This window comes from Patescibacteria group bacterium (assembly GCA_035549555.1).
In the GTDB taxonomy this organism is placed as follows: domain Bacteria; phylum Patescibacteriota; class Microgenomatia; order UBA8517; family UBA8517; genus Co84-156.
Window position 1 is genome coordinate 397,420 of sequence record DASZQR010000010.1, and the last position, 57,671, is coordinate 455,090.

General features: G+C 30.7%; 51 protein-coding genes (2 of these 51 only partly in view). 8 read left to right on the forward strand and 43 right to left on the reverse strand.

The window, feature by feature from the left end:
- The 16 genes in view from VG895_02960 to VG895_03035 are tightly spaced (at most 49 nt apart) and all read right to left on the reverse strand, a layout consistent with a single transcriptional unit that may run on beyond the window.
- A protein-coding gene (locus VG895_02960; protein HWA51984.1) for an O-antigen ligase family protein crosses the window boundary here: on the reverse strand, positions 1-949 show its 5' portion. It extends 392 nt beyond the left edge of the window; only the first 949 of its 1,341 coding nucleotides appear in the window; its start codon is at positions 947-949; the stop codon falls past the left edge of the window.
- Complete coding sequence (locus VG895_02965; protein ID HWA51985.1) at positions 924-1,811, reverse strand: glycosyltransferase family 2 protein; 888 nt, start codon at positions 1,809-1,811, stop codon at positions 924-926. Before VG895_02965 ends, VG895_02960 begins: the two co-directional genes overlap by 26 nt.
- Positions 1,804-2,316, reverse strand: coding sequence for a hypothetical protein (locus tag VG895_02970; protein HWA51986.1), 513 nt, complete (start codon positions 2,314-2,316; stop codon positions 1,804-1,806). The genes VG895_02965 and VG895_02970 overlap by 8 nt, the downstream gene beginning before the upstream one ends.
- The gene (locus VG895_02975; protein ID HWA51987.1) at positions 2,313-2,864 is read right to left on the reverse strand and encodes an acyltransferase; all 552 of its coding nucleotides are present in this window, start codon (positions 2,862-2,864) and stop codon (positions 2,313-2,315) included. The genes VG895_02970 and VG895_02975 overlap by 4 nt, the downstream gene beginning before the upstream one ends.
- Before the next feature lie 49 nt (positions 2,865-2,913).
- The gene (locus tag VG895_02980) at positions 2,914-4,032 is read right to left on the reverse strand and encodes a glycosyltransferase family 1 protein (protein HWA51988.1); all 1,119 of its coding nucleotides are present in this window, start codon (positions 4,030-4,032) and stop codon (positions 2,914-2,916) included.
- On the reverse strand, positions 4,016-5,080 hold the full coding sequence (locus tag VG895_02985; protein ID HWA51989.1) for a glycosyltransferase family 1 protein: 1,065 nt from the start codon (positions 5,078-5,080) through the stop codon (positions 4,016-4,018). Before VG895_02985 ends, VG895_02980 begins: the two co-directional genes overlap by 17 nt.
- Positions 5,080-5,703: a methyltransferase domain-containing protein gene (locus VG895_02990; GenBank protein ID HWA51990.1), complete on the reverse strand. Its 624-nt coding sequence runs from the start codon at positions 5,701-5,703 to the stop codon at positions 5,080-5,082. Before VG895_02990 ends, VG895_02985 begins: the two co-directional genes overlap by 1 nt.
- Positions 5,687-7,030 (reverse strand): glycosyltransferase family 39 protein, encoded by a 1,344-nt coding sequence (locus tag VG895_02995; protein ID HWA51991.1) that lies wholly within the window; start codon positions 7,028-7,030, stop codon positions 5,687-5,689. Before VG895_02995 ends, VG895_02990 begins: the two co-directional genes overlap by 17 nt.
- Positions 7,027-7,956 carry a glycosyltransferase family 2 protein gene (locus tag VG895_03000; GenBank protein HWA51992.1) on the reverse strand — a complete coding sequence of 310 codons (930 nt, stop codon included), beginning with the start codon at positions 7,954-7,956 and terminating at the stop codon, positions 7,027-7,029. The genes VG895_02995 and VG895_03000 overlap by 4 nt, the downstream gene beginning before the upstream one ends.
- A complete protein-coding gene (locus VG895_03005; protein HWA51993.1) occupies positions 7,953-8,999 on the reverse strand; it encodes a glycosyltransferase family 4 protein in 1,047 nt (348 codons plus the stop codon). Before VG895_03005 ends, VG895_03000 begins: the two co-directional genes overlap by 4 nt.
- Positions 8,981-10,330 carry a hypothetical protein gene (locus tag VG895_03010; protein HWA51994.1) on the reverse strand — a complete coding sequence of 450 codons (1,350 nt, stop codon included), beginning with the start codon at positions 10,328-10,330 and terminating at the stop codon, positions 8,981-8,983. The genes VG895_03005 and VG895_03010 overlap by 19 nt, the downstream gene beginning before the upstream one ends.
- Positions 10,330-11,031: a class I SAM-dependent methyltransferase gene (locus VG895_03015; GenBank protein HWA51995.1), complete on the reverse strand. Its 702-nt coding sequence runs from the start codon at positions 11,029-11,031 to the stop codon at positions 10,330-10,332. The genes VG895_03010 and VG895_03015 overlap by 1 nt, the downstream gene beginning before the upstream one ends.
- Positions 11,028-11,831: a glycosyltransferase gene (locus VG895_03020; protein ID HWA51996.1), complete on the reverse strand. Its 804-nt coding sequence runs from the start codon at positions 11,829-11,831 to the stop codon at positions 11,028-11,030. Before VG895_03020 ends, VG895_03015 begins: the two co-directional genes overlap by 4 nt.
- On the reverse strand, positions 11,824-13,092 hold the full coding sequence (locus tag VG895_03025) for an oligosaccharide flippase family protein (protein ID HWA51997.1): 1,269 nt from the start codon (positions 13,090-13,092) through the stop codon (positions 11,824-11,826). Before VG895_03025 ends, VG895_03020 begins: the two co-directional genes overlap by 8 nt.
- Positions 13,064-15,655, reverse strand: coding sequence for a hypothetical protein (locus VG895_03030; GenBank protein ID HWA51998.1), 2,592 nt, complete (start codon positions 15,653-15,655; stop codon positions 13,064-13,066). The genes VG895_03025 and VG895_03030 overlap by 29 nt, the downstream gene beginning before the upstream one ends.
- Entirely contained in the window at positions 15,639-15,794 is a 156-nt protein-coding gene (locus VG895_03035; protein ID HWA51999.1) for a hypothetical protein, read from the reverse strand. The genes VG895_03030 and VG895_03035 overlap by 17 nt, the downstream gene beginning before the upstream one ends.
- Positions 15,795-15,826: 32 nt before the next feature.
- Between VG895_03035 and VG895_03040 the strand changes: the two genes are divergently transcribed.
- Positions 15,827-16,564: a glycosyltransferase family 2 protein gene (locus tag VG895_03040; protein ID HWA52000.1), complete on the forward strand. Its 738-nt coding sequence runs from the start codon at positions 15,827-15,829 to the stop codon at positions 16,562-16,564.
- Here the strand turns inward: VG895_03040 and VG895_03045 are convergent.
- Positions 16,554-18,038 (reverse strand): glycosyltransferase family 39 protein, encoded by a 1,485-nt coding sequence (locus tag VG895_03045; protein ID HWA52001.1) that lies wholly within the window; start codon positions 18,036-18,038, stop codon positions 16,554-16,556. The genes VG895_03040 and VG895_03045 overlap by 11 nt on opposite strands.
- A 109-nt stretch (positions 18,039-18,147) precedes the next feature.
- On the opposite strand from VG895_03045, the gene VG895_03050 reads away from it, so the two are divergent.
- Positions 18,148-19,962 carry a hypothetical protein gene (locus VG895_03050; GenBank protein ID HWA52002.1) on the forward strand — a complete coding sequence of 605 codons (1,815 nt, stop codon included), beginning with the start codon at positions 18,148-18,150 and terminating at the stop codon, positions 19,960-19,962.
- Here the strand turns inward: VG895_03050 and VG895_03055 are convergent.
- The 11 genes from VG895_03055 to VG895_03105 all read right to left on the reverse strand — a co-directional run bounded on the left by VG895_03055 (position 19,903) and on the right by VG895_03105 (position 35,031).
- Positions 19,903-20,277 carry a hypothetical protein gene (locus tag VG895_03055; GenBank protein ID HWA52003.1) on the reverse strand — a complete coding sequence of 125 codons (375 nt, stop codon included), beginning with the start codon at positions 20,275-20,277 and terminating at the stop codon, positions 19,903-19,905. The genes VG895_03050 and VG895_03055 overlap by 60 nt on opposite strands.
- A complete protein-coding gene (locus VG895_03060; GenBank protein HWA52004.1) occupies positions 20,258-23,230 on the reverse strand; it encodes a hypothetical protein in 2,973 nt (990 codons plus the stop codon). The genes VG895_03055 and VG895_03060 overlap by 20 nt, the downstream gene beginning before the upstream one ends.
- Positions 23,217-25,289 (reverse strand): discoidin domain-containing protein, encoded by a 2,073-nt coding sequence (locus VG895_03065; protein HWA52005.1) that lies wholly within the window; start codon positions 25,287-25,289, stop codon positions 23,217-23,219. Before VG895_03065 ends, VG895_03060 begins: the two co-directional genes overlap by 14 nt.
- Before the next feature lie 69 nt (positions 25,290-25,358).
- Positions 25,359-26,063 carry a class I SAM-dependent methyltransferase gene (locus VG895_03070; GenBank protein HWA52006.1) on the reverse strand — a complete coding sequence of 235 codons (705 nt, stop codon included), beginning with the start codon at positions 26,061-26,063 and terminating at the stop codon, positions 25,359-25,361.
- Positions 26,060-27,064, reverse strand: coding sequence for a glycosyltransferase family 2 protein (locus VG895_03075; GenBank protein HWA52007.1), 1,005 nt, complete (start codon positions 27,062-27,064; stop codon positions 26,060-26,062). The genes VG895_03070 and VG895_03075 overlap by 4 nt, the downstream gene beginning before the upstream one ends.
- A 158-nt stretch (positions 27,065-27,222) precedes the next feature.
- Positions 27,223-29,106, reverse strand: coding sequence for a sugar nucleotide-binding protein (locus VG895_03080; GenBank protein HWA52008.1), 1,884 nt, complete (start codon positions 29,104-29,106; stop codon positions 27,223-27,225).
- Between the two features lie 14 nt (positions 29,107-29,120).
- Positions 29,121-31,232 carry a glycosyltransferase family 39 protein gene (locus VG895_03085; protein HWA52009.1) on the reverse strand — a complete coding sequence of 704 codons (2,112 nt, stop codon included), beginning with the start codon at positions 31,230-31,232 and terminating at the stop codon, positions 29,121-29,123.
- Positions 31,225-31,950 (reverse strand): class I SAM-dependent methyltransferase, encoded by a 726-nt coding sequence (locus VG895_03090; protein ID HWA52010.1) that lies wholly within the window; start codon positions 31,948-31,950, stop codon positions 31,225-31,227. The genes VG895_03085 and VG895_03090 overlap by 8 nt, the downstream gene beginning before the upstream one ends.
- Positions 31,943-33,223, reverse strand: a complete 1,281-nt coding sequence (locus VG895_03095; protein ID HWA52011.1) for an NAD(P)/FAD-dependent oxidoreductase — start codon at positions 33,221-33,223, stop codon at positions 31,943-31,945. Before VG895_03095 ends, VG895_03090 begins: the two co-directional genes overlap by 8 nt.
- 15 nt (positions 33,224-33,238) lie before the next feature.
- The gene (locus tag VG895_03100) at positions 33,239-34,228 is read right to left on the reverse strand and encodes a glycosyltransferase family 2 protein (protein ID HWA52012.1); all 990 of its coding nucleotides are present in this window, start codon (positions 34,226-34,228) and stop codon (positions 33,239-33,241) included.
- Entirely contained in the window at positions 34,225-35,031 is an 807-nt protein-coding gene (locus VG895_03105) for a glycosyltransferase (protein HWA52013.1), read from the reverse strand. The genes VG895_03100 and VG895_03105 overlap by 4 nt, the downstream gene beginning before the upstream one ends.
- 46 nt (positions 35,032-35,077) lie before the next feature.
- On the opposite strand from VG895_03105, the gene VG895_03110 reads away from it, so the two are divergent.
- Positions 35,078-36,013, forward strand: a complete 936-nt coding sequence (locus VG895_03110; protein HWA52014.1) for a glycosyltransferase family 2 protein — start codon at positions 35,078-35,080, stop codon at positions 36,011-36,013.
- Here the strand turns inward: VG895_03110 and VG895_03115 are convergent.
- Together VG895_03115 and VG895_03120 are read right to left on the reverse strand one after the other, a co-directional pair.
- Positions 35,991-38,060, reverse strand: a complete 2,070-nt coding sequence (locus VG895_03115; protein ID HWA52015.1) for a glycosyltransferase family 39 protein — start codon at positions 38,058-38,060, stop codon at positions 35,991-35,993. The two genes, VG895_03110 and VG895_03115, sit on opposite strands and share 23 nt — an antisense overlap.
- Positions 38,057-39,208 (reverse strand): glycosyltransferase family 4 protein, encoded by a 1,152-nt coding sequence (locus tag VG895_03120; GenBank protein HWA52016.1) that lies wholly within the window; start codon positions 39,206-39,208, stop codon positions 38,057-38,059. The genes VG895_03115 and VG895_03120 overlap by 4 nt, the downstream gene beginning before the upstream one ends.
- A 27-nt stretch (positions 39,209-39,235) precedes the next feature.
- Here VG895_03120 and VG895_03125 point away from each other — a divergent pair, with 27 nt between their 5' ends.
- Positions 39,236-40,000, forward strand: coding sequence for a polysaccharide deacetylase family protein (locus VG895_03125; protein HWA52017.1), 765 nt, complete (start codon positions 39,236-39,238; stop codon positions 39,998-40,000).
- A complete protein-coding gene (locus VG895_03130) occupies positions 39,997-40,752 on the forward strand; it encodes a class I SAM-dependent methyltransferase (protein HWA52018.1) in 756 nt (251 codons plus the stop codon). Before VG895_03125 ends, VG895_03130 begins: the two co-directional genes overlap by 4 nt.
- Here the strand turns inward: VG895_03130 and VG895_03135 are convergent.
- Entirely contained in the window at positions 40,742-41,284 is a 543-nt protein-coding gene (locus VG895_03135; GenBank protein ID HWA52019.1) for a DUF5667 domain-containing protein, read from the reverse strand. The genes VG895_03130 and VG895_03135 overlap by 11 nt on opposite strands.
- 8 nt (positions 41,285-41,292) lie before the next feature.
- Entirely contained in the window at positions 41,293-42,414 is a 1,122-nt protein-coding gene (locus tag VG895_03140) for a glycosyltransferase family 4 protein (protein ID HWA52020.1), read from the reverse strand.
- Positions 42,415-42,454: 40 nt separating this feature from the next.
- Here VG895_03140 and VG895_03145 point away from each other — a divergent pair, with 40 nt between their 5' ends.
- A complete protein-coding gene (locus VG895_03145; protein HWA52021.1) occupies positions 42,455-42,799 on the forward strand; it encodes a hypothetical protein in 345 nt (114 codons plus the stop codon).
- 132 nt (positions 42,800-42,931) lie between these two features.
- Positions 42,932-43,312: a hypothetical protein gene (locus VG895_03150; GenBank protein ID HWA52022.1), complete on the forward strand. Its 381-nt coding sequence runs from the start codon at positions 42,932-42,934 to the stop codon at positions 43,310-43,312.
- On the opposite strand, the gene VG895_03155 is transcribed toward VG895_03150, so the two are convergent.
- Genes VG895_03155 through VG895_03185 form a run of 7 tightly spaced genes read right to left on the reverse strand, consistent with a single transcriptional unit; the run spans position 43,309 to position 51,633 of the window.
- Complete coding sequence (locus VG895_03155; protein HWA52023.1) at positions 43,309-44,082, reverse strand: glycosyltransferase; 774 nt, start codon at positions 44,080-44,082, stop codon at positions 43,309-43,311. The genes VG895_03150 and VG895_03155 overlap by 4 nt on opposite strands.
- Positions 44,063-45,319: an oligosaccharide flippase family protein gene (locus VG895_03160; GenBank protein HWA52024.1), complete on the reverse strand. Its 1,257-nt coding sequence runs from the start codon at positions 45,317-45,319 to the stop codon at positions 44,063-44,065. Before VG895_03160 ends, VG895_03155 begins: the two co-directional genes overlap by 20 nt.
- Entirely contained in the window at positions 45,316-46,452 is a 1,137-nt protein-coding gene (locus tag VG895_03165; protein HWA52025.1) for a mannosyltransferase family protein, read from the reverse strand. Before VG895_03165 ends, VG895_03160 begins: the two co-directional genes overlap by 4 nt.
- Positions 46,439-47,452 carry a glycosyltransferase family 1 protein gene (locus VG895_03170; protein ID HWA52026.1) on the reverse strand — a complete coding sequence of 338 codons (1,014 nt, stop codon included), beginning with the start codon at positions 47,450-47,452 and terminating at the stop codon, positions 46,439-46,441. Before VG895_03170 ends, VG895_03165 begins: the two co-directional genes overlap by 14 nt.
- On the reverse strand, positions 47,449-48,336 hold the full coding sequence (locus VG895_03175) for a glycosyltransferase family 2 protein (GenBank protein HWA52027.1): 888 nt from the start codon (positions 48,334-48,336) through the stop codon (positions 47,449-47,451). The genes VG895_03170 and VG895_03175 overlap by 4 nt, the downstream gene beginning before the upstream one ends.
- A gap of 10 nt (positions 48,337-48,346) precedes the next feature.
- Positions 48,347-49,999: a glycosyltransferase family 39 protein gene (locus tag VG895_03180; protein ID HWA52028.1), complete on the reverse strand. Its 1,653-nt coding sequence runs from the start codon at positions 49,997-49,999 to the stop codon at positions 48,347-48,349.
- Positions 49,996-51,633, reverse strand: a complete 1,638-nt coding sequence (locus VG895_03185) for a glycosyltransferase family 39 protein (GenBank protein HWA52029.1) — start codon at positions 51,631-51,633, stop codon at positions 49,996-49,998. Before VG895_03185 ends, VG895_03180 begins: the two co-directional genes overlap by 4 nt.
- A 34-nt stretch (positions 51,634-51,667) precedes the next feature.
- Here VG895_03185 and VG895_03190 point away from each other — a divergent pair, with 34 nt between their 5' ends.
- Positions 51,668-52,237, forward strand: a complete 570-nt coding sequence (locus tag VG895_03190) for an isoprenylcysteine carboxylmethyltransferase family protein (protein HWA52030.1) — start codon at positions 51,668-51,670, stop codon at positions 52,235-52,237.
- On the opposite strand, the gene VG895_03195 is transcribed toward VG895_03190, so the two are convergent.
- The 4 genes in view from VG895_03195 to VG895_03210 are tightly spaced (at most 33 nt apart) and all read right to left on the reverse strand, a layout consistent with a single transcriptional unit that may run on beyond the window.
- Positions 52,227-53,912 carry a glycosyltransferase family 39 protein gene (locus VG895_03195; GenBank protein HWA52031.1) on the reverse strand — a complete coding sequence of 562 codons (1,686 nt, stop codon included), beginning with the start codon at positions 53,910-53,912 and terminating at the stop codon, positions 52,227-52,229. The genes VG895_03190 and VG895_03195 overlap by 11 nt on opposite strands.
- Positions 53,893-55,416, reverse strand: a complete 1,524-nt coding sequence (locus VG895_03200; protein ID HWA52032.1) for a 6-pyruvoyl-tetrahydropterin synthase-related protein — start codon at positions 55,414-55,416, stop codon at positions 53,893-53,895. Before VG895_03200 ends, VG895_03195 begins: the two co-directional genes overlap by 20 nt.
- Positions 55,409-57,010 carry a glycosyltransferase family 39 protein gene (locus VG895_03205; GenBank protein ID HWA52033.1) on the reverse strand — a complete coding sequence of 534 codons (1,602 nt, stop codon included), beginning with the start codon at positions 57,008-57,010 and terminating at the stop codon, positions 55,409-55,411. Before VG895_03205 ends, VG895_03200 begins: the two co-directional genes overlap by 8 nt.
- A gap of 33 nt (positions 57,011-57,043) precedes the next feature.
- Positions 57,044-57,671 carry the 3' portion of a hypothetical protein gene (locus VG895_03210; protein ID HWA52034.1) on the reverse strand. Its footprint extends 587 nt past the window's final position, so 628 of the gene's 1,215 nt are visible here — the last part of the coding sequence; its start codon lies beyond the right edge, outside the window; the stop codon is at positions 57,044-57,046.

The window sequence follows — 57,671 nt, forward strand, 5'->3', positions numbered from 1 at the left end:
TAGAGGTTGATAAGTCCTGTACTGGCGCTTGCGCGCTTAAAACTTCTCCTTGTGCATAAACAGGTCTAATTATTAAATCACTAAGTCTATCTTTTATTGCGTTAAAAATATTTAAATACCTATCAAACAAATTGCTTGTGGCAAATGCAAAAACAATTGTCGCAACAACTATTATTAATATATATTTAGTTTTTCGAAGCACCACTAAAGTGATCGACATCGCAAGTACATAAGCAACAGCTGTAATTCTGCTTGCCGCATTTATCATGAGCCAAAAAGAAGTTGCAATAAGCAAAAACACAATTATCTTCTGCCAATTTTTCTTAACTACAAAAAATATTCCAAGAAGTATCGGGCTTGTAATTAAAATATAACTTGCCAAGTCATAGTGCCCTGCAAAAGTTGAAACAAGTTGTGTACCAGGAACATATCTTAAAGCAATTCCTTTTGAATATTCACTGTTTTGTGTAGTAATAACTGGGAAATTAAAATATTTTTGAGCAAGGCCAACAACAAAAACAATTGCCAAAACTATTCCAATACATTTCATATAAAATTCCAAATCTTTTATTGATTTTAAAGTTGTAAATGCAATAAAAAAGCCAAGCAAGTATTCAACTCTTCTCGCCCATTCTAAAAATCCAACCAAAGCAGTTGCGGTGTTTAAAAATACAACGCCAAGAAGTGTTGCCAAAAATCCTGTAGCCAAAAATAAAATAATTGCTCTTACAACTGGATTTTTGTATAAAGAAAAAAGATTGGGTAAGGTTTTTAAAAACCAAAGCACAGTAACAACTAAAATCAGGAAGTCTTCAATGCGAATTGAAACATAAATTCCAGGGACATTTATAAAAGGAAATTTTGGATAAAGCGGGACTGCAATCAAAATTGCAGCGATCCCGTATTTTAACAATGTATCAATTTTAAATTTCAATAAAAGCTTTTGCATATATTTTTGGGCTTATTAAAAATAATCTCCAAAGGCATCCTAATTTTAGCAAAATTTTAAGAGGCAGTTGTTGCCAGCTTGGGTAAAATTTTTCATAAAACTTTTTAATATTTTTCATTTCAGAAATAAGAGGAAATGCTTTTACACTGCTTGCTCCCCCAAAATGAGTTATTGACCATTTTGGATTATAGATAATTTGGAAGCCTTTTTGTTTCACTCGATAACAAAAATCCACATCCTCAACATACATAAAATATTTTTCATCTAAAGAACCAACTTCATCAACAATTTCCTTTCTAGTAAGTAAAAATGCACCAGTTACCCAATCAAGTTCCTTTTCTCCATTATAAAAATTTATTTTTGGATGAAATGGTTTTATAAAATTATCAACAAAAGGTAAATCCTGTATTATCATCCAGGAAAAAACTCTAAGTAAAGTTGGAAAATATCCACCAGTTGTTTGCAAACTTCCGTTTTTGTTTTTCAAAGCACATGTTGAAATTCCAATTTTTGGATTTCCGTTCATCCACAAAACCATTTCTCCCAAGACATTATCATGAATTAGGGTATCTGAATTAAGAAGCAATATATATTTCCCTTTAGCGTCTTTCATTCCCAAATTATTTCCTCCAGTAAACCCTAAATTAGTTTTGCTTTTAATTAGTTTAAAATTTTTTGAAATCTTTATTTTTCCAGTTGTCTCACTATCAACCAAAATAATTTCGTATTTAATTCCCCTGGTATTCTTAATAACAGAATCAATACAATCTAACGTTAATTCTTCAGTATGAAAATTTACAATAATAATAGACAAATCAAATTTGTCTGCGGAATACTTCGTCTTCGTAGATAGATCAGGCATATTCATGAATCATCCAAGCCATAAGCAAAAGTGTGAGACCTCCAAAAACAATTCTTAAAGCAATACTTGTTGGCACATATTTAATAGTAATTTTTTCCTGATAATGCACACCCTTATACCAAATATCATCCTGTGGTTTTGTTGCAATAAAACCGTTTATATAAACAGATTCCCGAAAAGGATGTGCCAATTCTTCAAGATAATAACTTCTCGTTTGGTCTCGAATAAGTGTTTGTGCATCCTCAGGAGGATAATTTAATTCCAAAGTAAAAGGTCTATATTTAAATTGATTTTTGTAGTGAGCAATTACTTCCTCCCGTGTATAATTTGTAAAATAAGCGCGCCTCAAAGGTGTCTCTACATCAGCATCTTCCATTGATTGAACCGATCCTGGCGGAGGAGTTGGAAAATCTTTAAAAGGAGTTGGTAAAAGCAAATATGCAAAAAACAATAACCCAAAAACAATTAATAATGCATACAAAACTTTCTTTAAGGTAATTCTCATTGAAAAAGTCTTGCCCTTCCAAGTTTATAATGAAGATCGTGTGTTTTTCGTTCTCCGATAATCTTTGCTGGAATTCCTCCGACAATTGCAAAATCTGGAATATCTCTAGTTACAACAGCCCCAGCTGCAACAACAGCCCCTTTTCCTACAGTTACTCCTGGCAAAATTATTGCTCTTGGCCCTATGAAAACATAATCTCCAATTTTCACAGATTCTTCACGAGCTTTAAAAGTTTCACTCTCCAAATCATGTTCTGATGTATAAAACATTACTTCACTTGCAACGTCAACATGACTTCCAATAATAAGTCCAGCTCTCCCATCCATAAAAGCCCCGTCTCCAATAATAGTATCTACGCCAATTTTGATTCCTCGTTGATCAAAAAACTTGGCATGCATATGAATTTTAGATCCGGCTCCAATCTCTACACCAAAAATCTGGTAGATAAAATTGCGAACTATATGAATTGGTATATGTCCTGTCCACCTTAGAATCATTAACTCAAAATCCCAAAAATAATTTTTCACTCTATTAATTATTTTTTTCATAGCCTCATTTGAAGACAATTTGTTTCCATCTTTATCTTGAAACATTTTATTAGTTAGCCGCCTTTCTCAAAACTTCAATTGTTTTTTTGCTCATATTTATCCATGAAAATTTACCAAGCTGCACTTTTTCCTTCTCTATCAAATTATTATATTCTTTTTTAGTCATCTTTAGAACTTTTTCCATACCATTTGCTATAGAATTAATATTGTTTGGATTAATCAAAAACCCAGCATTCCCAACAACCTCAGGCAAGCTTCCGACATTGCTTGCTACAACCGGCACATTAAGAGAGAAAGCAGTCAAAATATCAAGACCAAATCCCTCCCAAAAAGAAGGTAACACAAACATTTTTGCACCTTTAATTAAAGCAAACTTATCTTTTTCATCAATAAAGTCTGTAAACACTACTTTTCTCTCCAAATTCAAGTTTTTTACCAAAGAAAATATACTTTCATAAAGCCATCCTTTTTTGCCTGCAATAACAAGTTGTAAATTATCATTTTTTATTTCAGAAAATGCCGTTATCAGGCTTTCTATATTTTTTGATGGTTTAAGAGTTCCTAAATACAAAATATAATCATTAACTATAGAATATTTGCCTTTAATATTGGCAATTTTTGCATCACTTATCTGAGTTTTTGTCAAATCATCAACTCCAGGATAAGTAACCACAATACCTTCACTTGGTTTTTTATAATACTTTATAATATCTTTTTTGCTAGCTTCTGATATAGTCAGTACATATTTTGATCTATTTACTGAAATGGCAGTCCAGTACTTCAACTGCCAAAAATCATATTTAGTAAATTGTGCCGAAAATTCGAAGAAACCAAGGTCCATAACTGAACAAACGCTTGGGATTGGAATTAAAGGCGGTAAATAATGATTTGGTGAGAAAAAAACATCAAGTCTATCGGAATTCTTGAGCAAATATGGAGTTAATCGAGTTAAAATCCACATTTTTCTAGATGACAAAACTTTATATTTAAAGTTCTTGCTCTCTTTCGGCATATCGCTAAACGGTCTATCTTTCAAATATACAACAACTATAAGATCTTCATTCTTAGGAAGTAAATTGTATATACCTTTAATCACTTCATAGGCATATTTATTGACTCCAACCCGATTTTTTATGTTTGCTTCGTTCCCGTCAATGCCGATAATCATGAGATATTATACCTCGGTAAACCTCTAAAGTCTCTTTTGCACACTTTTCCCAGCTAAAATCTTTAACTCGCTTATAACCTTTTTTACTTAAGGTTTTTTGATTAACTACGGCTTTTTCAATCCCGTCTCTTATAGAATTAATATCCAGCGGATCCACCAAAATGGCGCTGGTTCCAGCAATTTCTTTCATTGCTCCAATATCTGATGTAACAACAGGAACTCCACATGCCATAGCTTGTAAAATCGGCAGTCCAAAACCTTCATATAACGAAGGGTAAACCAGGGCCTTGGCCCCGCTATAAAGACAGATAAGATCATCCTCGCTCAAATATCCGGTATGAATAATTCCTCGATTATCAATATCCATTTTTTTACCCCCTCCAACAATTACCAATTTGTGTTTATTTTTAGTTTTTTCAAACGCTTCAATCAACCTAGTACTATTTTTTCTTTTGCCTACTCCTACAGTCAAAATATAATCCTCATGAATTTGATATTTTATTTTCACGGATTCAATCTCTTTTTCACTCCTTCGTATAAAGTTTTCACCAACTCCCTCATAAATTACTTTTATTTTTTCTGCATTTGCCCCTATTTCCATCAAATCTATTTTAGTTTGATTGGTAGGAACAATAATTCTATCAACCTCTTTTAAAACCCAATAAAGCCTTCTTTTGTGAACATCGATAATTTTTCTTGGAGTTTCATTTGGAAATTTTATAGCCACCAGATCATGTACTGTAGTTACTTTCAAAGCTTTTGTTGGAGGTTGAGTCCAATCAGAGCTGTGAAGTATGTCAAAGTTTCCAACAAGTTTTTGCGGATCAATAACATGTAATCTATTCCAAAGTAAATCAGCCAGGGTCGGGGAGAGCGACAAAACATTTGAAGTCCACTGTTTAAGTTCTTCTTTCCTGCGCAGTGTCCCTCCAAAGGTTATGAACTGATCTTCTTTGTCAATTTTATAAAGATTCACAAGGAGTTCTCGTGTGTAATAGGAGACTCCAGTTCCATAAATTATTTGTGAAATATCAATTCCAATACGCATTATTTCTCCTTTACAGCAAATAGATCAAAGCTTGCCTGCGGCCAGAAATAAAACAGGGGCTCTGTCAAAAACACAATTAATCCCCATAAAATCCAAGGCTTATATTTTATCGTCGCATATTCTCCACGAATGCATTTTGGGCCACGCAGTCCATACACTTTATAGCCCATTCGTTCAAATTCTTCTTTAGTCCAGCCACTGAAATGTCTTTGATATGGATTGTCACCATACTCACCTTGTTTTACAAATCCATTTGGTGTCAAAATAATTATTTTTTTTGCTGCTATTTTTTCCATGGAAGCAATCAGTTTTAAAGCTTTTTTCTTGGTAAAATGTTCAACAACATCAAGTGCCACGGTTGCATCAAAACTATTGTCTTTATAGTATTTGCCAAGATTATTAAGGTCAGCCTTTTTATATGAATCATGAATCTTCTTGCGTTTACTTTCGGCAATTGCAGGTGCAAAAACATCGACTCCTTCAGACTTAAATGTCTTCTTAACATTTTTAATCGGCGAATCATTTCCACAGCCCACATCCAAAACACTTTTACAATAAGTAAGATTATTAGTTAGCTGTAAATAAAAAAATATATCTTGGTATTTCTTAATTAGATCTCGCATATTTCCAAACTACCACACCATTAAAATCATATTCCTGTAGCTTATGATATCCTAAATTCTCCAAATTTTCCCTAGTAGAATCTGCTGGATCAACAATTTCTTGAGAATAACGTATCAAAAAAACTTCTTTATAATCTTTTGCTTGCTTCAAATTAATAATATTCGCATGTGCATCATAGTACAAAAATGATTCTTTCTGCGAATTTGCTGCAAAAAGGACCGGACTATTACCTACAAATTTTGCAAAATCTCTCCAGTCCTCTCTTTGAAATTTCACATTACTCAAATAAATAAAACTTGTCGTTAAATTAAGTGCCAAAACCAACACAACTAAAATTACTCTAAATTTATTTTTCAAAGCGTTTGCTCCAGTTGCAGCAATTAAATAAAAAGCGGGCAATACAAACAAAAATCTGAAATAATTTAATACTGGAATTTTAATACTAATCAAAAGGGCCATTGTTGTTGGCAAAATTAACCACATCCAAATCAAAGTGTCCCTTCTTGCTTTATAAAAAAGATAAGCAAATATAGCAATGGCAGTTAAAACAACGGCAGCATAAACAAACTTATTATCAAAACTTATTCTCCCTATTCCAAATTTGACAGGTATCAATAAAATATTTTTTACCGAAAAAGTTCCTAAAACATTTACCCAGGCAGGGGAACCGTTTGCAACTGAAAGTCCCGAATGTAATTGTTTCAAAAATATCGGTAACCATAATGCGGCTAAAACTCCCAATATAATGTGCGACGTAATCAATTTCTTAAACCAATTAATATTTTTCTTTCCTAAAATTCCAATTACGAAAAATACAGGTAAAATTAAAAGTGGGAGATAATCAGTTGCTCCAACTAATCCTAAAGTTATCGCAAAACTCATCCAATACTCTACCCTGTCTGTTTTTAAAATTTTCACAAATGAAAACATTGCAAATGTTACGAGAAATGTACTCATTGCATACATTCTTGCTTCTTGCGAATAATAAATAGATAATCCTGAAGTAGCTACAAAAATAGACCCAACAATCCCCGTCTCTTTGTTAATCAATTCTTTTCCAATTAAATAAACAAAATAAATCGTTAAAACTCCAAATAAAATAGATAAACTTCTTAATCCAATTTCAGTTGTTCCAAAAAATATCGACCATACACGTAAAGTTAAGTAATAAAGTGGCGGATGAAAATCTCCCACAATAAATTTCCCAAAAAATTGGGATAAACTCATATGAATAGTGGAAACAGAAGTTGCTTCATCAAGCCACAAAGATTGATTTAAAGAAATTAATCTTAAACCAAGTCCTAGAAGTAAAATAAAAATTATCATTTTGCAGTCTTTCCTGTAAACATCATCTCCAAAATTCCCACAAAAATTCCAAAATCATACACTATTTTAAAAACCAAAAATCCAATAGCTAAAACAAATCTATTCAATAAATCGTAAAAATAATTCTTAAAAGAATATTTTGGTTCATCAATTTCATTTTTTTTAAAAATAAGAAAAAGACCTAAAATATCAAACCATTTTAGAAGTCCAGCAATTATTGAAATCAATATAAACGATCGCAATGTTGCAATTAATTCTCCAATAAATCCCATCTTATATTTTCTTTTTGCGGACCATTTTGCTTGCTCAAAAACTTCTTTTAAATTATCAGGGTTCTCATGATAAAAAACTGCCTTTGCAGCTATTGCTTGATAACCAAGTTTATCGCTCAAAGTGTAATCATCGGTATACCCTCCTTTTGAAAATCCATTAACTTTTTCAAACTCGCTTTTTAAAATCGCCCGAAATACTTTCTGCTGATCTGGATAATCTCTCGGATGCCTCATTCCTTCTAACCAACCTTGATTTATTCCCCAACATTTTGCCCAAATATTATTTTTATTTTTGACATATTCTAATTTACTAAAAGTTCCATTTGTTTTTCCTTCCCTAATTGGGCCAACAAGTTCTCCTAAAAAGTTTTCTGAGAAAGTCATGTCACTATCAACAAAAACTAAAATCTTTCCTTTTGAATATTTTGCTCCAAGATTACGAGCTATAGCCGGACCTTCATGATTTTGTTTCAAAACGATAATTTTATATTTTTTAGACTTAAACTCAGAAATAATTTTTAATGTATCATCAGTGCTGCCATCGTCAACTAAAATTACTTCAAAATCTTTTTCAAATTGTTTATCTAAAGACTTTAAGCATTCTAAAATTACTTTTTCTTCGTTGTAAACTGGAATAATTACACTTACTCTCATAATTCTTCAATTATATCTTTATATTTCTTGGCAATCTCATCCCAACTAAATTTTTCAGCTTGTTTTCTTGGAGCGCTTCCCCACTTTGTTTTTAGTCCCTGATCTAAAACTTTCGCATATTCTTCCGTATTAATTGGGTCAACAAAATAACCAGCATTACCAACAATTTCTCGTCTAATCGGATCATTATTAGCTACAACTGGTAATCCGCTTGCCATTGCTTCAACCATAACAATACCAAAAGATTCCCAAGAAACTGTTGGATATGTAAATAAATCGCATGAAGTATAAACTTCTGGCATTTTTTCATGACTAAAACTTACAATTTTAAACCTTCCCGGAAGCAGTTTATCGCCCAACTTCCGCAGTTCTTCTTCCTTATTTCCTTTCCCTACAATTAAAAGTGATGCATTTGTTTTTGATACAGCTTTTATAATTAAATCTTGTCTTTTTTCTTCAACTAAAGCTCCAACATTTAAAACAATTGGTTTTGGTAAATTAATTTGGATTGGTTTAATATTTTTATTAAACTTTTTTAAATCAACTCCGTTTGGAATCACTTCAGTTTTTACAAAAGGATTAATTTTTTTTGCCCAACCTTTCTGCCAGTTTGTAAGTGCAATAAAACAATTAGGAAAACAAATTAAGTTAAACTTGTCATCACCACCTGGACCTGACTGCCCAGGTATAATAATTTTTTTATTGTTTATTAAGCACCACAATTTAACCAATAGAGTTTGAGTACTGCCGTTTGTTGCAACAATAATATCTGCATCTATATTTCTTAAAACTCTTATCACATGTTTCCCTAACAAAATATTCCAATAAAAATTTTTAAACGGTATTTTCCAATTAATTTTAAGTTTTGAAGAATTTACTTTATATTTCGAATTTGGCAATTTATCTCCATTCTGATAAACGGTTACATCAACATCCAAATCAATTAATCTATTTGCTAATTCATGCACATAAGTTTCAACTCCACGATAAACTTTCCCACTATAAAAACTTAGAAAAGCAACTTTTATTTTTTTAGTTTCCATTCTTGAACTCCTTCAGAAATATTTTTGGTGTAAACATAATTCTCTTTTATCCAATCAGTAATCATTTTTGGCTGATATGTCCCTATATCATACCAATTTCCATTTTGAGGCGCTGCCCAAAAAATCGCAGACGGTTTATTTGTGTTAAAGCTTTTAATAACACTTTCCTGAACTCCTGGAATTTCTAAATACCACCCGAAATTATCAAGCCAGGGCTTATTTGGAAATCTATCTGAAAAAGCATAAATATCGCTATTTAACCCTAATAAATAAATTGGCTTATTTTGCAGAGAATCTCTTTGTACCGTTTTAGCCAATATTTCATCACTACTCCAAAATCTGCTCCCTCTAAATTGCAAACTTCTAATATTAATAATCAAAACCAAAATAGGAATTAAAAATAATAGATAATAATTAAAATTAATTTTTGAAGACAAATAAATAATTAAAATAACAAAAAAAGCAATTGCCGGTTGTAAATGAAAAAAGGAAAACCTGGGATAAAACCCAATTATTCCTGCAAGAAAAAATGAGGAAAGTAAATAAAATTCTTTTTTTCGTTTCACTTGTTTAAAAGATTTTGTCAGTATTAACAAAATCGAGATAATTAAAATAAATAATAAAATACCTTCTCGCGCTGTCGGCAAAAGTTGGACATATCCGGGAAACTTTGTCCAATATTTACTTGGGTAAATTATCGTCCAATTTATAAAATCTTTTAGAGAGGTTTGCATTATTAAAGAAAATAAAAACGGTAAAATTATAATCGTGATTCCAAATATATATTTAAAAATATTTTTCACATCTTTTTTAAACAATAAACAAAAGCCGACAATTCCTAAATAAAAAATTCCAGTCTGTTTTGTTAAAACTGCTAACACTAAAATTAATCCCGTCAAAAAAAATCTTTTGTTTAAAAATAACAAAAATCCCCCCAGCAAAAACGGGCTCATAAATAAATCTGGCCAAACCATATTCCCTTCTAATATTGGCTGTAAAAATACATAGACCAAAACTCCGCAAACTGCTAAATATTCTTTCTTGGTTAATTTCTTTAAAATCAAAAATATTAGAAAATCATTAACCAAAAACCCAATCCAACCAAAAATCTCCAAAGCAATCAATTTATAACCAAATATTTTATAAACAACCGAAAGTAATACCACTAAAAGTGGCGGGTAAGCATGCACCATGTCTGAATAATTTATAAACCCATGATTAAGAAAATAAGGAAAACTGATCATTTCAGGCCAAGCAGTAAATTGCAATAAATTAAGAATAATCAAATGCAGCCCTAAAATTAAAAGTAAATAAAAGCAAACTTTCTTCATTAATTTTTCCTTCCCACCACTGTCATACTATCGCCCTCATCAAAAAAAGTTACGAAGATATCGTAGGGGATATTTATGATATCTGTAAAAAATCTTCTTTTTTTTTGTGTCAATGCTTCCCAAATTTCTTTAAAAGGATCACTAAACTCGAAAATTCCCGATCTGCTTTCAAAATGAATAACTTCAAAATTATTTTTTTTAAATAGCTTTTGTAAACTCCTCTTTGTAAACTGGCTAACATGCTCTTTTGGTAGTTTATATGGCCATTTATCTTGCAATATTTTTGAGGCAATCCCTCCCGCATTAGGAACATCAACCAACAAAATCCCTCGAGGTTTTAAAATCTTATAAATCTTCGCCACTACTTTTTCAGCATCTTTAACATGTTCTAAGGTATGATTCATAATCACTAAATCAAAATAATTTTTAGGCAAATTTGTTTTTTCAAAATATTCATTTATTATTTTATGTCCCTTTTTCTTTGCAATTTTATTGCTTTCAGATGGTTCTACTCCCCAAGTTTCAAATCCATCTTCTCTAAAGAGATCAAGCATTGCTCCAGTTGATGCACCAATATCAAGAACCTTTCCATTCTTTATATATTTTTTAGCTATCTCAAACCTTGTTTTGAAAATATTTTTAAAATGACTTTCATTTTCTTCATAAGTCTTATCGCGATGATATTTTTTGTAATTACTCATATTCGTCTTTTAATTTTTTTAAGCGGTGTCTGTAGATACGCTTTTACTTTGAAACCCAATTGAGTATTTTCCCAATTATTTGGAACTATTTCAGGTTTTTCTCTAAAAAAAACCTCTGGAAAATAAAAATCCCCCGCAAATTCTATTCCTCTTTCATATTTCTTTTTTTTATCTCGCTGCATTACTTCAAAATCTTTAGTTGATCTTGTAAGATGTGTAGCGTGAACGTACGCTAAATCAAAAAACATTATTTTAGACTCATCACGATTTTGTATCGGTAAACCATCACCATCAAAAAAGCCTTCTTTACCATAAACATCTCCAACGTGCAGTCCTGGAATATTTTTATTCATAAATCGAAGTGCAAAATGCCCTCGTCTTTTTCCAAACCGATACATTCCAGCATTCTCTTCCTGAAAATGAAACATGTCACCAATCAAATTGTAAGTTTTTACAACCACAGACTCATAAACTTTATTACTATTAATAAAACTGCTTATCTTTTTAATATTCTCATCCCACCAAACCTCATCCCCATCTAATATAAAAACCCAATCTCCAATACTGTTGTCTAGCATTTGTTGACGCACACCACTATATTCTTCCGGGTCCACTCTACCAATCTGCTTAAAATGAATTTTATGAGGATATCTTTTTATAATTTCCTCAATAATTTTTAGCGTTTGATCGGTACTCCCTGTGTCCCAAAGCAAAATTTCATCAACGTAATTTACAACAGAACCAACACTATACCATAAAAAATTTTCTTCATTTTTAACCAATGTATTTATACTAATCATTTTTAAATTTTCCAAAAACCCAAAATGCAGGAATAATAAAATTGGAAATACTCCCAAATAAGATAGCTAACGCTGCTCCAGCTATACCAAAAATTGGTATTAAAACTAAACAAAAAATGGTAACAACAATTACATTCACAAGACTTATTGTTACAAAAAGTTTTGGATATGAAAAATAATAAATTGTGGTCATGTGCACTGGAATAGAAAAAAGGAAAACTACTTGAGCAACAAGTAAAACTATAAAGGGAACAAAACTTGCAAAATATTCTGGTTTATAGAAATGTCTTATAAAAAAATATCCAACAAAAATCCCTGAAACTATTCCCAACAAAGAAAGTACACCAACAAAAACCTGCAATTTTTTAAGATATTCAATCGCTTGTGTTTTATTGTTTTGCCCTGCAAGTTTTGGAGCAACAACTGTTCCTATTGCACCCACAAGCTGAGGAATAATACTAGATAAAGTGACTGCAACTGAATAAATACCAACAGCAGTAAGCCCTAAAATTCTAGTAACAAAAAAAATATCTAGTCTACTTGCTACCGCAGCAAGAATAGTAAATAACGCAACCCATTTATTATAATGGAAAAATTCTTGCAAAACTTTATTTTCATTTTTAACTCCCAAAAACCTGGGCAAAAACAAAAGCGAAGATATAAAAAATATTATCGGAGCAACTGTTTGAATAATTAAACCCGACTGTAATGCAAAGCTACCGGTAGCTAACAATATAGCCATAAAAACGAGTCTTGTAAAATTAGAGGAGATGTTAACTAAACCCCAGATATTAAATTTCTGAATCGCCTGCAAACTGCTAGTTGCAAACCCGAATAATAAAAGTCCTACTGAAATAAAAAGTGACAGTCTAAGAGGTAAAATTAACGAACTGTTTTTAAAAAAATAAATTGCAAAAAAAGGAACCAAGAACCAGCCAATAACAACTACTAATACACAAACAACAATTTTTGTCTCAAACGCCAACTTTAAAAATCTTAAAGCCTTTTCCTTTTCTTTTTTTATATATTTTCCTACAAAATTTACAGTTCCAGTTTCCGTACCCACTACTGCAATATCAGTAACAAGTCCAGAAGCAGTTACAGCAACGCTAAATTCACCCAATGTTTTCGCGTCAAAAACGCGAGCTACCCACCAAAAAAATACAAAACCCAAAATTCCATTTATTACAGTTGCTGTCGTAACAATTCCTGTATGACGAAAAGTTGCCGATCTAGTTATCGCGAGTATTTTTTCTCTCATGCATATAAATTATAAACAAATAAACTATAATAATTAAAAGTAAAGTTAAAATCGAAAAATAAATTCCCCATCTTAAATATTCATCACCTCTAAAAGTTATTTTAAAATCTTTAAAATTCTGATCAACATAAAAACCATTGACAGCAGAATACATTGGTACACTTTGTTCATCGTTACCATTTTGTAAATACCAATTATTATTAAATGTATCAGTAAAAATTATCCAACCTGGTTTAGTAATCTCCCCACTGTAATTTTGTGATTTCTCCAAATTTAATATTTTTTGCAAACTGGAAACATCTTTGCTTTTATCAATATTATAGTTTTGGAAATTGCCCAATAATTTATCGCTTAAATTGCTTGCATTATCCATTTCAGCTTGGGAAATTAAGGCTATCGTATTAACTGCTTGAAACCCGCCTTCATTTTGCAAATTCAGTGAATAACTCCCAGTACGAAGTGGAATCGGTCCATATTCTTGCCATTCGAAATCACCACTTTCTTTTCTATGTACCAGTTCCTCATCGTGGTTAAAAGTTAATTTCAAATCTGAAGAATCTACTCCCGACATCGTCCTAATCGCCAAATAATAACTTCCATCAGCAGGTACTTTAAGACTAAAATTCAGTTTTTCATTTTTTACTGTTGAAAATGCAACACCTAAATTATAGTCAAACTCATGGGTGTCAATATTGTTTTCTAAAAATTCATATTTCCACATTAAGTAATCGCTAGCCTTTCTTATTGCCCAGGTTGAATAATAAGAAGATGATGACGGAATAAAATCATCTGAAAGGAAACTCATTTTTAAATCTTCAACTGTCTTGTTGTTAAATATAATAACAGCAGCACTTGATGCGACATTCTCTAAGCTGCTCACTGCAAATTTACCATCTTCAGGGAATAAGAAACCTTCATTAGAAACAGAAAAATCCTTATCAATTAAACTAAGTTTCTGATAAATATCATCCCCGCCAATTACTACAAAACTTTGATTAACCAAAAACTTATTTGGAAGAGTAGAACCATTCTCGTAAACAGGTATGTTTGTCCCAATATCTAATTTCTTTAAGCGTTTATCGGCGGCAATCAAATTATTTAATCTATCCCAATCTTGTTGTTCTGTTTCACTTAAATTTCGAGATCTAGGATTGCCATTGAAAACCAAATATTTAATTCCAAAAAGCCTAAAAAAATCGAGATAAAGCGGATTATTAATAAAATTAAATTTATCACCAGTACCATTATTCATAGATGCAAATGGTCTAAAGTTCACTAGATCAGAGGCAGACAAAGCCTGATTATTGTTATTCGAAAACGAAAACGGTGAAATTTCATTAAACCAAGCATCCCTAAAAAAATCATTTTGAGCAACTAATGTGTTATAAATTTTTTCATAATCGCCAATATCTATGTTTCTTCCCAAACTACCATTCATTTTCCCTACTACAACCTGCCATACCAAAAATAAAATAATTATGAAACCCAAAGCTTTTACAAGAAACGAATATTTATTAACTCTTCTAGATATCTCTTCGATAGCTACACCAATTAAAATGGATCCAAATAACAGAAGTGGAATAAAAAATTTTGTAGAATCACGAAAAACACTTCCAAACTTATTATTTACAAAAAAACTATAAAAAAAACTAAATGGTGGAGTCTCTCCTTTTGCAAGAAAAGCAAAAACCATCAAACACAAAGTAAGAAAAATTATCTTTTTGTTTTTTATTAAAAAAACCGGCAAAAAAACAAGAATCGGTATAATTACAAAATAAAAATAAACGGGAATTGTTTGCCCAAATTGATTTGTAGGCCAATTGGAAGAAGTTAAAAATAAAGTATTAAGAAAAGAAGTCGTTTGAAGCGATGCAACATCCGTACTAACTTCAGCAGACAATCTCAAAGCTGGAATTATCCAGTACATTGAGAGTCCGAGTAAACAAAGAGCCATTAAAATCAATTTTCCAATCTTTGCAAGTTTTTTCTCTTGAAGCAGCAACGCTGTCAGAAAGACTATCGCGGCAATCCTAAAATCAACAATTGTCAAAATAAAAGCTGCAACAAGACCTACCAAAAAACTACTACTTAAAATTAAAAAAAGTACTAACGGGAAAAGTCCATATGCCAAAACCACTCCGACTTGACCACCATCAATCAAAAGTAAAAAATATGTATTAATTAAATAAAACAAAATAGTGTAAAAACAAACTAAATTAGAAAATTTAAAATATTTTCTGACTAAAAGATAAATCCCCAATCCTCCAAACAATAAAGATGGAAAATAAAACAAAACACGAAGTATTACATCATTTGAAAAATGTAAAAAATGACCAAGAGCTCCATAAATAAACATTAAAGGATAAATCCATAAAAACAAATTCACATTTCCTAACGCATTACCCCTTGAAGTCCAAGCACTCGGAAAGTAAAGAAGCTCTTTAAATCCTTCGTTATAAAAGTAAGGGGCATCACCAAAAACAAGATGGCCATTCAAAAAAAACTTATGAAAAACAGTTCCTAAGCCAATTAATAAAATAATAAAACTAATTTTTTTCCACATAAAATAATTTAAATAAAATTGCAATTATCAGTAAATAAAAAATCCAATTTACAATTCTAATTGCAACTCCAGGGTGATTTAAAAAGAGAAGTAGAGAAATGAACAAAAATCCTACTACAAAAAATAAATACAACTTCATATATTGCAAAAATTATACTAGAATTACAGCAAATGTACGAGGGTAAAACTGTGTCAGTTGCAATCGCAACATACAGAGAGAAAAAAACAATTAAATCAGTACTCGATAATTTTTATAAAACTAACTTTGTAGATGAAATAATAGTAATAGACAATAATGCAGAAAAAGGCACCTACAAAGAAATTACAAAATCGACACCTTTCAAAAAAGGAATCGTAAAAATATATTACGAAAAAAAACAAGGATATGGTTACGCATATAAAACTGCAATTAAAAAAGCTTCATGTGACTATATCGTTATATGCGAAGCAGATGGTTCCCTGAAAGCAAGCGACATAGAAAAATTTTTAGTCTACTCACGAGATTTCGATGTTGTACTTGGCACCAGAACTAGCCAAATCGGCTCTCTTTCCGGAACGGGGATGGGTATCATAAGAAAATTCGCCAATGTTTTAGAAGCAAAGACAATCGAAATATTATTCAACAGCGTTGCACTGACAGATGTTGGCTGCACCTATAAATTGTTTAAGAAAGAGGCACTTAAAAAAAACATTTCAAAATGGAGTAATAACGGAACAGCTCTATTTAATACCGAACTGACGCTTCATGTAGTTACACAAAATTTGAAGTTCGTCGAAATTCCCATAAGTTATACAAAGAGTACGAGAAAATCCGCAATCGTTGGTAGATGGTGGCAAACAATTAATTGGGCAATAGTTATACAAATTTATATATTCTATTTTTTTATTAAACAAAAATTTAATTTTTGAAAATATAAGCAGTAAAACCACCTTCTCTAATTATGTTTTTGTAACCTGTTTCATCGATAGCAAATCTCGACTCGTTAATGACAACTTTATATTTTGTATTCTCTAGATTTCCAACAGGCAAAAGCCAAGAAAATTGCTTATCTGCAATATTATCTTCCGGAGCCCTCCCGTAAATTGTGAACAAATACCCCCACCCAGCTGTTCCTTGACATGGCCCGCCCATCTCTTGCAAACTAAAACTCGAGTTGCCAACAATTTGCATAACATCACTTATCATTTTTCTTTTTGTAGCCAGACCGAACTCTCCACTTGCGCTAAAAATTGTAAAAACATTAAATATTACGAAACACAAAATCAAAAAATAAAATACGTATCGAAATAACCTATTTAAGTTTGCAATTGTATAGGCAACAATAATGAAAAAGATCGGAAAAAAACCAAGTAAATAATATTCAACAGAACCTACAGAAGACAGAAAAATAAAAGGTATTAAATAAGCTAAACTAAAAACAAAAATTAGCCTCTTTGCTTCATTTTTCCAGAAATCTTTCTTCAAAAAATAAATTATTAGTAAAATCAAAGCAATGCATATAATAATCCAGGAAGCTTTTGTAGAATTATTATTAGGCAATGTGTTACAAGGATATAAAATTTCATCAGTATTAGTTTTCCCAGGCGCAAGATAAAAAAGTCTGCTTGTTGCTTTTGTCAAAGTCTGAATTCTAATAAACATGTTTGTTTGATTTTTATTTTTTCCGAGCGCTTGAAAAACTCTAATCGGAGCAGTGAAGTCACTCCAATTATGAAAGTAATTAAAAACAATTAGCGGTGAAATAACTGTCAAAAATGTCAGGAAAGATAAAACTAAAATCTTAATATTCCAAGTTTTTTTATGTGTTATTCCCCAATAAATGGCTACAAAAACAACCAACACCATTGACAAATGAATATGAAAAACAATTCCATACAAAAAAGCAAAGACAATCCACCAGTACTTCGAATGACGCGTGTTGTAAATAGAAATAATCATAGCCATCGACAAAAAAGGAACTGCAGTTGGATACGGCTGCTGATCGTAATAAACAACAAGAGCAGAAACTGCATAAAGAATAGATGCAATAATTGCTGTCTTCCTACCGAAAAGTTTATTAGCGAAAAAATAAATTAGAACACAGGCAGCAACTCCAAAAAGACAAGCAATCAATCCCCAAACAAAAGGGTTTCCGTTAAAAAGCCACATGAAAGGCACCAAAAAGTAATTCAACCCAGGCCCCATATAAAAATCAAATCCAAGAGCGCTAACTCCAATCCAAATAATATGAAAATTACTAGTCAATGTTTTTGTAATGTAAAGTACATATTCTTCATCTGGAGTAAAAACCATTAACTTATTTAAAGTAAAAACACGAAGAACAAATGCTGTAACAATAATAATTAAAAATGATAAACTGATTCGAAAATTTTTAAATTTCATGTTTATTCTTATTTTACTTCTCACAAGTCTCGTTTTCTATATTCCGATTCTGTTAAACTCAAACCTTCTCTTAAATCGAGGTAACGATCTTACTAATTTTTTCTATCCAATGTTTTATTTCACTAAAGAAACTTTAATAAAATACCACCAACTACCTTTTTGGAATAATTTATTTTTTTCAGGAACACCACTTCTTCCCGATCCCCAAGCACCGATTTTTTACTTACCAAATATCATTTTTTTATTTTTTCGAAATATAGACGCAGGTTTCATGGTTTCCGTCTTCATTCATATTTTCTTTTCAGGAATTGGAATGTATTTACTATCATTATTGGGCTTTAAGTTTTCAAAAAAGATTTCAATTATATTATCTATTTTATACGTCTTCTCTCCAAAACTTTCAGGCTATATAGAAGCAGGTCATTACGGACTAATAGCTTCTTGGAGTTGGTTACCGTTTGTTTTTTTATTTACAATACTTTTATCAAGAAAACAAACTTTTAAAAATATTTTTTTATTAAGTGTGTTCTTAGCTCTAATTTTCTACACGCACCTTCTCATTTTCATAATTGCCGTAATTTCTTCAGGATTTTTATTTCTTTTCCTTATTTCTCAAGGCAAAAAAAATATCGTAAAAAAAATTATTTATTTCTCACTGGTCGGTATCTTTTCCTTTGGCTTTGTTGCAATTGCTCTATTACCTCAGCTCTCGTGGCAAAACCAAACCACAAGAAACTTATTATTAATTCACCCCGATGTATATCCTAAATGGCTTTCTAAAGCCGAATTCATAAAAGCCGCATTTTCACCAATATTATTCGGCGGTAACTTTATTCAAAACTTGGATACTGAAAAAATTATTGGCATAGGTTTTTTTGTTAGTTTTCTTTCATTCGTAGGCTTTCTGAATTTAAATACTAAAAATAAAACTTTAGTTGGACTAATATCCCTAATAATAATTTTAATTTCTTTAAACAATGCCTCGCCAATATACAATCTGCTAATTAGAGAAAACTGGTACATACTCTTTCGAGTCTCGACTCGTTTCTGGTTTTTAATAGTTTTCATAGCGCTTTTTTTAGCAGGTCTGGGAATTCAATCTTTACTAAAATTTAAAAAAATAAAATTCTTAATTTATATAATTATTTTCCTTGCAATTATCGAGTCACTTCTGACTTCGTGGACAAAAATAATTCATCCAATTCAAACAGACACCACAGCGGCTCCGAGAGAACTTTATGAATTTTTAAGCAGTGACAAAAGCATGTTTCGTGTGTTTTGTCTAAATAGATGTTTATCCCAAAAAGAAGCCGCAAACTATCACCTACAACTCGCCGATGGCTACGGTACACTTCAACAAATAAATTATTACGACGAGAGTGAACAGCTCTCTCAAAGCTACTTTAATATGCGATACACCTTATCAATTCCCCCGTTTGAAATTTTCGATTACGAAAACTTGCAACCTTACTCACCAGAACTATCACAATACAATATAAAATATATCATTTCAAACCATCTTTTAACAGACAAAAATCTGCAGTTAATAAAAATATTTGGCCAATATTTAGTTTATAAAAATAAAATCAATCTTCCCCGCTCTAATTATCCAATAAACATTTACACTCCAAATTTTATCCAAGTAAACACGTCAAATTACAAAAGCAATTCCCTAATTCTTTCTGAAGTTTACAATCAAGATTGGTACGCTTTTGCAAACGGCAATAGAAGTTTAAAAATCAATGAAACTTTAAGCAAAACACGAGAAGTATCAATAAACAAGAACACAAAATTTGTCAATTTTGTTTACAAACCAACATCTTTCATCTTTGGTCTAGCGATTACAACTACAACAATAATTACTTCATTTTTTATATTTGCTGTAAACACTTTCAAAAATAAAAAGAAGTACTCCAAACACTAAAGATTCATACGCATAAATTCCCGTTCTTTCGGCCCAAACATCTATTCTTAATATCTGTAAAAGAGCAGCAAATATCCAAAAAAATAAAGTTATTAAAAAAGTAGTCACGCTTTTCACACCAAGCAAAAAAGTAGACAAAATTAGTCCGACAACTACAATAAAATTAACACTAATTGGAAAATAAGGCTGGAAATAGCCAGCAGAACGGAGTAAAAAAAGTGAAACAATTAGAATATTAAAAACAGCAAGTCTATAATTGTTTTTATTAATCCACTCTTTAAAAATTATAGAAATCCTATCTTTTAATCTTTTCATATATAAAATATGCGAAAACGAAAAATGCTGATACGCCTGCAATAAGGTAACCGATATTCAAAAGACTTTGAGGTTTATAGTAAATCGTAAATTTATAATTTCCCTTTTTGCTGTTTACAAACCACGCATTTTCATAATAATTTGCAGTAAAGTGAAATACTTCATTATTTTCTCCTTCAATATTTATTTGCCAATCTGGAGAATAATTTTCACCGAAAACAATTACATAAGGACCGTTGACATTTGTAACCTCACCACTATAAAAAACAGGTGAATTTTTACTAAATTTCACAATAGGTTGAGAAAACGACATTGAGGCACTAGATTCAAAAAATAAATCATTTGCAAATATTTTTTGCACCGAAAGATTTTGATATTCCACCTTTGTTCCTAAAACATCTTCCGTTTGTGGAGACACCAAACTTAAATTTAATGTTGAATTGGTCTCAATAGGTTGATAATAAAAACTATAATCTTGCCAATCTGGATAATCTGGCATAACTTCAGCGCCATTTTTAAGTGGCGTATTGTTTTGCTTTTGAGAAAGTAAAACTTGCGCCTTATTTCCATAAATCTGCCGATAACTCACATTAATAACATAAAAAGAATAAGGGTCAAAATTATTAATCAGGAAATTTACCATAGCATCATTTTTATTTTTATTAAAAATAGTAAAAATATTATTTTCTAAGTTAAAATCCGCCTTCCCTACATAATTGAAATTTTGTAAGTTAACCATATTTTTAACATCAATACTTATTGTAGCTTTATGGCCACCTTGCAAAATATCAATTGGCATAAAATACACATACGAATCATCAGACTTCGCAACCGTCCAAATTTCATTCTTTCCATCCAAATTAACAGTCATTTTATTTCCGCTTATAACTCCAAAATAATCAAGACCATATCTTTGTAAAATTGGAGAATACATCCCGGCAGATGGTACGTCAAAGTCATATTCAGCTTTACTTAAATCCCTAAATTCAAGATTCTCCTTGAAATTTCCTTGCCCACTAACACTTAAAAGATAATTTGAAAGTTGCAAGTTTTTTGTATGAATTGTAGTTGAGGTAAAGTTAGAAAAGTCCTCCTGAGCAAAAAGACTGTCTTTCGGATTAACTAAAATTTTATTATTTAAAATTCCCAAATTTAAAGCACTATCGTTATATGGATAACTCAAATTACAACAGTCCGCAGAGTAAATCTCTGGAGTAGGATTGTTTTTTGGAAAGTTATAGAAATTCCATTGTCCAAACGTACGCTCTAAATTATTTGCAATTTGGTTTGAAATTTTAGGCATCAATGTCACCTGATCATTTTTCACAAATATCTGACCGATATTCATTACATTCATTAGGTTTGAGGCTTTATCTATTTCATTTCTTTTTAAAGACTCATACGTTTGTGTAATTATTTGTGAAATCGGAGATGTAGTGTCATTCAAAGGTGCGTCTACAACTTCTCTATCTGTCATAAGATTTAAAATTGAATCAACTCCGCTATATCCCCAACTAAATTTTTCAATATTATCGTCAGCATAACTCAAAATTCTTCCCCTAGAAGGATTATTATTAAGAAAGGTTTCTGCTTCAAATACATAGTCAGGAAACTTAAGATAAAAAGTTCCATTAAAATCTGGTCTGAAAATTTTTCCTAAAACTAGTGGATACGAATAAATTAAAAAACCAATTATTACAAATAAACCAAAAGAATTAACAACTCGTTTGTTCTTTATTAACTCACCTAAATTAAAAAATAATGCAGATACCAATCCCGCTATAGGCAAAGCAACAAGGGGTGCAAAAATATACCAAGGACTTCTAAACAAACTAAAAAATGGTAAATGATTTCCCAAAAAAGCAAACAAAACTCCCGTAGGAGGATGTGTCCCTGCAGTCAAAAAAAGACCAATTACAAGCATTAAAGCAAACGAAATATAAAAAACATTATTAATTCTTTTTCTAAAAATAAAAGCAATTAAAGAAAGTGATGGAATAAAAAAACTAAAACCAACAAAAAGCGGATTGAAAAAATATCTTGTAGCATACGGGATATAAAGCGGAGCTTTTGTAATACCATCAAAAGAATACCAGTCCCATGCTCCCATCATTCTAAAAACATTAATCAAGCTTGTATTTTGAGAAAGACTATCTACCCAATTCGAAAACCCAATACTACCAATACTATTGCTTGCAGTAATGCTTGAAAAAATAAAATGAACAGTTGGCAAAATCCAAGAAGCATTTACTAAGGCAACAATAAAACCAAATAAAACAAAATTTAAAATATCTTGCAACACTTCATCCTTATTCTTAAAATCCAAAATAATCTGTGAAAATACATATATACCAAGGACAACAAAGAAACAAATAATATATGCTGGGTTAATTCCTGCTCCCATCAAAATAATTCCTGTTACAAGAAATAGCAAAAACGAAATTTCACGTTTAATTTTCTTTTGACGGAGAAGTATTAAAGTTGACAAACCAATTGGTATTGCGGAAATCAAAGACAAATTAGAAACTTTTACATTTTCCCAACTATTAAATAAATAAATATTAAATGAATATAAAATTACAAAAATCATTTGCGGGATATTCTTTTTTGGAAATACCAGTCGCGCCAAAAACCATGAAGAAAAGATAATTAATGTAAACCAAAAAATAAAACTAAAAAGTTCCACTGTTTGTAAAGAAAACCCTAGTTTAAACGGAACAAACTGCAAAAAATGGAAAAGTGTTCCGGCGCTTCCAGCTGAAAAATCGGACCCTGCGTTCGTTATGTTTGTCCATGCAAAAAAACGCCTCGCAAACCACAAGGCAGGTTGTAATGGAAAATTAGTATCAACACCATCAACTAAGATTCCCGGTCTCCCAACAAACCAAATCACTGGAGTTAAAGATAAAACAATCAAAAACAAAACTATAATATTTTTTTTAATATTTCTCATAAACAGTCAATTCATTAATTACCCAATCCGTATAGTTATCATTTCCTATTTGTTCAATTTTAATATATTTTGCACTAATTGGCTTGAAATAAATATCCACTTTACCATTCTCGCTTCCATCGCTTCTATTTTCGAAAACCTCTTGCCAATTTTTATTATCGTTAGAGATTTCAATTCTATAACCAACATTAAGCTGATTCACGTTATTATACGAATCAATAGTAAGACGAGCAACAGCATGTGGCTTATTAAAAGAGAGAAGTAAATATTGATAATTTGAATATGGTAATTTTGAATCCCAAAAAGTTTTTTCATTTCTATCAAGTATTTTATTCAGTCCATCTTTATTACTCGAAGAAAAAATTTTTATTTGATTTGGATTTAAAATTCTTTTCTTTGCCTCAAAACCTTCTATTCTCCCTCTCATTTCCTGCGTGATATCGGTCAAGACATCATTTGATGAATTAAAATCAAAAGCAATTACATTATTTTTATCAAGATTACTTGTACTAATATAATTCATCATATCTCCAAAATTTCTAAAGTAACCAAAACCTTTCCCGTTACTTTCCATATAACCTTCTGAATCAATATTCCATAAAAAATTATTTTCAAAAAACTCCTTCGGAAAATTTTCTTCTTCTTGATACCAAACTAAAAGAGTTTGTCCAAAACCTGATTGAAATGGCATAATTTTCGTGTTTTCAGGCAATCCATAAAACGAACTATCTGATTGCGTAAAAACAATTGTTTTTTCAGGAAGAATCGGGTAGTCCTTTTTAATCGTATCCAATATATTTTTCCTCAATACACCATCCATTGTCACATTTCTTATGTTTTTATTTAAATAAAAAATGTTTAAAACCAAAAATAAAAATGAAATTAAAAAAGCAACCTTTGTGTTATATAAATAAACAAAGTAAATACAAATTGAAATTAATATCGAAGAACCAATTGTTAAAAAATACAGATTTCTAGAATCAACAATAGGAATTATCCCAACTCTGTCTGGAGAAAGTGCATAAATAAAACTATTTATCAATACAAAAATAAACGCAAAAATAATTCCTTTTTTAATATTCTTATCTTCTATCTTTTTATAAATAAAGAAACAAATAAAAACTATAATTAAAAAAAATACAAAAGTTAACATTTCTAATACTCTTTTTTGTACAAAAATATCAAACTGAGTTGTTGCAAAAAAACCCCGAACTTTCTCAGGAAAAATTAATGCAATACTTTTTGCAACAGAAAGTTCCAAATCAACAGGAATAATCGTCTGGACAAGTCCTTTTAAGGGAAATGTTATCAAATTATATAAAATTGCAAGTTTAGATTGAGAACCAGCAGTCCCAGAAACCGAAGCGTGCAAAATCATAAATACTTTAATTAATCCGTAAAACACTCCTGTCACAAAAATAAAAAGTGGATAAAAATATTTTTTTCTTAAATCTTTATTTGCGTACAAATAAAAAGTTATTGGTAAAAATACAAAAAACGCAATTGCATTTTCCTTAAAAAGAAGAGATATTACTAATAAAAAATAAGAAATATAATAAGAAATTTTATTTGCAGATTTAGCAAATTTAATAAAAAAGATAAGCGATAACACCGAAAAAATTACTGCTCCCTGAACACTGACATTAGCAACAACCCATGTAGTAGCTTGATTTCCTGCATTAGAAATTCCAAAGAAAAGCGCTGATAATAATCCAAATCTCTTATTATTAATCAACAAACTAACAAAAGCAAAAACCAGAGCAGTTGCCAGAACATGAAAAAAAATACTAGTAAAAGCATATTCTACAAAATTTAGTTTAAGTAGCGAAAATTCAAGATATGAAAATATATTGGCAAGAGGAACAAAATGCAAGCCCGATCCTTTTATAAAATCTTGCAGAAAGAAATTTTGTCCTAATCCCCTAAAAACTGTAAAAACTCCAAATAAATTCCATTCATCCTGCTGAAAAAAACCGTTTACGAAAGGTAAATAAACAATAGAAACAACTACTAAAATAACAGACAAAAAATATAAAAAAACTTGTTTGCGCTTAATCATTATTTTTCTTAATTATCATTATGAATCCTTTCGAGAAAATCCAAAAAAAAGGAAACCAACTTATTAATATCAATCCAAACTTCTTGAAAGTTGTATATAAAAAAAACTTTGTTCACCACAACCAATATACGAAGAATTTAAATCTCTAGGAAGAACAAACTCATAAGTACAATCAAATTTATCAAACAACGATTTCATACCAAAATAAGATTTAGAATATGCACTATCTTCATACGAACTTCTATGACCATATGTTTTTACATAAAAATTTGCCAATTTAAGTGGTAACCAGGACAGAAAATACAACCTGTAGTGATATTCATAAGGCCACCATTTATTTGGCGCCGTCAAATAAATAAACCCTCCCGGTTTTAATAACTCAAATATCCTTTTAAAGGATTTCTCGACATGAGACATATGTTCAACAGTTGTTAAGCTTAAAACAATATCAAAACTAGATTTAGTTTTATATTTTTCAACGGGACAATTTATAAAGGTAACTTTCGATTTTGTTTTTCTTCTGAATTTCACAGCTTCTTTATAAGAATCAAAATCAGGCCCAACTCCAACTACTTTTCGGGCATACTTCGAAAATTCAATAGAATATTCTCCTTGCCCACAACCAATATCAAGAACCGTTAAAGACTTGTGAGAAGGCAAAATTTCACAAGCAACTGACATAACTTCGCTCACTACGGAATTTACAATCTTTTTAGGTGCGCACTTCCATTTCCTATTTTTAAAGTATTCTTGCTTGAATGTATTTACATTCATAATTTTAACCACGAAAAAACAATTTTTCTTCCACGTTTATCAGTCAAAAAAGAAAACAGAACAAAATCTGTTATGATAATCACCACCATTGGCTCCATTAACAAAACAACATCTTTATATTTGAGTGTTTTGTAAACACCTTTTAAAAAAGCTGGGAAAAATAAATTAGCATATATGACCCACAAAAAGAGCCTCAAAACTTGTTTTTTTTGTTTAGAATCCACCCACTTATATTGCAACAAGCTTTGATATGGAAAAAAATGAATTTTCAAATTTCTAACTCTCTTTCGTAATAAACTTCTAAAATCTTTTGCATGATAATGATAGAATCCAGCTGCAGGAACATATGCAAATTTATTAAATCCAAGTTTAACTGTAGATACTAAAATATCATGATCAAAAAGTCTCTTGGCTTTCCAATTCGGCGTTTTTTTAAATACAGAAAGTCGATAGAGCATCCTTGATTCTGCATTAATATTTGTATCATTAAATACACATAGTTCGTAATTTTTATTTTTTTTAACAACAGAACTTTGGATTGAGGGTGTTAGAAATTCGTATAAAGGATCACACATTGATGGCTGATAAGATAAATAGCGATTTATCCAAGACATCTTCTTATTTGGATAAGCTCTAGTATAACTTCCAGAAATACTTTCATCCTCAAAAAGTGGCCTCACCATCTTTTTAATAAAATTCTTATCTCTAAGTTCAATATCCTGATCAACCATATAAACAAAATCTCCTGTAATAATCTTCATTCCAAAAACCCAGTTTTCATAAATATCAGTTTTCGGTTTAATCAAAACTTTACACTTAAACTTTCGCGCTATCTCGACACTTTTATCCTTGCTTCCATTATCAACTACAACAATTTCAATCTTGTTTTTTGGATAATTTTGCTTCCTTATCGAAGAAAGACAATCAACTAAGTAATTTTCACCATTAAAAGACAAAATTATAATTGATACTTTTGGCAATAGTTTTGTTTTATAATTCACAGTTTTCCTTTACCTTAATTAATTCGGAAAATTTACTTTTTTGTTAACCATCTGCTAGTCAACAACCTTAATAAATCCATCAATGGTTCTTACTTCAAAATCTTTATTCTTAATAATATCTTGTCAAAAGATTTCCAAAAACAATTACATTTATCACTTTAAAGTTTATCCACAAAAATGAGCCCTTTTAAGAAAAAAAATCCATAAGTTAAATGTGTTATCAATATTCCAAACGAAGATATAACTGAATTTGTAATACCAACTCTTTTATAAAGTGATAAAACACCCAAACTCAGAAAGACTAAATTACACAGTATCCAAAAAATAAAAAATGTTGAATTTAAAAAACCCAAAATTAACAAAAGAAAATAAAAAATTGCAAACAAACTAGGTAAAAAGTAAATTGGATGCAATGAAGTTTCTGTATATTCTTTAACAAAATAACCCCGGTGTGTACCCATCGTCCTTACTTGCCTTAGATGTTTTATTGGAAATTCGCGACGATGGTGATGTACTTTTACATCAGGATCATACAAAACATCGTATCCTAAGAGTCTGATACTATAACAAACTTTTGTATCATCACCACTAAAAAGTTTAGTCGAAAAACCACCAATCTTTTTAAGAATATCTTTACGAATAATCAAATTAACCCCTTGTAATTCATTTACTGTTTGTTTTTTTGTAGGTATAAAGCGGTATTGAGCTCCGCCGCTCATCAGATATGATTCATAAATATATCCACCAATTTTCGCCCAAAACGAATCTTCATTAGGTGTAATATTTGGACCACCGACGGCTCCAACTCTTGGATGCTTAAAATCTAAAACTGCATTAGCTAGCCATTCTGGATAAGGATAAGCGTCATCATCAATGTATGCAATAATATCTCCTTTTGCCATAGACAATGCTGCATCTCTTTTTTCACCTACGCCTGTTCTTTCTTTGCCAGTTAAAACAACTCTAGTTGGAAAACCAAGCTTTGGAATTTCTACTGGTTTATCTGCTACTACAATTAATTCAAAATTTTTATATTTTAATTTTTTAAATTTTCTAAGATCTTTAAAAAATCTGTCATTAACAATATACAAACAAATAATAATTGTTACCTTGGGTTCATTTTCGCTTATATTAAATCCAGCAGCAGTCCCCAGATAGTCGTGGAGCGCATCTTTCCAATCACGAAGTATTCCCGGAAACTTCTGACGAATCTTCGTTGTATCAACTGATTCATTATCAGGCCTTGGTGCAAAAAATATTTTATTAACACCAGCAGTCAGTACCGCATTTAATTTAATATCCTTGCGCTTTATTTCTAAAAGAATTTGTTTCGCAACATCAAATCTTGTTGCTGTTCCAAGACAGGCAATATGATAAATTCCCCAATCATCAGTTGTAATTAAATTTGCAATTGTTTCAGCAAGATCTAATGTATAAACTGGAGTTCCTTTTTTATCTTTAACAACATCAAGTGTTTTGACTCCCTTTCTAATTAATTTCAAAATCTTAACAACAAACTTTTTATCCTTTTCAACACCACCCATCATCCAACCAAATCGAACTATAAAATATTTTCTTAACTCTTCCTGTACGTATTTTTCTGCTTCATACTTACTCTTTCCATAAACGTTAATTGGCCTGGGTATATCTGTCTCGTCATAAGCCTTTTTTTTCTTGCCATCAAAAACCCCTACAGAACTTGCAAAAACCATTATGGCTTTATGTTTTTTACATGCATCGGCAATATTTCTTGTACCTTGTGTATTCGTTTCCATTGCGTGTTTTTCATCAATTTCACAAAGTTCAACATCAACTTCTGCAGCAAGATGAATAACACATTGCGGTTTAAATTTTCTAAAAACGCTTTCTATCTCTCGAGGCTTTCGGATATCCATGTACTCAAGCTTAAAAGGAGAGTCAGAAGGACAATCAATATCAGTAGCCAAAACCCTATAACCACGTGACAAAAGAACAGGGACAACATCACTTGCAACAGCTCCGTTAGCCCCAGTCACTAAAATTCTTTTTAAATTGCTTTTCATTTTTCACAAGTGTATCACATATTTCCCTGACTAATCGGATAAAAAATATCGTCTGGAATATCAATGTGTTTTACTCCACTTGAATTTAAATTAATAACATCTGCCTTATAAATTTTTACATCACTCAAATATACATTTGCATTCTCTGCTTTATAAACTTGAAATCCGATTTTCGCATAACTTGCTCCTGACGGAATTTCTCCAACAAAACCCGCATCTGTATATTTATTAAAAACATCATTTCTAGAAGAAAGCCTTACTCCGATTTCATCATTCTTATCATTGAAAAATTCCACAAAGAGGAAACCTTCTCTCTTTTGACCAATATCATCTGCAGTTTTAATTTTATAGTCAATTTCAAATCCATTTTGATTACTAATATTAATTTTTGGAGAAATCCATCTTACATAGGGGTCAGCGATCCCACCTTTTTGAATAACTAAATTGCCATTTGTGTAAGATAAATTATTTCCGATTTTTGTCCAACCATTTTCACCACTTTTAAAATCAAAATTGCGAATTAAAATTTTATTTGTGACCTTATAATCTGGTAACTTCGCAACTAAAAAGTTTGCATCAGGTGCAAATGCTGGTTTAATAAGTGAATATATTCCAAAATCTTCGATTTCGTGCATTGCCATTCCGGTAAACGTTTCGTTAAGAATTTGTGTCGGCGCATTCCAATATTTAAGCGATTTTTGCGTATTTTGCGTCATCCACCAGTAAAAATCATTTGTTGTCCATTCGTAATTAGCAATCGCGAAATCGGCTCCTTCATTTTTAAATTCATAAATATCAAATGCCGAATCAAGATCAAAATCAAGACGAGTCTGAGAATTTTCAAGCGGCACAGACGAATGCGCAGCAATTTTGGCGTTGCTTGGCAAGTGGTATGTTATCCATGTTTGCAACACATCTTGATTCCATGGTTTTAAGTAATTAACATCCAACACATAATCTTTGTTTAAATTTTCGTAACCAGCGAAAACAACCAAAAGTGAAAAAATAATAATTCCAAAATATTTTTTATAATTCAATAATCTCTCAAGGAAGACAGCCGGAATAATCAAAATAAGCGGCGTAATAGAAACAAAGTTTCGTGTATAAAATCCGCCACCGGTTACATATAGTAAATAAATCGCAAATTCCAAAATAACACTAAACAAAAGAATTCCTTTTCTAAAATTACTTTTGGTAAAAAGAAAAAAAGTTCCTATTAAAACCAAAATAGAAGTTATTTGTCCAATGCCGTATTTATACAAATAAGAAATAGGATAAAAATCAAGAAAGTCTTTCCCATATCTATACTTCAAAGCAGCATATTCAAGTTGTGTTTTAGCAATATCAAATTGAATAATAAAATAGGGATTTAAAATCAAAAAAACAAATAAAATAACAAAGGGTACAGAAATCGCAGATGGGTCAAATAAAGTTTTTAGCTTTCTTTTTAAATCTTTTTGTTCAAGCACTCGGAAAATATGAATAATAAAAAGCGGCAGGAACGAAAAGAACTGATATTTAGTAGAAAAAGCTAATCCGCAGCCAATTGCAGCAATTAAATAATTTTTAAAATCGGGTTTTTTCCAAACACGAATTGTAAGAAAAAAAGACAAACAAAGAAAAAAGGCATTATAAATATCAGGAAGCCCAAAATGGCTATTTAGAACTTGCCTGTAATTTACAGTAACCAAAAAAGCGGCTACCAAACCAACATTTTTGTTAAATAATTTTTCGGAAATTTTATAAATTAAAAATACAATTCCTACTCCAAAAATTGCTGTAACAGTTCTCGCCCAAAACATCGCATTAATATCTCCATTTCCTAAAATATTATTTTGCAAGTTTGGTAAAAAAGTGCCATCAATTATTTGTCCAAGATTATTGGCATAATATTTTATCCAACTAAGAGGAATGAAAATAAATTTAAAACTCAAAAAGTTTATGTAAGCAGGTAGTGGAGGATATTCAAATCTAATTTCTTGAACACTTCCAGTTTTTAAAATATTAACTGCTTGAGAAAAAATATTTACCTCATCAGCGTGATTCGGATGATACCCAGGATAAACACCAGTAATTCTCAAAACAGCCGCAAGGATTAAAATAAAAATTAAAATGCGTTTAGTCATTTTTTATAGCAACAAAAATAACCTCGGGGTAAGCTCTATCTTCAGTGTTCTTTTGATAAACTATTTTAAATCCATGTTTTTTTAGAAGTTTAGTCCAATCCTTTTTACTCCTGTGATAAATCTTAAAATCAAAAAGTTTTTTTTCGAAAAAAATAGGAATTGGAACAGTATCAGCAAAAAAACCAAATAAATATCTTAAAGAAAATTCTCTATCAACTTCAGCTAAGATAAACTTCCCGTTTTTCTTTAACTTTTTGTAAACAACATCCAGAAGTTTCTCTTGAAGTTTCATGCTTCCTAAATGGTGCATCACATGACTTACTACAATTGCATCGGCTTTTGGAAGTGTTGCACTAAACGCGCTTTTTGCTATAAATTTTGTATTTTTTAATCCTTTATTTGCTTCTTTTATTCTGTCTTTATTTATTTCAACACCAACTACTTTTCTTTTTACATTATTTAAAGCTAAAAAATTTGCAAGTATTCCCTCACCTGAACCAATATCTAAAATAGTTCCAAATTTTGGAGTTAAATTATTTACCTCATAGAGTGGTCCAAACCAAAACCTAAATTTTACAAAACTTTTTGTGTAATCAGTTTTCGCATATAAATCAATAATCTTCTTCACATTTTTATTTTTCAGTTTTTTTTGAACAAACGATTCACCAACAATATAATCCATAAAAATAGCAATTATTTTTTGCAAGATTTCAATCATTTAGTAAAACTTCCTTCGCAACTCGTCTTCCTAATTCTACAGCATAATTTGTTCCGCGATCCCAGGGATAAACTTGTTGAATATTTGCTAGGAAAAGATTTTTAATTGGAGTCTTAAAAGGTAATACTTTTTTGGAATAATTCTTAACAATGATCGGTTGAGCAAAAAAAGCTTTTGCTAAATATATACGTTTTATCCATGATTTACTAAACCGTTTATTAATTTTTTTCAAATAAGGTAAATATTCTTTCAAAAGCTCTTTGTCACTCATAAGAAAATATTTATTATTATTTTCAAGATAATTGCCAATATAAATAATTTTTTCTTTACCATAATTTTTACTATTCATAAAATTTGTATGCTCAACAATTGCAAGAAACGGATATTTTGCTTCATTAATATTCAACCAATATGTTCCATCATCTAAAAAACTTTTACTCAAAACTAATACTAAATTAGTCGCGCCTATTCCACTAAATCTTGCTGCGGATCTTAAATAGTTATCTGGTAAGCCAGAAGTTATTTTTGTAAACAAATTAGTTGGCAAAGTACATATGACTTTATCGAATGCATATCTTTCTCCTCCTCCAATTTTTATATAAATTTTTTTCTTTTTATTAAGAATTTTTAAAACTTTTTTCTCAAATAAAACTTCTCCTTTATTTTTTTTAATTTCCTGACATATTTTTTGTGCAAATTTATCAAAACCTCCCTCAGGATAACCTAGAACTGCTGTACGGGATTTCACTCTAGCCCAAAACCAAGAAGCTGGAATTTGAGTGGAATATTGACCAAATTTTTTTTCTAAAAGCGGTTGCCATAAAACTTTCCAAGAATCCTCCCCCATTGTTTTAATTAAAAATTTTTTTGCTGTAATTTTCTCTAACGGCTTCCAATTATTTGTAATTTTTAAATACGCCAAAACAGTTCCAGTTCTTATTCTACTTTGTAAACTAAGATGTTTAAACTTCATTAAAGACAAAGGAGAATCTATTTGCATTATGACATCTTTATAAAAAGTTGAAGTTTTTGGTCTAACAAAAATTATTTTATGATCTACTTCTTTTGCCAATCTCTGTATTTCATAGTCTGTCTTAAAAAGATGATGGTAATGTGATTCTAATTCCCATTTCCATTTTTTATTTTTAAATCCAGTTGCTAGTCCACCAGGAATTTTACTAGCCTCAAAAATCGTCACATCATGTCCTTTTTTAGAAAGCTCATATCCCGCGGAAAGTCCAGTAAATCCAGCGCCAATTATTCCAATTTTCATCTGAAGAAAAAACCATTATTTTGCCAAATCCTTTTCAATTCTTTTGAAGTCACCAAAAAATTTACTCCAATTAACTTTATGGCCAACTCTTGCAAATATTTCTTCATCTTTATAAACACGATAGTTTTGCACATTTTTTCTCTTTTTCAAAGTAGCATTTAAATTAACAAAATTCCATTTAATTGCTCTCATTACAAGAAAAAAATTTTCGATGCTCCCTCTAATCAAAAAGACAAATGCTATTCCTAGCGAAACAAAAAAATGCGCCGATAAAACAGAAATTAAATCTTTAACTTCCAAATTTTTAATTAAACATTGTATACGATTCCGATAATATAAATAGTTCAAAAAACTAACATTACTTCTTTTGGTTGTAAAGCCAACTTTGTGTTGTATTGAGGTTTTCGGAAAATAAACAACTCGTTTGCCTGCTATCCACACCCTAAAACAAAAGTCACTTTCCTCAAAATATGCAAAATAATCTTCATCAAACAATCCAATTTTTTTTATTAAATCCTTACGAATCATCATACAGGCTCCTTTAGCAGAAAAAATTTCGCGTTCGCTATCATATTCTTTAGAATCTTTTTGATTAAATCCCCAATGATCCAAAAAACCAATATTTGTCCAAAAACTTCCAGCGTTATCTAGATAATCTTTTTTATCCATCAAATATATTTTTGGCTGAATTACACCAATTGTTTCATCACTTTCCATCTTATTAACCATCACATCTAACAAATCTTTCTTCACAAGAGTGTCGTTATTGAGAAGCAGTATATATTTTCCTTTTGCAATTTTTAGTGCCTCATTATTTCCACCTACAAATCCAATATTTTTCTTTGATTTTAAACTTGCATACTTCTGCGTTCCATCTCTACTTCCATTATCAAAAACAATTGTTTCGTAATTCGTATAATCAAGTTTTTTAATACTTTGCAAACAATTTTCAAAAACTTCTCCTCCATTAAAATTGACAATTATAATTGAGACTTTTGGTTTCATATAAATGAACTTAAATACCCAGCAACAGCCCAGGTTGCTTCCAAAGTTCTAACAATAACAAATGAAAATCCAAGCACAGGATCATTGACAAATTTTTTCCAATTTCTGAAATAGGCTTTACGAAATAGTAGATTTCCTTGAGTTGCAATTAGCTCAGGGTGTTTTTTTGCATATTTTGCACCGTTTCTCCCGTAATAATATTTTTTCTTCAAAAGTCTATAAAGTGTCACCCCTTCTTCGTGATGCAATATATATTCACCACTTCTGCCGATTTCATATTGTTTACCAATACGATATGGTAAATCATAATCTTCAGGCCCTGTAAGCTCTAAATCATATCCTCCATATTCCTCAAAAATTTTCTTTTCAAAAAACCTTGCTACCTCAATTGAAAAGTCACCCATGTACATCTCTCGTTCAAAATTACGAATCCTGGCAATAAAATTATTTCCAACAGTTTTTTCCGGAATAACTAGTAATTTATATTTTCCAAAAACGGTAGAAACACAATCTTCCACAACTTTTTTTGTAAGTTCCATATCAGCATCTAAGAAAATTAGATATTTTCCTTTTGCCTTCGACGCTCCAAAATTCCTCTGCGCGCTCCTTTCTAAATGCGCTCTTTGAAAAACCTTTGCACCTTTCTGTTTTGAAATATTGATTGTTTTATCAGAAGAACCATCATCGACCACAATTGTCTCAATTCTTTTATAAGACTGTTTTTTGATACTATCCAACAACCTTCCGATGTTTTTTTCTTCGTTTCGTGCTGGAATAACTATTGAAACTAGATCTTTTTTCATTGTTGACTTTATTATGATATGATATTGCCAAATTTAAATCAAAGCCATGATAAAAAAACTTTCATTCATTATCCCAGCTAAAAATGAAGAAGACTCCATAGAAATTTTGTATAAGGAATTAATTAACGAAGTTAAAAAGTTAAAAACAAAATATGAAATAATTTTTATTGATGACGGATCAACAGATCGAACTTTTAATATCTTTGAAAAATTAAGAAAAAAAGATAAAAATATTTCCGTTATTAAACTTAGAGGTAATTGGGGAAAATCAGTGGCGCTATCAATTGGTTTTGAGAAGGCTTCAGGGGATATTGTTTTTACTCTTGATGCAGACCTTCAAGACAATCCAAAGGATATACCTAGTTTTATTAAAAAAATTAATGAAGGAAACGATTTGGTTTCAGGTTGGAAAAAAAGAAGAAAAGACCCTATTAGTAAAACTATTCCATCTAAAGTTATGAATTCTCTTGTTAGGCTTTTAACTGGCCTCAAAATACACGACATGAATTGCGGTTTCAAAGCTTACAAAAAAGATGTTGTCAAAGATTTAAATTTGCATGGAGATCTTTATCGTTTTATTCCAATAATTGCACAAAAACAAAACTTCAAAGTTGATGAGGTAATCGTTTCTCATCGACGCCGCAAGTATGGTAAATCAAAATACGGAATAAAAAGATTATTAAGCGGATGGCTTGATTTGTTAACCGTTTTTTTCTTAGTTAGATATTTGCGCAGACCGGGGCATTTTTTTGGATTTATCGGACTTGTAATGATTATAATCGGAACAATTATCGGTTTTTATATCAGTTTTCTTGAAATAACAACCGGCAGTATTCAATTTCACTATCCGCTTCTTTTCTTGGGAGTAATGTTAATTATTTTAGGAGTTAATTTATTAATGACAGGTCTTCTGGCAGAGATGATTATTCATTTTGAAGGAAAGCAAAATTATCAAAATATTATTGTAAGTAATAAAAACTAAAACTTCTATAATTTTTCAATAAACAAGTATTTTCAGGCAACATATTAAATTTTATAAATCTTACATTTTGCCCCACAAATGGTTCTGTAAACTTCCCTTTGTCTGGTTGTTGTTTCAAAACTGATATTGCCCAATCATCTGGTAAAACTCCAGGCAATCTCGTCCAACTAACATTATCGTTTGAAATTTCAAAATATCCACTCGTCAAATTACTGCATTTATTTTGATTATATGTCATATCAAGTCTTGAGATTTTATATTCATCATTCAAATCAAACTTCAAACTATTTTCTGTTTTTATCACATTAACCTTTGGAACTTTTTTCTCAATCCATGGATTCTTTAAATGTGCATCGTCATTTTTCCAAACAGTCACAACAGGCACACCATCAATTTTTTCCTGATACACTGGGTTTAGAAAAGTAGTCAAATACATATCGTAATAACTTCTTGTGTCGGTTCCTTCGTAATTTAATGTCATTGCATACTCTCCGTTGCGCAAATATCCGCTACGATTCGCGTTATCAAGATCAATATCTTGTCTTATCCAAATTCTTGGAACATTAGGAATAAGTTCATACGCATAAACCAGTTTGGAGTTTTTTGGCACATTTACATCAATCCAGTCAATTGCCTGCCTATATGCCGAACCAAAACTGTTTCCCCATGCTGGAATATCCATCGCCTTTGCCCCAGCAAGTCCGCCAACAAGAAAATTAAAATACACATCCTCAACAGGATGTGTCCCGATAATAGGAACAAGCAAAACTAAAAATACAACCGCCACAAACACACTCTTTACAAAAAGATTATTTCTAAACCTTCTTAATTTATTAAACAAATAACTTCCGCCAATCCCAGCAAATGCACAAAGTGCAGGCACATATTCCATCAACTGTCTTATTCCGCCATAAATATTTGCCCCATGCCACGTAACTCTAAGTATAGGAACTAAAAACCACAACAAAAATAAAATAGAAATCTCTTTATGTTTTTTAAAATTTATAATTCCAAAAATAACTCCAGCACCAGAAAAAATTAAAACAATCGGCGGTGTGGTAGTTATTATCCAAAAAACAGGATAATAATTTATTCCAAGTGGACCAGAAAATCTTGGATCAACAGGTCCAGTTGCAATTCCAATATCTTTATAAAATTGAATTACATTTTGCACTCTTCCAATCGGATCCGGCCAAAGATAAGGCCAAAAAACAACAAAGATTAAAATGCCAATCGCAAATGCAAAAATTGCGGCAAACAAAATCTTAAAATTAATTTTTGATAATAGCTTTTGCTTTTCAAAAATAAAATACGATAAAGTCCAAGGAACTATTACAAAAACTGCAAACAAAATATTAAATTTTGTGCCAAGGGCTAAACCAAAAAATATTCCAGAAACAAATATCCACTTCGCTTTTTTTGTTACAATCCCCTTCCATACAAAAAAAATAAAAATACTCCAATAAACAGTCTCCGGCACATCTTTTTCCGTATTAAAATGCATTTCACTCCAAAAAAGCGGGTAAGATGCAAGTGACAAACTTGCTAACGAACCAGCAATTTTTCCGTAAACTCTAGAGACCCAATAAAATATCAGCCCAACCAAAACACTCGCAAGCAAAACTCCATAAACATGATAAGCGTCAATATCATCAATAATTCTTAGTTTCTGAAATAAAACTACATTAAATAAAGACGACAATATATCCGAAAGCGGCGGATGACCATATCCATCATTCGACATAAAATAGCTAAAGTTAAGATCACTATTTTGATAAAGACTTCGGGTTGGGACTTTAGACAAAGGTATATCTGCATTAATAAAAAGGCTTGTAGGGTTTTGATAATACCATTGGCCCAATGTTTGCCAACCAGAAAAAAAATCCTGCAAATTAGAATAATCTTTTTTACCTGTCAAATAATAATTTAAATATGCCTGTCCTCGCGGAAGATGATTAATAACATCCCAATTAATTCCGTAATCTTTTAAAGTAAAAAGTCCAGCAATAAAAAAAATAAAAGCAAAAATAAAAGCAATTTTTTTCATAACAATTCTTCTACTTTTAATAACATTTTTTTTGTAGATTTATAAGTATCATAAATTTCTTTGGGTTTTTTGAAGTTTTTGGCAATTTTTTTCTTGAAACCTTTCCCTTTTTTTATTATTTTAAACATTTCGTCAGCCAAAGCAGTTGCATCTTCTGCAGGTGCAACAAAACCAATCTTAAAATCACTGGCAATTTTCCCCATATCCCCTACATCTGTAACAACAATTGGCAATTTCGCATTAATTGCCTCAATCACAGTGAAGGGGGTACTTTCGCTTCTTGAGGCCATAACCAAACTGTCTGCCTGCAAAAACAGTCCGGCAACTTTTTTTCTATCATAAACCGGTCCTAGAAGCTTAAAGTTCTCATCTAGTCTATCTTTCTTAACTTTAACTTTTAAGTCCTCAAACATTGTTCCAGGTCCTGCCAGATAAACAACAAAGTTATCGACCTTTCTTCTTAATTTTTTCGTGGCTTCAAACAAAACATCAGGTCCTTTAACCGGCTCAAGTCTTCCCACATATATAAAGTTGAATTTTTTTGTATCCATTTTGATTTTCATTGCATATTTAAATGGCAAATTTGAAGCAGTTATCGGAAAGAACAAAGCCTTCCTTCCCGATATTTCCTTAATCCTTCTACAAATTTTATAACCATTGCCATAAACCAAATCACCCATCATTAAAATAAACCCCGTTAACCATTTTATTGGCAATATTTTTGGATAAACAAAAATATCAGAACCCATTGATATAATAACAGAAGGTTTACCAGCAAAAAATTTTCCAATCATGGCCCAGAATCCAGCCGGAAAAGCCCACATTGATATAATCACATCAATATCATTTGTTTGTATAAACTTTAAAACTTCAAAACCACCCTTTAGTACCATGATAGAAATCCAAAACAGAGAAGAAATATTAGCTAAGGAAAGATCTCCCATTTTCTTGTTGTCATCATGCCAGTAAAACCATGTCACTGGTACATCCTTATACTTCTCTTTTTTTCCTGAATAACTAGGACAAAATACAAATACTTCATGCCCCTCTTTTTTTAGGAGTCTCGCAAAACTGTAAACAAAAACCTCTGCACCAATTTGTTCTCTAGAATTTCTCGGATAATTGTGAGTTAAAATTCCAATTCGCATAAACCTCTAGTATTATATAATCATAAAATGACAAAAGGAACATTTTGTATTTCAATCGACACAGAACTTCTGTGGGGAAGAAAAGATTTAGATATTCAAAAATTTACCAAAAAAGTAAAAAAGGAAAGAGAAGTTATAAAAAAACTACTTAAACTTTTCAATAAATACAATATTTCAGTAACTTGGGCAATCGTGGGTAAACTTTACGAAGGTAATGACCCTCTTTGGTCAGGAAAAGATATTATTTCCTGGATCAAAAAAGAAAAGATTCACGAGTTGGGAAGCCATTCATATTCTCACGAAATATTTAATTTAATTCCATCAAAAAAAGCAAATCAAGAAATCAAAAAAAATAAAGCAAAATCATTCGTTTACCCTAGAAATAAAATAAAATATCTAAGTTTATTGAAAAAGCACAATTTTATAGACTTTAGAGGTAAAGACAAATCAGAATTTGAATTAATTCTTCCCAGAATTCCACCAACTCAAAATCCCAAAAAAAATTCTAACCTTATTGAAATTCCATCATCAATGTACTTTGTTTCAGCGAGAGGAATACGAAAATTTATAATTTTTAAAAATCTTCGTTATATAAAATCTGTGTTAGGCATTAACAAAGCAATTAAAAATCATGAAATTTTTCATATATGGTTTCATCCAATAGACCTAGTAGACGACAGCGAAAATTTACTTAACGAGTTGGAAAAAATATTAAAATATGCAAACAAAAAAAGAAACGAAAAAAAAATACAAATTCTAACAATGGAACAAATATCCAGGTCTTATAAATGAAAAATTTCTGGAATAAATTTACAGACCAATTTGGAAACACAATTCTTCATCCCCAATTTATAATGCTTTCGTATACAAGAGAAGCACTAGTAGAAATACTAAAATACTCTAAAAATAAAAAATTAATCGATCTTGGATGTGGCAGAATGGAATACCGTGAGATTCTTCAAACAAAACTAAAAAAGTATATAGGCGTCGATCATCCAAAAGTTTCATTGCTATACAATCCACAAAACAAGCCAGACATCCTGGCCGATATTTCAAAAGAGATTCCCGTTCCAAACAAATCTTTCGACATCGCCATTTGCCTTGAAGTTTTTGAATACCTAGAAAATCCATCAAAAACTTTCTCTGAAATTAATAGAATTTTAAAACAAAACGGAATCCTGATTCTCACTATACCTTTTATGTATCCTCTTCATGATGTTCCGTATGATCGATATCGATTTAGTGAATCAGAGCTAAAACTTTTACTAAAAAATAATAAATTTAAAATTAAAAAAATAAAAGCAAATGGAAATTTTCTAGGGTTTTGGTTTCAATCACTAAATGCTTTTTTAGTAAAAAGAATTTTCGATATTCTAAAATCTAAAAAAAATATTTTATTGACAATCTATTTAATTTTTCTTTTATTAATCACTCCAGAAATTGTAATTTTCACAAATATTTTATTTTCAGTTTCCAAAAACATTAATTTAAATTTTCCAAATTACTTTCCGCTTGATTATCTAGTCGTAGCAACTAAATACTAATGGAGTTTAGCTTATCTTGGATACTTTGTAATTTATCATTATATGCAGGATATTGATTCATCAAAGAACTTGTAAAAGCCTTTAAATTTGTAGTTCTGATATTAATCTCATTTTTTGTATTCTGATCAATATCCCCAGAATTCTTAGCATCAGTTAAAGAACTGTTTACTTTATCCAGATCACTGCCAGCTGCATCTAATGTTTTATTCGCTAAATCAGAAACATTTCCTCCCATAAGCGCTTCCGCTTCAAGCATTCGCTTTATTGTCAAAAAAATATCGTAATCAGCCTTTTGTGCAGATCCAAAAATGAAAAATCCTCGAGCATCTTCCTTTAAAATTTTTAGAAAATAAACTTTACTTTGCATTGTTTTACCTGCAGACATAGGCCAAAAAAGAGCAAACGAATCAACTGGAGTTGCCGTTGGTTTAGGAGAAGAGGTAGGCTTCGGGGTTGCTTTAGCAAAAACAGCATTTCCAGCTCCAATTATAAAGACAAGGCTCAAAATTAATATAAAAAGACGCTTAAACATCTTAATAGCTATTTTATTCCCAAACTTTCTACCAAATCAAGACTTAATTTACGTGAAGCTTCCCAACTAAATCTTTGGCTCCATTCTAATGCTCCATTTTGTAGTTTCTTATACTCATTCTTATTTTTTAAAATTCCATCAATTTCTTTCGCCATCTCGGCTGGTATATTTTTTTCAATTATCTTCCCACTTTGATTATTCTCTACAGAATCAACTAACCCAGGACAGTTATAAGCCACAACCGGAGTTGCACATGCATTTGCCTCAATATTTACTAGTCCAAACCCCTCTAAAAGAGATGGATTAAGCATAATATGAGCTCTTGTTAAAAGTTCAAATTTTTTCTTCTGACTTACAAAACCCCAAAAAATAACTTTATTCTCAATTGCTAATTTTTTACAAAGACCTTTAAGATAACTTAAATAATCTTCTCCCCCCTTACCAACAATCCAGAATTGGTAATCGCTTTTTTTGTTTAAAATTGCAAACGTTTTTATGGCATCTTCAATTCCTTTATCCTTAGCAAGAGCACCAAGGAAAATTACAGTTTTTATTTTTTCTTTTTCGAGTTTATTCTTTGGTAAATCTAAAATAACACCATGTGGAACTACTTTTATATTTTCGTTAGAAATTTTCATCTCATGTAATTCTTTTTTTGCTGACTGCGATCCAACCATAAAAATAATTTGCCTATACAACAAATACACAAGTGGCTCAAAATAATAACCAATGTTGCCCACAATTACATTGAGAGGATAATGAAGATCGTTTTTTAACCACACGTCTCGTGCAACTTCCTGCAAAACCGCCATTTTTGGCCCCCAAATATACAAAGGCGTAAAAAATGGAATTCCATGAAATTCATCAACAACTAAATCAAATTTTTCTTTTCTCTCAAATAAATACCAAAATAAGGCTTGCAATTGAACTCCTAAAATCTGGTTTCCTTTTCTAATTATTTTTACGCCATCAATCTCTTCAATTTTCTTTGCATTAGTAAAAGATGAAGAAAAAAGAGTCACTTTATTTCCTGCAGCGATCCATCCTTTGTGATGCTCATGATCAACTTGTTCAGCTCCTCCAGCAAGAGGGTGCTTAGGATCTCTCCAACTCATAACCAAAATATTCATACGTTTTGATAATTATAATAAAAAAGTTATAATCTCCAAAATGATGGAACGCAAAATTAGATATCAAATGACAAACAGTGTCCAAATAGAGCCTTCAGCTGTCATGGGATTATTTGGCTCATCGTGGCCAATCCAACTTCATGCGAAAGTTGCAATAGACGCCGGTTATGATCGTCTCGAATATTTTGCATTCCAAATTCCAAGTTGGCAACTTCGCTTTAACAATGCAACAGAAATAACCAATATAGACTCAGCTCATCAAACTTGGGGAAATGGAAAATTTCCCAGTGTTCTGGGAATGAGAGATCAATCATTCTCTTCAAGACATTGTAATTTTACAAAAAATGAAACCAAATATGCCAGCCATCGTTTACCCCGAGACTAAAACATTAGCATTCGATAATATCAAAAATAAAATTATTCAACCCAATACCGACTTGATGCAGGTTTGGAATACACAAAATATCTCTGCCTTTTTAGAAAAAGCAAAACCGAAGGATATAAAATCTGTTTAGATTTGTTTAATATCAGAAGATTCTCAGTTAAAAACGGTTCGCACGCTCAGGAAGGCTGGAAAGCTATAATTGACACCTTACTTCCATATACAGATGAAATTCACCTCGGAGTGGGCAGATCAGACTTTGAAGGTGCTTTTGATTCAATGGCAGAATTAATAGATTTATATACTGGTGATAATAAAACAAATATTGTAACCATTCTCAAATATATAGCCACACTAGAGAAAACATCAGAAACAAAAATTCCAGTGGTAACAGAAATTCCTGCAGATAGCATTATGAAAGTTTTAGGAAAAAAAGGTATCATTGCAACACCCTCAAAATTAATTGAAGCCCACGCAAAAATTGTCAAAAGTATAAAAAATATTGTGAATTCTTAGTTGCTAATCCAATTTTTCCAGTTTGCATCATCGTAATAATGAAGAATTTTGAGTCTATAAAAAACCGCAGCAGTATCTTGCAACATCTTAAAAACAGTTGTCCATTTCACGTTGCTTGTCTTTTTGTCAAATTTTACTTCTATTGGTGCTTCATAAATCCTATCAAACCCTAAATATTTGGCGACAGCAAGCATCTCAATATCCATTGCATAGCGCTTCACCAAAAGCCTCGGCAAAATTGCATCAACAACATCTTTCTTAAATATTTTTAAACCGGATTGTGTATCTGTAAGCGGAAGACCAAATAAAATCTTAACTCCACCATGATACCCAACGCTTAAAATTCTTCTTACAAATGGATAATTAACCATCGAAACAGGATGTCTTTTGCTGCCAACAATAATATCAGCAGAATACCATTCCATGTGTGAAATAAGCATCATTATTCCCTTTGGTGAAATGTCTCGCCCGGCATCCAAAAATGAAATCAAATCACCTTTCGCCATTCCCATTCCCATTCGCACAGCATGGCCCTTCCCTTGATTTTTTTCATAGCCTAAAACCTTAATTTTTTTTGATTTAACCTTTTTAGCGTTTTCATAAGTTTTATCTAAAAACCCGTCGACCACACAAATAATCTCATAATCAAAATTAACAGGAAGGCCATCATTCAAAGTTTTATCTATATTTTCAAGATCATCTTTTATTGTTTTTTCCTGTTTATAAGCAGGTACCACAAGCGATAAAAAATTAAGTTCTTTTTTTTGCATATTCAAAGCGATTGTAAACCAAATAAGAAAATAAAATCAAAAACATAACTAACATTAGCGAAAATGAAATCTGAATCACAGTTAGTAAACTTGAATGAAACATGCAAATTAAAACGATTTGCAATGTTGCAAAAACTAACGGCAAAATAACCAGTTTTGTTTTATCAATCGAAAGAAAAAAATTCATCATAAAAAAAGAAACTGTATAAAAACATATAAAAAGTCCCATCCAGATTAAATCATAAACTGGAATCAGATTACTACCACTTCCAAAAAACCCAATTATGAAATGTGGGAAAAGCGCATATACAGCAACGATTCCTAATGACATAAAAATTGTGATCAAAAGCGAAATCAAAAGTAATTCAAAATATCGTTCTCCTTTTGAATGTTTTCCAGCAACAATAGGAAACATTACACCTGCAATTGGGCTAGCTGCAAAATAAATTATTTTTCCAAGTATTGAAAGAGTTGCATATATTCCGGCATCCAAATCGCTAAAAAAATGTTTGACCAAAACAACATCCATTGTAAAAAAAGAAGTAAATGCAAACGAAAAAATGAGTACCGGCAAAGAGTATTTCAGGAATTTTTTGAAATCAAATTTGCCCTTAGCTTTAACATTTTTTAAAAAACCTTTTGCCAGATAATAAGAATATAAATAAGCAAGCAGTGTTCCACAAAAAACACCGGCAACCGCACCAAAAACTTTCCAGCCAATAAATACAAAAATAATTCCAAAAATAAGTTTGCTGGCGCTGGATAATATATTTGGTCCCACATTTCCCCAAAAATTTAAAACTCCCTGCAATAAAGATTGATTAGTAACAGTAATTAAACTAAAAAAGACGACCGGAGCGATAATCAGAACATTTGTTAAATGCACATGTAAAAAATCTGCTAAAAAAGGTGACAAAATTAAGACAAAAATCCCCAAAACAAGAGACACTTTAACAATAACTTCGTTTATTTTTTTATAAATAAAAACCGACTCGCTACGATTTTTGCTTGATGAGATAAACTTAATTATCGAAGGGCTTGCCGAAATAGGAACAATAGTTGCTATATAAAAAATAGCAAAAATACTCGAAAGTTCACCATAACCTACCAGGCCAAGATTCCTTTTCATAATTACCTGATAAAGATAGTTGATAACATTAGCAAACATATTTCCACCAATCATTAAAATGCTTCCTGAAAAAAGCGGATGTTTCAAAATCTTTTTAAAATTTATCATGAAACCCAGTATCCTCTCCAAAAAAATGACTCTGCAATAACAAATAAAACAATCATAACAAAAAACAAAACATATGTGTAAATCTTAGGAAGTTTGGCTAAATAAACTCCAACAAGAATAAAAACAGGAAATATAACTAAAATATATCTTGGCATTGAAGAAAAACTTCCAGCCAAAGTTGGAATAATAAAAGCAACTGCAGCATAAAGCGAATACGAAAGTCTAAGTTTGAAAACTCCAAAAATAATAAGTGCTAAAAATAAAATTGCAAAACTAAATTCCAAATAAGTTGTAAAAACATTTGGAAAATAAAGGTAAGAAACATGTGGAAAAATTTCAAAAATATATCTATAAATTACTTGTGGCAAAATTACCAAACTTGAAGATCTCTGTTGTCCAAAAATAGAGACCTGATGCACAAAGATAAGTGGGTCGTGAGTTTCCTTCAATAAAAAATACATATAATAAAGAAGCCCAATTGGAGAAATAATTAATATTTCTAAGAATTCTAAATAATTGTGTCTTCTTTCAAAAAACCATTCGACAAAAATAACTGGAAGTAGAAAAATACCAATAACTCTTGTTGCTGACGCTAATGCTACAAAGAAAGCTGCAACTAAATAATTTTTCTTCCGCGCAAAATAAAACGATAAGATAGCAAGCAAAAAAAACAAGCTCTCTGTATATATATTTCCAAAATAAAAAGATGTCGGGAAAAGTAAAAGCAAAAGCATTACAGGTTTTGCAATTTTATCTGAGTAATCAATCTTTACTAATTTGTATAAAAAAAATAATGAAATTAAGAAAAATAAATTTGAAATTATAATTCCAGTCCAAGCAAAATTAATTAAACTCTTACTAATTGTTAAAAATCTAATTAGTAACGGAAAAAGAGGAAAGAAAAAGTATTCAAGAGGTTGATAACCGTTTTGAGCAATTGATAAATAATGTTCGCCATCAAAATTTCCATGACCCCAGAAAATTGGATTGGAAATATAGTTAGAATATCCACCGCCAAAATAATTTTGGCTAAAAAGTGGAAGATATTTAATAGAAAAGATTGCTACTACTAAAATAAAAACTCTCCAAACCAGAAAAGAAGAAATTATAAATAATATTTCAGATCGTTTCATAAACAGAAAGAGTTGCTCTTGCACATTTTTCCCAACTAAACTTTTTTAGTCGGTTTCTTCCTTTTTTAATCAACTCATCCTGAAGTTTTTTATCTTTAAAAACTTCTAACAATTTTTCTGCTATATCATCCGGATTTTTTGGGTCAAAATAGACACATGAATTATCGCCTACTTCAACTAAAGCTTGAGTTCTACTCGCAACAACTGGAACATTTCTCTCAAACGCCTCCAAAATAGGAAGTCCAAATCCTTCATAAAAAGAGGGCTGACAATAAAGCGTCGCTTTTTTAAATACATCATCCAGATCTTCAACAAATCCTAATCGAATAATATCTGGGTCATTTTTATATAATCTCAAGAATTCTCTCCAAGGTTTATTTTCAATATTGTCATCTACATTCTCATTAACAGCCTGCTTTCCAACGATAACTAATTTGAGTTTTGCAATTTTAATAGCCTTTGCGAGATTTAATAAATTTTTATTAAAATTAACATCCCCTACATATAAAACAAAATCCTTTGGTAAATTCAATTTTTGTTCTGATTTAGTTTTCATTTTTGTTTGTGGCGCAAGATATGTCACAAAAATTTTTTCTGGATTAATATTCAAAAATCTAACAATATCTTTTTTTGAAGTTTCCGAAATTGTAATTATTGAATCCACATTTCTTAAATTAAATTTTTGAATTAAAAATTTTAGTTGCCCTTTAATTCCAGGTGGATAGTTTTCAGGATAAATTAACCTAATTAAATCATGTATTGTAACAATAACTTTTTTAGATGGCTTAACAAACGGAAGTGTCAAAGCATGTGGAATAAAATATGGGTAATGAATAACATCATATTTACTTAAATCTGCATTTTTAAAATCCACCGCTTCAATTTGAAAATCTTTGTTCTGTAATTTTTCCAATTCCTTTAATAATTCTTTTGTATGAAATCCAATTCCTCGAATTGCATCTCCTCCAGTTAGTGGTCCACTGTCAATCGCTACCCTCATAAATTATCTCCAGTCCAATATTTAAAATAGGCAATTGGAAAATGCCAAGCAGAAAACATACTCCACAAAAACCCTCTTATCCCATCCTCATATCCTTTATGGCGAAGCCACAAAGTTGAAAACTTTATGACGAAATTGTAAAAAGAATAGTAAGCCAAATAGAGTAAATTTTTAGGTGCATGTTTTTCTTTTAATTCTTCTGCATGCAAATCTGTATAACGATTTAACCTCATTACATATTTATTCAAAGTTGGAGAATCATTATGAAGCATATCATTAAAAAGCCAAGAAACTCTCCCATCAATTTGCATTATGTCATGAACAGACTTTAATCCAAAATGAGCCTTACCTTTTCTTACTAATCTAATCGCAGGATCTGGATAAACTCCGGCATGTATTAATGGCTTACCGAGGAATAAATTTACTCTAGGAATAAAAAATGCGGCAATTTCGCCGTTCATTACATCAACTGAACCATCTCTTTGTTCAAGTATACGTTGATGTCTCAAAAATAATTTAGCTTTTTTACTATTTTTAGGATCATTAAATTTTGCTTCAGTTTTTTCATCTAACTCCAAATTATCAGCTTTAATTATCTTTTCTATTTCTTCGCGAAGTTCAGAAGTTATTATTTCATCAGCATCAAGCTGCAAAATCCATTCTCCTTTTGCATAATCTAAAGCTTTTTGCTTTGTTATATGAAATATTTCATGGTGAGGCTCTTCATAAACTCGTGCTTTAAATTTTTTGGCAATTTCAACAGTTTTATCAGTCGAATGTTCATCAACAATTACAATCTCATCTGCAATTGCCTTTATAGATTCTAAGCAATTAGCCAAGTTTGCCTCTTCATTTCTGACAGCAAGTACAACACTTAATTTCATTTTATCCATATTAATTAGCTACCACTCTAAAATACAAAAATCCATTTGTTCCATAAACATCTTTTACAATATTTGCTTCTTTTGGAATTTCGTCAGCTGTTCCTGCAATCAAACTATTTGGATTTTCTGTTTTTGCTTTTTCAAAATCAATACTTGCAAAATAATATTTATCAAAATGGTTAACTGTCGAAAATCCATATTGGTCCTTTGGCCCAAGTGTGCTTTGTGGTTGAAACTTTGCCGGCGGATATTTCATATAGAATAAAAATAAAATATACGGCTGATCATATCGGTCTGTGACTAATATTTTAGAGTATTTATCCTGACTTTGCTCTATATAACTCACAAGTTCTTTCACTCCATACTGAGATGAGTAAGGATATTCTTTACTCATGTGGTTCCAATACATCTGTTCATATCTTGCAAATCCCCAAATCACAAGTGCGAATATAAATAAAATACTAATCTTAAATAAGATTTTATTTTGCAGTAATTTGTACAAGTAAATACCTAAGCCAATAGCGCCTTGAGCGCTGATAATTACTAGTGGTATTACAATATTTTCAGCCCGAAGCGCAGACGGTGCCTGAAAAGTAAGAGCAGAAGCAATCGGCCCAACAATAATCCACATAACTAGAATCTGTGTTTCCTTTTTCTTTAAAGTTCGCAAGATAATTACTCCACCAATTGTTAAAAAAACAATATCAGTTAAATAAAATTCTCCAGTTTCAGGAACTTTATTACGCGTCACTGAATCTCCGGAAAGGAATAAAAATTCGCCGTGGAAATGACTCATCCAGTTTTCTGCAAAAGCAAGAGTATAATTTACAACTTTATTATGTAACGCCTTGACAATAAAACTATTACTGTCTGCTCCATGTTCTCCTCGTTGTTCTTCAACACGGCTTCTGGGCCCTGGGTCTGCAAAAAGTCCAACTCCTGCAGCTCTATTTAAAACTCCTCCATGTGTAAAATCTAAAAGAAGAGGCAAAAGTAAAACAATTCCCAAAACAATCACAGTCATCACATGTGATAAATTTTTCCAAATTTGTTTCCAATAAATAACTACCAAACCAATTCCAACAAGCGGCGTCACAACTCTTGTTGCCTGATAACAGTACATTGATAAAACAAAAAGAATTATACTTAAAATTAATTGCCAGAGTTTTCTTTGATTACCATTAAAATATTTAAGCCAAAATAAAACTCCAGCGGTTATCAAAAATGTTGCAACATTTACTTCCCAACCGCCTCTTGAAAACTGAATATGCCACGGAGAAATCGACAGAAAGAAAGCAGAAACTAGAGCTACACCATCTCTTTTAAATAATTCTTTCACTAGTAAATAAATTAAATAAACAGAAATTACTCCAACAAAAGCTCCAGGAATCCTTACTGCCCATTCGTTAAGTCCCAATATCTTGACAAAAGGCATTATTAAATAAACATAAAGCCCAGGTTTATAATCATTAAATGATTGAAAATCAATTGGCCAACTGTTTCCATGTTGATCTTTTCCTGTAAGAAGTAATGAATACGCATCATATCCATTGGATGCTTCATCAGCATTAAGCGCTGGATAATTGTTTAGTTGCCAAAATCTAAGTACAAAAGCTAAAACAATAATTGCAACTAAAATTAAATTTTTGTATTTTTTAATCATTTCACTCCCAAAAGCCTCCAAGCAGTTTGTCCATTTAAATATTTTATCTCATCAATTAAAGTAAATTCTTTTGGATCATTGGAGTCCAGTGGCGGAATTACAGAAATATCTCCAACAACTAAATCTCCATGATCTCCACGGTCCCGCGACCAATCAATTGCACAAAAACAAATATTATCCATATGATCCACATGCCCAACATCAGCTCCAGCATCCTGTATAAGTTTTGCCTGCTTTTGCCATTTTGCAGGATTATATTTATTATAAAAAAGAAAATAAATATACGGCTGATCATATGATTGCTGAATAATTACCTGTTTGTAGTTGTTTTGAATTGCTGTAACATCCGATACCATTTGTTTATATCCATATTCCCAATATTGCGAATTATGTGCAGGTTGATGTACAAAATAAGCATCCAAAAAATAAATATAAGTTGCAATATAAATCGGAATTAACAAAAATAAAAATACTTTTCTTAAATTATTAATCGCAAAATAAATTCCAAAAGTAATAATTATTACAAACGGTATTGCAAGATTTAAAGAACGAAGCGCGTGCACTTGATCGCGGGAAAGTATTGATGGGAGTGGTGCAAGTATTAACCATAAAACTATAAATATAGTTTCTTTTTGTACTTTGTTTTTCAGAAACGCAATTGCCCCAATCGCGAGAAACATTATATCTCCAACAACCAGTACTCCCTGGTTTGGGGGAGTATGCCTTGGGTTTGCCCAATCCCCTTCAAAAAACAAGAATCGTCCGGAAAAATGATTGAAAAATCTTCCTAAAATTCCTCTAGCAAAATTAAGCGGCTCATTATAAAAAAGATCATAAGTTATACTCCCCTTCTTAACATTTGCCTCACTCAAAAACGCTTGCAAATAATCTGCCGGGCGCGGGTATGAAAATACACTGAAAACTGCAAGCCTTCCGCTTTGGCCATTAAACAAACTTAAAATTACAGGTAACGAAATAATGAGCCCTAAAATAAAAGCTATAGTTAAATACTTAAATTTTAATTTTAAAACTTGTTTCCAATATAAGATTCCCAAAATAAACAAAACTATTGCAGTCGATAATTTTGCTCCCTGATAATCTATTAGAGTTAATGCAAAAAATATCGCAGATACGATAAAATATTTTTGATTTTTATTTAACGCTTTTAAGAAAAAATAAATCCCAGCAAGTGTTAGTGTTAAACAAACATTTACTTCCCAAGCTCCTCTTGAAAAATAAATAAGCCAGGGATTGGTTGCAGCAACAACCAAAGAAATAAAAGCAAGTCTCTTATCTTTAAACAATTCTTCAGTAATTAAATAAACCAAATAGACGGTAAAAATTCCTGCGACTACAGATGGCAATCTTGCAGAGGTTTCGTTGAGTCCCAAAGTCGCAACAAAAGGAATATCTAAATATACATAAAGCCCGGGTTTGTAATCCCCAAACGATTTAAAAATAATTGGCAAAAAAGTTCCATATTCGTCTTTGCCAGTTTTTAAAATTGAATAAGCATTATAACTAAGTGCGGCCTCATCAGGAGTTAATCCCGGAGGGTTTGTATTAATTTTATAAAGCCTCAAAAACAAAGCAGTGGCTAAAACAACAATAATCAAAACCCATTTTTTAGGCATATTTAAGTATATTCTATCTGCTATAATTTTTCATATGATAAGTGGAAAACTAATAACTCTTTATTGGATTATTTTTCTTCTATATTGGAAATTAAGCGCACAAAATGTAAAACCAACCAAAGAAATGAAACAATCTTTCACAAAAGGTTGGCTCTGGGCAGGAAGAATATTTTTTATCGCACTTTTTATAATTAGTTTTTCAGGAGCTATCCCCTTTTTATCCAATGAATTATTTTTAGTATCCAATTCTTTTATTTTTGCGAGTTCCGTTACTGTCTTTATTGGTCTAGTAATTGCAATCATTGCAAGAAATACTTTATCCAAAAACTGGAGCGGCAATATTGAAATAAAAAAGAATCACGAACTCATAACTTCAGGGGTTTATGGAATTATTAGAAATCCAATTTATACAGGAATTATTACGATGTGTACTGGAACTTTTCTTGCAGCAAGAAATTTAGCAAGCTTATTGTTTTTAATATTTATGACAATCTTTTGTATTTATAAACTAAAAGAAGAAGAAAAATTATTACAAAAACATTTCCCAAAAACGTATCCAAGTTACAAGAAAAAAGTTAAATCTTTAATTCCTTTTATGTATTAGAATATATCTCAAAAGCAGTCTTCCCATCCAAGAATTTTATAGTATCAATTAATTTCCAGTTCCCAGGATGATTGTTTGGTGTTGTTATCAGTAGACATCTCTGACTTGAACAATCAGTAACATGTTTGCTTTCAGTTATAAATTGATTTTTATTTGCAAATTGCGTAACTTGCCAATCATTTACAAACCAGAATTTATCAAAATGATCCACCCAATACCAATTTGATTGATAAAAAGTAATTTTATTTGGATCACTTAAATATTTTTGCGGATCATATTGTAAATAAAATAAGAAAAATTCATGAGGCTCTCCGTAAGCTTTTGTAGTAATAATCTGATCATAATTATGATAATTTGCTTTTACATAATCTACTGCCTGTTCGTATCCATATTGCCAAGCCCAAGAATAATTTGTCCGATAGCTATTTGCATAAATATTTAAATAATTCTCAAGGGAAAAAAGTAAAACTATAATAAAACCAAAACTTAAAATAAACTCATACTTCTTAAATTTATTAATAAATTCATAAAACCCAATTGCAATTAATATTTCAGGAATTGGAAGCATTGTTGTCGCTCTAATTACTGCTGATGCATCGACTGTAATTGCAGCAGGAATTGGTGCTAAAAGAAGCCACAAAAGTAAAAACAAATAATCTCTATTTCTAAAAGCACGAACTATTAGAATAAAAAATCCAAAATACAAAAACGGCAATGTAACAAGATAAAGTATTCCTTGATTTGGAACGCTAAATTGATATTGAGTTCCCCCATTAGTAAATAAAAATTGTGGAGAGAAATAATTAACATAGTTTTTTGCAAATGTAACTGTAAAATATGTAACTTTGTTATAAATTAATTTTCGAAAAGGAGAAGTAGAAGAATTTCTTAAATTATTTATATTATTCACAGCTCCTTGATCAATAATAAAAACAACACCGCTACGAGCCCTCGCCGACGGACTAAGCAAGATAAAAGGAAGTGGTAAGAAAAAAATCATAAATAATAAACAAGAAATCAGAATTTCTCGCTTTTTAAAAATGTTTTTTAAATGATTTATAAATTCTTCCTTATAAATAAATAACAAAATAACAATCAATATTGGAGTGAAAATTCTAGTTGAATGATAAGAATAAAGTGTGAGACCTAAACACAAATGAGTAAAAACAATAAACCATTTATTCTTTTCTCGATTAAAGAAAAACGATAATGCAGTTATCAAAAAAAATACGGACAAGTTAGATTGGAAAACAGCACGCGATGGAAATAAAAACCATGGATCTATTGCTGTTAAAAAAGCTGCAAGTAATGATATTTTTTTATTTTTAGATATTCCTTCAGCCAAAAAATAAACCGAAACAATTGTCAGTGTTCCGAGTAACGCCTGCGGTAAGCGAATTGAAGTCTGGGAAAGTCCAAAAACAATTTCAAAAGGAATAGTTAAGTAAAGATTAAGAGGAAGTGGGTAATCTCCATAGGCTCTAAAATTTGCAATCGGAAATAGTTGTCCCCATTGGTCTTTTCCTGTCTTCAAAATAGAATAAGCATTATATCCGTGAGAAATTTCATCCCAATTAAGAGCAGGAGGCATTTGATTTAAAGATGTAAATCTCAAAAATGCTCCAAACAAAACAATTATTATTAAAAACTTAATGTTAAGAATCTTTGCTAACATATTTAAATTTTACAAATAAAATTATCCAAACCAAAATTGCAAATAAACTTGTATAATTTCCAATCGTTCTCGTTGATGTATTACCAAATACTGCTCCTTCTGATGAAATAAGCCCATTCTTGTCAGGTTTATAATTCCAACCTGGAAAGTAATTAATATACTTTCCATCAGAGATTTTATCAGGAAACTTATGTCCAAAATTAGGCCAATAATCAGGAAGTGAAGAAAACTGTTCTTCATTCCAAAAAGATCCAGTCAAATAATAACTATCTCCTTTAGAGTACCAAATATCAGGTTTAAAAAAACTAAAATTCAATAAAATTGTTACTACTACGACAATAATCACAGACAAAAATTGTAACCTTACAATTTCAAATTGCTTAATTATTAAGCCGCTCGCAAGTGCAAATGAAAAAGTTGCTGTAGACAAGAATCTCCAAGGAAACTGAATATATTTCATAAACGGTAAAATGTTCCAGATAAAGGTCGATTTATTATGTGTCATAAATAATGCAAAAATTCCTATTAAAACCAAAACAGTAAAAACTAAATTATCTTTTGTAAACTTTGTTTTTTGTTTTATTAAGATAATTACTCCAGTAATTGCTGGTACAATCCATTGTATTTGTCCAACAGACAATGAAAGTCCGTCGTTTGGTCCCCAGGTAGACCCTCCATATCCCCAAAATCTAGAAATAAACAATTGATAGATCGTGACAAAATTTGCTCTCCAATCATAAATTCCGGTAGTTGTTGCATTAAGATTTATAAACTTACTTTCAGTCGCAACCGGTAACAAATAAAATGCTGATAAAATTCCACTAAAAATTCCAGCAATAAACAAATAAATAAATGGTTTAATCTTTCTAATTTGCAAAAATCTAAATATTATCCAAACAATCAAAAATGGTGCAAATAAAATTACTGATAAATTATGAGTAATAATTAAAAATGAAAACAATAAACTAAAAATTAACAAATCTTTTGTTCTATTTTTTTCTAAATAATTTTCGATTTCCAAAATAATAAGAGGGAAAAATACAAAGGCAAAAGCTTCAGGAAGCGCCCCTCGCACCCAAACATCAACTGCTCGATAAGGAGCATATAGATATATTATTGAAGAAACTAATGCTGACAAATTATTTCCCCAAATTTTTTTGGCTAAAAAAAACATTCCAATTCCAGAGAGAACTAATGACAAAATGAAAGTAATTTTTATTGAATCTATAAACGAAAATGTCAGTTTATGTATAATCTCTCCTGCCACATATACAAATTGTCCATAAAAATTAAACAGCGGTTCTCCAAATCCAGCCCCACTATCAGGTGCCCATCTGCAAGGAATTTGCAAAGATTGTATGCATTTATCAAATTCTATAAGTCTAAAAATATGAAAATCCTGGGTCGAAAACATTCCGAAACGAAGCATTTGATAAAAAGTTGGAATAAATAAGATTATAAGAAGTAGAATTATAATAGAATTTCTCTTTAGAAGTTTATTCATTAAAAATATAATATGCTGGTTTTAAATTTGGATAATTTATTTGCAAAGTTGGTTTACTGTCAGCTGGAAAGTCATTTGGTTTGCCAATCAAAATTGTATTTTGTAAATTTTTATCAACATTATAATTAATATCTCTAAAAGTATAATTTGCCAATTTGTAACTTCCTTGTTGGTCCACCCAGCCATTAATTAATTGCCAATTCTTAGAAAACTGTTGGTAAATCCTTGGGTCCATTTTTGTATAAAACGCAAAGTAAATTTGCGGTTCAGAAATATCCTTTGCAACCATTATTTGTTTTGCGTTTGTACTTTTCAAATTGTTTACAATTTGCGATGTACCATAAATCATGTCAGATGCCTGATTGACAGTTTGTCCAATCCAATATTTTTCAAACACATAAATAAAGTTAATCAAAAACAAAATAGTCATTCCATAAATAAAATAATTTTTCCATTTTTTATTCTTCAAATTTTCATAAATATAAAAGCCACCAATTGCTAAAACTATCTGGATGGCCGGCATTACAAATTCAGATCTATTTGCCGCATATCCAGGACCTTTAGTTAATGCAGCTGGAATTGGAGATATTAAAATCCAAAATAATAAAAATAAAATTTCCTTTTTCTGCCCTTCTTTGAAAAAGCTCCAAACAAATCCAGTTAAAAATAATACTTCTACAAAATACAAAACCCCAATTCCAGGAACCATACCATATGTTCCTTCCGCAGGCCCATTTGTAAATAAAAATTGTGGTGAAAAATAAGATAAATAATTTTTTACAAATTGGATAGAAACATAAATCGGTTTATTGTAAAAAACTTTTGAAATTATAGATGGTTCTCCAACAACTTGAGCAAAATATCTATCATCTGCAAAATTAATATCCGCAATTGAAGAACTCGCAACTCTACTTCCACCAATTAAAAAACCAGCCGCAGCAACAAATAAAACTATATTAGACAAAACTAAGCTAATATTGAATATCTTTTTGTCTTTTAATTCGTTTTTATAAATAAAAAGTAAGGAGAAAAATATTAATGGAGTTAAAATTCTAGCAGTATGATAAGTAAAAATATTAACTAAAAAAACTAAAAACGATAATAACAAATATCGTCTATTCTTTAAAGATTTTAAGAAAAACAAAATTCCAAGTGGCAGAAAAAACGTTGTCAAATTTGCTTCAAAAGCACCTCGCGAGAGCATAATACTCCACGGAGATATTGCAAATAAAAGAGCAGAAAGCAATGATAATCTTTTATCTTTAAAAATTTCTTCAACAAGTAAATAAACAACAAGGATTGCTAGCGTTCCCAAAATCGCATTTGGAAGCCTGACAGCAAACTCATTAAGGCCAAAAACTGCAACACTTGGAATTGTTAAATAAACATAAGCTGGTAATTTGTCGTCTCCAAAAGACTTAAAAACCAAAGGTAAAGTATTCCCCCACTGATCTTTACCAGTTTTTAAAATTGAATAGGCATCATATCCAAAAGAAGCCTCATCAGGAGTAAACCCAGCAGGGTGATTAGAAATCCCAATAACGCGAAACAAAAATCCCAATAAAAATATTACAACTAAAAACCATTTCCACATTAATTAATTATAAATGAAATTTACAAGCTTCGCTTATACGTAAACAAACACTCCAATAAAAATAATTAAATTAACAGCACTCAATATAGTTGGCAATTGAGATGTCATCATAATATTTTGCAAAAAAGGAATTGATGGAACCCAAAAAAGATTATACATATTAAGTAAAAACACAAACGACAAAATCACATAAGGAATTATAAATTCAGGAATTAATCCAACCAAAATAGTTGCAATCGGAAAAAGTGGATATAGATATCTCTCGTGAATTCTTGTAAAGAACAAAAATGAAATTAAAGCACTGATTGCAAGCATTATTAAAATCGTTTTTTCTTTTAATAAACTTTTTCTCTTTTTATAAATTAAAATAATTCCCAAAATTAAACTTATTAAATATCCAATTACATGGGCCGTAACACCAAAATATTTAGTATTATCTAAAATTTTTCCTGGATTTACTAAATACCATAAATTAAATGCATTTGCAGTTAAGTACCCAATTTCGCCAGGAAAAAATCTTTGTGTATATAAATTAAGTAACCAAATTGGCAAATTAATTTCTGGGTGAAACCATATAGAAACAATTACTGTAAATATTCCAGAAATTATAATTGCTTTCATCCAATCGTTAATTTTATGTTTCTGCAAAATCCAAACAACT

Coding starts and splice junctions, on each gene's coding strand:
- VG895_03090 (HWA52010.1), bottom strand. CDS start 31,950: ATGATTGAAATCTTGCAAAAAATAATTGCTATTTTTATGGATTATATT.
- VG895_03190 (HWA52030.1), top strand. CDS start 51,668: ATGATAAGTGGAAAACTAATAACTCTTTATTGGATTATTTTTCTTCTA.
- VG895_03040 (HWA52000.1), top strand. CDS start 15,827: ATGTACGAGGGTAAAACTGTGTCAGTTGCAATCGCAACATACAGAGAG.
- VG895_03135 (HWA52019.1), bottom strand. CDS start 41,284: ATGTTTAAGCGTCTTTTTATATTAATTTTGAGCCTTGTCTTTATAATT.
- VG895_03020 (HWA51996.1), bottom strand. CDS start 11,831: ATGATTAGTATAAATACATTGGTTAAAAATGAAGAAAATTTTTTATGG.
- VG895_03175 (HWA52027.1), bottom strand. CDS start 48,336: ATGAAATTAAGTGTTGTACTTGCTGTCAGAAATGAAGAGGCAAACTTG.
- VG895_02965 (HWA51985.1), bottom strand. CDS start 1,811: ATGCCTGATCTATCTACGAAGACGAAGTATTCCGCAGACAAATTTGAT.
- VG895_02985 (HWA51989.1), bottom strand. CDS start 5,080: ATGCGTATTGGAATTGATATTTCACAAATAATTTATGGAACTGGAGTC.
- VG895_03065 (HWA52005.1), bottom strand. CDS start 25,289: ATGATTAAGCGCAAACAAGTTTTTTTATATTTTTTGTCTGTTATTTTA.
- VG895_03185 (HWA52029.1), bottom strand. CDS start 51,633: ATGCCTAAAAAATGGGTTTTGATTATTGTTGTTTTAGCCACTGCTTTG.
- VG895_03160 (HWA52024.1), bottom strand. CDS start 45,319: ATGATAAATTTTAAAAAGATTTTGAAACATCCGCTTTTTTCAGGAAGC.
- VG895_03200 (HWA52032.1), bottom strand. CDS start 55,416: ATGAATAAACTTCTAAAGAGAAATTCTATTATAATTCTACTTCTTATA.
- VG895_03120 (HWA52016.1), bottom strand. CDS start 39,208: ATGCGAATTGGAATTTTAACTCACAATTATCCGAGAAATTCTAGAGAA.
- VG895_03005 (HWA51993.1), bottom strand. CDS start 8,999: ATGGAAACTAAAAAAATAAAAGTTGCTTTTCTAAGTTTTTATAGTGGG.
- VG895_02990 (HWA51990.1), bottom strand. CDS start 5,703: ATGCGAGATCTAATTAAGAAATACCAAGATATATTTTTTTATTTACAG.
- VG895_03110 (HWA52014.1), top strand. CDS start 35,078: ATGATAAAAAAACTTTCATTCATTATCCCAGCTAAAAATGAAGAAGAC.
- VG895_03170 (HWA52026.1), bottom strand. CDS start 47,452: ATGAGGGTAGCGATTGACAGTGGACCACTAACTGGAGGAGATGCAATT.
- VG895_03165 (HWA52025.1), bottom strand. CDS start 46,452: ATGAAACGATCTGAAATATTATTTATAATTTCTTCTTTTCTGGTTTGG.
- VG895_02995 (HWA51991.1), bottom strand. CDS start 7,030: ATGATAATTTTTATTTTACTTCTAGGACTTGGTTTAAGATTAATTTCT.
- VG895_03045 (HWA52001.1), bottom strand. CDS start 18,038: ATGAAATTTAAAAATTTTCGAATCAGTTTATCATTTTTAATTATTATT.
- VG895_03085 (HWA52009.1), bottom strand. CDS start 31,232: ATGACTAAACGCATTTTAATTTTTATTTTAATCCTTGCGGCTGTTTTG.
- VG895_03010 (HWA51994.1), bottom strand. CDS start 10,330: ATGAAGAAAGTTTGCTTTTATTTACTTTTAATTTTAGGGCTGCATTTG.
- VG895_03000 (HWA51992.1), bottom strand. CDS start 7,956: ATGAGAGTAAGTGTAATTATTCCAGTTTACAACGAAGAAAAAGTAATT.
- VG895_03125 (HWA52017.1), top strand. CDS start 39,236: ATGACAAAAGGAACATTTTGTATTTCAATCGACACAGAACTTCTGTGG.
- VG895_03050 (HWA52002.1), top strand. CDS start 18,148: ATGTTTTATTTCACTAAAGAAACTTTAATAAAATACCACCAACTACCT.
- VG895_03145 (HWA52021.1), top strand. CDS start 42,455: ATGATGGAACGCAAAATTAGATATCAAATGACAAACAGTGTCCAAATA.
- VG895_02975 (HWA51987.1), bottom strand. CDS start 2,864: ATGAAAAAAATAATTAATAGAGTGAAAAATTATTTTTGGGATTTTGAG.
- VG895_03140 (HWA52020.1), bottom strand. CDS start 42,414: ATGAATATTTTGGTTATGAGTTGGAGAGATCCTAAGCACCCTCTTGCT.
- VG895_03015 (HWA51995.1), bottom strand. CDS start 11,031: ATGAGTAATTACAAAAAATATCATCGCGATAAGACTTATGAAGAAAAT.
- VG895_03100 (HWA52012.1), bottom strand. CDS start 34,228: ATGAAACCAAAAGTCTCAATTATAATTGTCAATTTTAATGGAGGAGAA.
- VG895_03195 (HWA52031.1), bottom strand. CDS start 53,912: ATGTTAGCAAAGATTCTTAACATTAAGTTTTTAATAATAATTGTTTTG.
- VG895_03095 (HWA52011.1), bottom strand. CDS start 33,223: ATGAAAATTGGAATAATTGGCGCTGGATTTACTGGACTTTCCGCGGGA.
- VG895_03205 (HWA52033.1), bottom strand. CDS start 57,010: ATGTGGAAATGGTTTTTAGTTGTAATATTTTTATTGGGATTTTTGTTT.
- VG895_03115 (HWA52015.1), bottom strand. CDS start 38,060: ATGAAAAAAATTGCTTTTATTTTTGCTTTTATTTTTTTTATTGCTGGA.
- VG895_03035 (HWA51999.1), bottom strand. CDS start 15,794: ATGAAGTTGTATTTATTTTTTGTAGTAGGATTTTTGTTCATTTCTCTA.
- VG895_02980 (HWA51988.1), bottom strand. CDS start 4,032: ATGATTATCGGCATTGACGGGAACGAAGCAAACATAAAAAATCGGGTT.
- VG895_03025 (HWA51997.1), bottom strand. CDS start 13,092: ATGAGAGAAAAAATACTCGCGATAACTAGATCGGCAACTTTTCGTCAT.
- VG895_03080 (HWA52008.1), bottom strand. CDS start 29,106: ATGAAAAGCAATTTAAAAAGAATTTTAGTGACTGGGGCTAACGGAGCT.
- VG895_03180 (HWA52028.1), bottom strand. CDS start 49,999: ATGATTAAAAAATACAAAAATTTAATTTTAGTTGCAATTATTGTTTTA.
- VG895_03060 (HWA52004.1), bottom strand. CDS start 23,230: ATGAGAAATATTAAAAAAAATATTATAGTTTTGTTTTTGATTGTTTTA.
- VG895_03105 (HWA52013.1), bottom strand. CDS start 35,031: ATGAAAAAAGATCTAGTTTCAATAGTTATTCCAGCACGAAACGAAGAA.
- VG895_03030 (HWA51998.1), bottom strand. CDS start 15,655: ATGTGGAAAAAAATTAGTTTTATTATTTTATTAATTGGCTTAGGAACT.
- VG895_03070 (HWA52006.1), bottom strand. CDS start 26,063: ATGAATGTAAATACATTCAAGCAAGAATACTTTAAAAATAGGAAATGG.
- VG895_03155 (HWA52023.1), bottom strand. CDS start 44,082: ATGCAAAAAAAAGAACTTAATTTTTTATCGCTTGTGGTACCTGCTTAT.
- VG895_03055 (HWA52003.1), bottom strand. CDS start 20,277: ATGAAAAGATTAAAAGATAGGATTTCTATAATTTTTAAAGAGTGGATT.
- VG895_03130 (HWA52018.1), top strand. CDS start 39,997: ATGAAAAATTTCTGGAATAAATTTACAGACCAATTTGGAAACACAATT.
- VG895_02970 (HWA51986.1), bottom strand. CDS start 2,316: ATGAGAATTACCTTAAAGAAAGTTTTGTATGCATTATTAATTGTTTTT.